The 57671-nt window shown below is 41.8% G+C and carries 50 protein-coding genes and 1 other RNA gene (2 of these 51 running past the window's edge); 35 read left to right on the forward strand and 16 right to left on the reverse strand.

Going from position 1 to position 57671, the window contains the following annotated elements:
• The 4 genes from C9414_RS09120 to odhB all read left to right on the forward strand — a co-directional run.
• Positions 1-422 carry the end of an ATP-binding protein gene (locus C9414_RS09120; RefSeq protein ID WP_047203292.1) on the forward strand. 457 nt of this gene lie to the left of the window's left edge, so the window shows 422 of its 879 coding nt (coding positions 458-879); the start codon falls outside the window, past its left edge; its stop codon occupies positions 420-422.
• 11 nt (positions 423-433) lie between these two features.
• Positions 434-2350: a vWA domain-containing protein gene (locus C9414_RS09125; protein WP_047203293.1), complete on the forward strand. Its 1917-nt coding sequence runs from the start codon at positions 434-436 to the stop codon at positions 2348-2350.
• Positions 2351-2574: 224 nt separating this feature from the next.
• The gene (gene sucA, locus C9414_RS09130; protein ID WP_039179296.1) at positions 2575-5409 is read left to right on the forward strand and encodes a 2-oxoglutarate dehydrogenase E1 component; all 2835 of its coding nucleotides are present in this window, start codon (positions 2575-2577) and stop codon (positions 5407-5409) included.
• 14 nt (positions 5410-5423) lie between these two features.
• Positions 5424-6680 (forward strand): 2-oxoglutarate dehydrogenase complex dihydrolipoyllysine-residue succinyltransferase, encoded by a 1257-nt coding sequence (gene odhB / locus C9414_RS09135; RefSeq protein WP_039179294.1) that lies wholly within the window; start codon positions 5424-5426, stop codon positions 6678-6680.
• Positions 6681-6715: 35 nt separating this feature from the next.
• On the opposite strand, the gene C9414_RS09140 is transcribed toward odhB, so the two are convergent.
• The 4 genes from C9414_RS09140 to C9414_RS09155 form a co-directional block, all read right to left on the reverse strand.
• Entirely contained in the window at positions 6716-7666 is a 951-nt protein-coding gene (locus tag C9414_RS09140) for a bile acid:sodium symporter family protein (protein WP_039179291.1), read from the reverse strand.
• Between the two features lie 149 nt (positions 7667-7815).
• Positions 7816-8637: a superoxide dismutase gene (locus tag C9414_RS09145; protein ID WP_107163464.1), complete on the reverse strand. Its 822-nt coding sequence runs from the start codon at positions 8635-8637 to the stop codon at positions 7816-7818.
• On the reverse strand, positions 8630-10504 hold the full coding sequence (locus C9414_RS09150) for a terpene cyclase/mutase family protein (protein ID WP_107163465.1): 1875 nt from the start codon (positions 10502-10504) through the stop codon (positions 8630-8632). The genes C9414_RS09145 and C9414_RS09150 overlap by 8 nt, the downstream gene beginning before the upstream one ends.
• A 302-nt stretch (positions 10505-10806) precedes the next feature.
• A complete protein-coding gene (locus C9414_RS09155; RefSeq protein ID WP_099663404.1) occupies positions 10807-12291 on the reverse strand; it encodes an aldehyde dehydrogenase family protein in 1485 nt (494 codons plus the stop codon).
• A 212-nt stretch (positions 12292-12503) separates the two neighbouring features.
• Between C9414_RS09155 and C9414_RS09160 the strand changes: the two genes are divergently transcribed.
• From C9414_RS09160 to C9414_RS09200, 8 genes are all read left to right on the forward strand, one after another.
• The gene (locus tag C9414_RS09160) at positions 12504-12716 is read left to right on the forward strand and encodes a DUF6501 family protein (RefSeq protein WP_024422683.1); all 213 of its coding nucleotides are present in this window, start codon (positions 12504-12506) and stop codon (positions 12714-12716) included.
• A gap of 49 nt (positions 12717-12765) precedes the next feature.
• On the forward strand, positions 12766-12903 hold the full coding sequence (locus C9414_RS09165) for a DUF4025 domain-containing protein (RefSeq protein ID WP_075611524.1): 138 nt from the start codon (positions 12766-12768) through the stop codon (positions 12901-12903).
• A gap of 279 nt (positions 12904-13182) precedes the next feature.
• On the forward strand, positions 13183-13521 hold the full coding sequence (locus C9414_RS09170) for a PH domain-containing protein (protein ID WP_024422682.1): 339 nt from the start codon (positions 13183-13185) through the stop codon (positions 13519-13521).
• 175 nt (positions 13522-13696) lie between these two features.
• The gene (locus tag C9414_RS09175; protein ID WP_047203852.1) at positions 13697-14344 is read left to right on the forward strand and encodes an SDR family oxidoreductase; all 648 of its coding nucleotides are present in this window, start codon (positions 13697-13699) and stop codon (positions 14342-14344) included.
• 91 nt (positions 14345-14435) lie between these two features.
• Complete coding sequence (locus tag C9414_RS09180; protein ID WP_047203851.1) at positions 14436-14936, forward strand: TraR/DksA family transcriptional regulator; 501 nt, start codon at positions 14436-14438, stop codon at positions 14934-14936.
• Between the two features lie 132 nt (positions 14937-15068).
• Positions 15069-15254: non-coding RNA, 6S RNA (gene ssrS / locus C9414_RS09185), on the forward strand.
• Positions 15255-15387: 133 nt separating this feature from the next.
• Complete coding sequence (gene recQ / locus C9414_RS09190; RefSeq protein WP_107163466.1) at positions 15388-17190, forward strand: DNA helicase RecQ; 1803 nt, start codon at positions 15388-15390, stop codon at positions 17188-17190.
• Positions 17191-17424: 234 nt separating this feature from the next.
• Positions 17425-18216, forward strand: coding sequence for a LysM peptidoglycan-binding and 3D domain-containing protein (locus C9414_RS09200; protein ID WP_039179273.1), 792 nt, complete (start codon positions 17425-17427; stop codon positions 18214-18216).
• Between the two features lie 153 nt (positions 18217-18369).
• Here the strand turns inward: C9414_RS09200 and C9414_RS09205 are convergent, their stop codons facing one another.
• Positions 18370-18882, reverse strand: a complete 513-nt coding sequence (locus tag C9414_RS09205) for a GNAT family protein (RefSeq protein ID WP_039183160.1) — start codon at positions 18880-18882, stop codon at positions 18370-18372.
• 198 nt (positions 18883-19080) lie between these two features.
• Between C9414_RS09205 and C9414_RS09210 the strand changes: the two genes are divergently transcribed.
• The 4 genes from C9414_RS09210 to prpB all read left to right on the forward strand — a co-directional run bounded on the left by C9414_RS09210 (position 19081) and on the right by prpB (position 23300).
• Complete coding sequence (locus tag C9414_RS09210) at positions 19081-19620, forward strand: DUF420 domain-containing protein (protein WP_024422676.1); 540 nt, start codon at positions 19081-19083, stop codon at positions 19618-19620.
• A 168-nt stretch (positions 19621-19788) separates the two neighbouring features.
• Positions 19789-20931: a citrate synthase gene (mmgD, locus tag C9414_RS09215; protein ID WP_107163468.1), complete on the forward strand. Its 1143-nt coding sequence runs from the start codon at positions 19789-19791 to the stop codon at positions 20929-20931.
• A gap of 2 nt (positions 20932-20933) precedes the next feature.
• Positions 20934-22370 carry a bifunctional 2-methylcitrate dehydratase/aconitate hydratase gene (locus C9414_RS09220; protein ID WP_107163469.1) on the forward strand — a complete coding sequence of 479 codons (1437 nt, stop codon included), beginning with the start codon at positions 20934-20936 and terminating at the stop codon, positions 22368-22370.
• A 12-nt stretch (positions 22371-22382) separates the two neighbouring features.
• Positions 22383-23300, forward strand: coding sequence for a methylisocitrate lyase (gene prpB / locus C9414_RS09225; RefSeq protein ID WP_047203847.1), 918 nt, complete (start codon positions 22383-22385; stop codon positions 23298-23300).
• Positions 23301-23534: 234 nt separating this feature from the next.
• Here prpB and C9414_RS09230 read toward each other — a convergent pair whose 3' ends face one another.
• A complete protein-coding gene (locus tag C9414_RS09230; RefSeq protein WP_047202678.1) occupies positions 23535-24197 on the reverse strand; it encodes a lysozyme family protein in 663 nt (220 codons plus the stop codon).
• Between the two features lie 97 nt (positions 24198-24294).
• Positions 24295-25620 carry an APC family permease gene (locus C9414_RS09235; protein ID WP_047202677.1) on the reverse strand — a complete coding sequence of 442 codons (1326 nt, stop codon included), beginning with the start codon at positions 25618-25620 and terminating at the stop codon, positions 24295-24297.
• A 186-nt stretch (positions 25621-25806) separates the two neighbouring features.
• Here C9414_RS09235 and czrA point away from each other — a divergent pair, with 186 nt between their 5' ends.
• A complete protein-coding gene (czrA, locus tag C9414_RS09240) occupies positions 25807-26136 on the forward strand; it encodes a Zn(II)-responsive metalloregulatory transcriptional repressor CzrA (protein ID WP_024422670.1) in 330 nt (109 codons plus the stop codon).
• 31 nt (positions 26137-26167) lie between these two features.
• Here czrA and C9414_RS09245 read toward each other — a convergent pair whose 3' ends face one another.
• Positions 26168-26692, reverse strand: a complete 525-nt coding sequence (locus C9414_RS09245) for a CcdC protein domain-containing protein (RefSeq protein WP_107163470.1) — start codon at positions 26690-26692, stop codon at positions 26168-26170.
• Positions 26693-26810: 118 nt separating this feature from the next.
• Here C9414_RS09245 and C9414_RS09250 point away from each other — a divergent pair, with 118 nt between their 5' ends.
• The 7 genes from C9414_RS09250 to C9414_RS09280 all read left to right on the forward strand — a co-directional run bounded on the left by C9414_RS09250 (position 26811) and on the right by C9414_RS09280 (position 32828).
• Positions 26811-27743, forward strand: a complete 933-nt coding sequence (locus C9414_RS09250) for a helix-turn-helix transcriptional regulator (RefSeq protein WP_107163471.1) — start codon at positions 26811-26813, stop codon at positions 27741-27743.
• A 54-nt stretch (positions 27744-27797) separates the two neighbouring features.
• Positions 27798-28271, forward strand: coding sequence for a GyrI-like domain-containing protein (locus C9414_RS09255; RefSeq protein WP_107163472.1), 474 nt, complete (start codon positions 27798-27800; stop codon positions 28269-28271).
• Between the two features lie 36 nt (positions 28272-28307).
• A complete protein-coding gene (locus tag C9414_RS09260; RefSeq protein WP_107163473.1) occupies positions 28308-29027 on the forward strand; it encodes an MBL fold metallo-hydrolase in 720 nt (239 codons plus the stop codon).
• 3 nt (positions 29028-29030) lie between these two features.
• Positions 29031-29603 (forward strand): TetR/AcrR family transcriptional regulator, encoded by a 573-nt coding sequence (locus C9414_RS09265; RefSeq protein WP_107163474.1) that lies wholly within the window; start codon positions 29031-29033, stop codon positions 29601-29603.
• 148 nt (positions 29604-29751) lie between these two features.
• Complete coding sequence (locus C9414_RS09270; RefSeq protein ID WP_107163475.1) at positions 29752-30633, forward strand: hypothetical protein; 882 nt, start codon at positions 29752-29754, stop codon at positions 30631-30633.
• On the forward strand, positions 30596-31204 hold the full coding sequence (locus tag C9414_RS09275; protein WP_107163476.1) for a DUF4166 domain-containing protein: 609 nt from the start codon (positions 30596-30598) through the stop codon (positions 31202-31204). Before C9414_RS09270 ends, C9414_RS09275 begins: the two co-directional genes overlap by 38 nt.
• A complete protein-coding gene (locus C9414_RS09280; RefSeq protein WP_107163507.1) occupies positions 31197-32828 on the forward strand; it encodes a YndJ family protein in 1632 nt (543 codons plus the stop codon). The genes C9414_RS09275 and C9414_RS09280 overlap by 8 nt, the downstream gene beginning before the upstream one ends.
• Here the strand turns inward: C9414_RS09280 and C9414_RS09285 are convergent.
• Positions 32818-33297 carry a hypothetical protein gene (locus tag C9414_RS09285; RefSeq protein ID WP_039179231.1) on the reverse strand — a complete coding sequence of 160 codons (480 nt, stop codon included), beginning with the start codon at positions 33295-33297 and terminating at the stop codon, positions 32818-32820. The genes C9414_RS09280 and C9414_RS09285 overlap by 11 nt on opposite strands.
• Positions 33298-33524: 227 nt before the next feature.
• Here C9414_RS09285 and csaA point away from each other — a divergent pair, with 227 nt between their 5' ends.
• The 3 genes from csaA to C9414_RS09300 all read left to right on the forward strand — a co-directional run bounded on the left by csaA (position 33525) and on the right by C9414_RS09300 (position 37394).
• On the forward strand, positions 33525-33857 hold the full coding sequence (gene csaA, locus C9414_RS09290) for a chaperone CsaA (protein WP_039179228.1): 333 nt from the start codon (positions 33525-33527) through the stop codon (positions 33855-33857).
• 513 nt (positions 33858-34370) lie between these two features.
• Positions 34371-35762 carry an MFS transporter gene (locus tag C9414_RS09295; protein WP_107163477.1) on the forward strand — a complete coding sequence of 464 codons (1392 nt, stop codon included), beginning with the start codon at positions 34371-34373 and terminating at the stop codon, positions 35760-35762.
• 24 nt (positions 35763-35786) lie between these two features.
• On the forward strand, positions 35787-37394 hold the full coding sequence (locus C9414_RS09300) for a glycoside hydrolase family 43 protein (RefSeq protein WP_107163478.1): 1608 nt from the start codon (positions 35787-35789) through the stop codon (positions 37392-37394).
• Between the two features lie 43 nt (positions 37395-37437).
• On the opposite strand, the gene xylR is transcribed toward C9414_RS09300, so the two are convergent.
• A complete protein-coding gene (xylR, locus tag C9414_RS09305) occupies positions 37438-38598 on the reverse strand; it encodes a transcriptional repressor XylR (protein ID WP_047202666.1) in 1161 nt (386 codons plus the stop codon).
• Positions 38599-38808: 210 nt separating this feature from the next.
• Here xylR and xylA point away from each other — a divergent pair, with 210 nt between their 5' ends.
• The 3 genes from xylA (at position 38809) to C9414_RS09320 (ending at position 42455) form a co-directional block, all read left to right on the forward strand.
• Positions 38809-40146, forward strand: a complete 1338-nt coding sequence (gene xylA, locus C9414_RS09310; protein WP_107163479.1) for a xylose isomerase — start codon at positions 38809-38811, stop codon at positions 40144-40146.
• A 35-nt stretch (positions 40147-40181) separates the two neighbouring features.
• Positions 40182-41681 (forward strand): xylulokinase, encoded by a 1500-nt coding sequence (gene xylB / locus C9414_RS09315; RefSeq protein WP_064497462.1) that lies wholly within the window; start codon positions 40182-40184, stop codon positions 41679-41681.
• Between the two features lie 87 nt (positions 41682-41768).
• A complete protein-coding gene (locus tag C9414_RS09320; protein WP_107163480.1) occupies positions 41769-42455 on the forward strand; it encodes a glycoside hydrolase family 11 protein in 687 nt (228 codons plus the stop codon).
• 245 nt (positions 42456-42700) lie between these two features.
• Here C9414_RS09320 and C9414_RS09325 read toward each other — a convergent pair whose 3' ends face one another.
• Positions 42701-44743 (reverse strand): molybdopterin oxidoreductase family protein, encoded by a 2043-nt coding sequence (locus C9414_RS09325; RefSeq protein WP_047203379.1) that lies wholly within the window; start codon positions 44741-44743, stop codon positions 42701-42703.
• Positions 44744-44874: 131 nt separating this feature from the next.
• Positions 44875-46071: a cytochrome P450 gene (locus tag C9414_RS09330; RefSeq protein ID WP_107163481.1), complete on the reverse strand. Its 1197-nt coding sequence runs from the start codon at positions 46069-46071 to the stop codon at positions 44875-44877.
• 468 nt (positions 46072-46539) lie between these two features.
• On the opposite strand from C9414_RS09330, the gene proC reads away from it, so the two are divergent.
• From proC to C9414_RS09345, 3 genes are read left to right on the forward strand one after another with little or no spacing between them, the layout of a single operon-like run.
• Complete coding sequence (proC, locus tag C9414_RS09335; protein WP_483295687.1) at positions 46540-47337, forward strand: pyrroline-5-carboxylate reductase; 798 nt, start codon at positions 46540-46542, stop codon at positions 47335-47337.
• Positions 47338-47364: 27 nt separating this feature from the next.
• Positions 47365-48483, forward strand: a complete 1119-nt coding sequence (gene proB, locus C9414_RS09340) for a glutamate 5-kinase (RefSeq protein WP_107163483.1) — start codon at positions 47365-47367, stop codon at positions 48481-48483.
• A gap of 18 nt (positions 48484-48501) precedes the next feature.
• Positions 48502-49770, forward strand: a complete 1269-nt coding sequence (locus C9414_RS09345) for a glutamate-5-semialdehyde dehydrogenase (protein ID WP_107163484.1) — start codon at positions 48502-48504, stop codon at positions 49768-49770.
• A gap of 68 nt (positions 49771-49838) precedes the next feature.
• Here the strand turns inward: C9414_RS09345 and C9414_RS09350 are convergent, their stop codons facing one another.
• Positions 49839-50402, reverse strand: coding sequence for a GNAT family N-acetyltransferase (locus tag C9414_RS09350; RefSeq protein ID WP_107163508.1), 564 nt, complete (start codon positions 50400-50402; stop codon positions 49839-49841).
• 87 nt (positions 50403-50489) lie between these two features.
• Between C9414_RS09350 and C9414_RS09355 the strand changes: the two genes are divergently transcribed.
• On the forward strand, positions 50490-51317 hold the full coding sequence (locus tag C9414_RS09355) for a MerR family transcriptional regulator (protein ID WP_107163485.1): 828 nt from the start codon (positions 50490-50492) through the stop codon (positions 51315-51317).
• Between the two features lie 49 nt (positions 51318-51366).
• Here C9414_RS09355 and C9414_RS09360 read toward each other — a convergent pair whose 3' ends face one another.
• From C9414_RS09360 to gltC, 3 genes are all read right to left on the reverse strand, one after another.
• Entirely contained in the window at positions 51367-53196 is a 1830-nt protein-coding gene (locus C9414_RS09360; protein WP_107163486.1) for an ABC transporter ATP-binding protein, read from the reverse strand.
• Entirely contained in the window at positions 53189-54925 is a 1737-nt protein-coding gene (locus C9414_RS09365) for an ABC transporter ATP-binding protein (RefSeq protein ID WP_107163487.1), read from the reverse strand. Before C9414_RS09365 ends, C9414_RS09360 begins: the two co-directional genes overlap by 8 nt.
• A 94-nt stretch (positions 54926-55019) precedes the next feature.
• Positions 55020-55922: a glutamate biosynthesis transcriptional regulator GltC gene (gene gltC / locus C9414_RS09370; RefSeq protein WP_034280677.1), complete on the reverse strand. Its 903-nt coding sequence runs from the start codon at positions 55920-55922 to the stop codon at positions 55020-55022.
• 152 nt (positions 55923-56074) lie between these two features.
• Between gltC and gltB the strand changes: the two genes are divergently transcribed.
• A protein-coding gene (gene gltB, locus C9414_RS09375; RefSeq protein WP_107163488.1) for a glutamate synthase large subunit crosses the window boundary here: on the forward strand, positions 56075-57671 show its 5' portion. 2975 nt of this gene lie beyond the right edge of the window; the window shows 1597 of its 4572 coding nt (coding positions 1-1597); its start codon is at positions 56075-56077; its stop codon lies beyond the right edge, outside the window.

Genomic DNA, 57671 nt, shown 5'->3' on the forward strand with positions numbered 1-57671 from the left:
TGACAAACCCATTTACAGGTGAGGTTGTTCGAGCAGAAGAAGGCTTTGGCGTCATTGCGGCAATCAATGAAGGGTATGTAGGCACAGTGCCGCTAAATGAAGCGTTAAAAAACCGATTTGTTGTCATTGACGTTCCATATATCGGCGGCGGTATCCTGAAAGATGTGTTGCAATCTCAATCTGTTTTAAAGGATGAGCGGTTAATTGATCAATTCGTTCAGCTCTCATCAGACCTCATTACACAAGCTCATAACGGTCAGGTGAGTGAAGAAGCAGCATCCATCCGCGCGCTCCTAGATACTTGTGATCTTGCGCAATACATCCCGCCGCTTCGTGCCGTTGAACGAGGGATTGTTGAAAAACTGGAAGATGACCGGGAAAAAGCAGCGGTAAGAAATATCGCCCAAACATTATTCGAGTGAGGTTCTGACTATTGAAATTCATCAAATTTAATGACAGCAGAATCGATTCATTTCTATTTATGGAATTAACGGATTTAGCTAAAACGTTAGCAAAAAGTGATGATGTCGAGCTTGAATACGGTGTGCAGTCCTACTATGAACCGTTTGAAAAGAAAATTTTTATCAGTCATTTTTGGGATGATCGTAAACAAGAAGATATGCTAGCAGGGCTGAAAAGTGATGTGTTCCTTCGTGCAGTAGGGACCGTTTATAGTGATCTTACTGTATTTCAGGAGATCGTTCGCTATGCGCATACATTATCCATTCCTGATGTATGTAAACAATTGTTTATGCTGTTTGAAGATATCCGGATTGAAGAGCGGATTAAACATGACCGCCCAGGAACAAAAAAGGTATTTAAACGAAGAAGAGAGCTATACCGGCGTCACTTTAAGACACAATTAACGATCAACAGAGAACGAAGCATATTAACGGATGCACTCTTTTGTGCGATTTATGTGAAGCTGACAGCTGATTCTCCGCTCGAAGAGATTCCGCCTCTTCATGAGCAGATCAATCCGATGATTCCGTTTATTGAGTCAAGTCTTGAACGTGTGTATGATGCGGGTTCAACAGCAGACATTGCAGCTATTGTCAAAGAATTGATGGAAGGCTTTGATGAGCTGCTTGAAAAGGACATGCTGAACACGTACTTTTTCTTCCCTGAATTGGACTATGAACAAGCGGCAAAAGAACCACTGTTCCATGACTTAAAAAGAAAACCTAAATTAAGTGAGGACATCAAAGTCGACCGGGAAAAAGCAGGCGATGAAGACATTCACCAAGAGTACATGGAAGTATGGCATCGAGAAACCGAAGCGCCATCAAAAAGCTTCCTTCAATTTGATTTAGAGCATGGCGGTAAAAGTGATCTTGGTAAGGATGCAGCAAGAGAAGGCGATGACGGAGATCAGGCACTCGGAACTGTCCAAGGCTCTGCAAAGCAAACACACCGAAAAGATTATTCAAAGCTTGAGGCGCTGGAAGAGGCTGAAGGTGAAGAAAGCGGAGCAGATGGTCATGAAAATGGAAAAGAGAACAAATATGCGTTTCCAGTCATGATTTCACCAGATCCGCCTATGCCAGAACAAATCAATGTATACAAGCAGCATGCGAAGGAAATTGAGCCTTACCAAAAACGCTTAAAACAAATGATCCAAAAAACTCTTGAACATAAAAAATCTTGGCCTAAAACGGACCTTCATGCAGGACGTCTCAGCAAAAAGCTGATTCGCTACTTTACAGAGTCTAATCCGCGTCTTTTCTATAAAAAACAAGCACCGTCTTCTCAGATTGATGCTGTTTTCACCTTATTAGTAGACTGTTCAGCGAGCATGTTTGACAAGATGGACGAGACGAAAAAAGGCATTGTTCTATTTCATGAAGCGTTAAAATCCGTACAAGTCCCACATCAAATTGTTGGGTTTTGGGAAGATACAAACGACGCAACAGAAACAAGTCAGCCAAACTATTTCAACACAGTTGTGTCGTTCAAAGATTCTTTATTTGATGCAGGGCCTTCTATTATGTCTCTTGAGCCAGAAGAGGATAATCGGGATGGTTATGCGATTCGCCAAATGACAAAGATGATTTTAAAGCGAAGAGAAGAGCAAAAGTTTCTGATTGTCTTTTCAGACGGAGAACCAGCTGCGTTCAGCTACGAACAAAATGGGATTGTCGATACGCATGAAGCAGTTCTTGAAGCGAGGAAAAAGGGCATTGAAGTGATCAATGTGTTTTTATCCAATTCGCCGATAGAAGAAGCACAGATGAAAACCATTCAAGATATGTATGGCAAGTTCAGCATTTTTGTACCAGATGTCGATACATTGCCAGATGTTTTATATCCATTACTGAAGAAACTGCTGCATAAAAGCATTGGGGCATAAGGTTTTGCCCCTTTCTTCAAATTATTTTTCGGAATGATTTAAATTTTTTGTTTTTCTGTGAATTTTTTATCTTTAATTGAACAAAGAATGTAGAAAGTAATCCAAAACAGTGGTAGAATATTATTGGAAGCGTTTTATTACATAAATTTGGTCATTGTGTTCTGGAAGTTATATCGAGATAGTGTTCAATCACTTGATGATCAAAGTTGGGGGTAGTGTTCAAAATGTTTCAAAATGATGTGAAACAACCGTTGAGTTGGGAAGAATTTCATGGTCCGAACCTCGGCTATGTGCTCGAGCTCTACGATCAGTATGTCCAGGATCCTACTAGTGTTGATGAAGATCTAAGAGGCATATTTGATGAACTTGGTGCACCACCGAGTGAAATGAAGGAGGAAATTGGGAAAAAAGAAAATAGCGTAGTTACTTCTGAACAAATCCAAAAGATAGCATCAGTCGTTAAACTGGCAGAAGACATCAGAACGTATGGCCATTTAAATGCTTCCGTCAATCCTCTTCGCAAAGAAAAGGAATTACAAGAACTGTTTCCTTTAAAGGAGTACGGTTTAACAGAAGAAGATGTCAAGAATATACCGATATCTATTATTAGTCCGGATGCACCAAAACACATTTCAAACGGCATAGAAGCCATTAACCATTTGAGAAATACGTATAAGCGTACCATTTCATTTGAATTTGATCACGTGCATGACTTCGAAGAGCGAAATTGGCTCTCAAAATCAATCGAGTCTGGTGAACTATTTAAGAAAAAACCATCAGATAAACTAGTTTCTGTATTCAAGAGATTAACAGAAGTTGAGCAGTTCGAGCAGTTTCTTCATAAAACATTTGTTGGGCAAAAGCGCTTTTCTATAGAAGGTTTAGACGCACTTGTCCCAGTACTTGATGAAATTATTTCAGAGTCCGTTACACAAGGGACTTCAAATATTAACATTGGAATGGCACACAGAGGCCGTTTAAATGTATTAGCACATGTGTTAGGGAAGCCATATGAGATCATTTTCTCAGAATTCCAGCATGCGCCAAATAAAGAGCTTGTTCCATCAGAAGGCTCTATCGGCATCAGCTATGGATGGACGGGGGATGTTAAGTACCATCTTGGAGCTGACCGTCAAATCAAAGACGAAGATACAAAGAGTGCGAGAGTCACGCTTGCTAATAACCCAAGTCACTTGGAGTTCATTGATCCAATCATTGAAGGAAGCACGCGTGCCGCTCAGGAATCACGTACTCAAAAAGGTTATCCAGTTCAAGACGTTGAAAAAGCGTTAGCCATCTTAATTCATGGGGATGCAGCATTCCCTGGAGAAGGAATTGTGGCAGAAACATTAAATTTAAGTCAACTTGTAGGCTATCAAGTGGGCGGAACCATCCATATTATTGCCAACAATATGATCGGGTTTACAACGGAAAGCAATGAATCTCGTTCGACGAAATATGCAAGTGACCTTGCAAAAGGGTTTGAGATTCCGATTGTTCACGTCAATGCAGATGATCCAGAAGCGTGTTTAGCGGCTGTTCAGCTAGCTGTAGAATACCGCAAACGTTTCAAGAAGGATTTCCTTATTGACTTGATTGGCTACCGCAGATATGGTCATAACGAAATGGATGAGCCTTCTACAACTCAGCCAATGCTGTACGATGCGGTCAGAAAGCACAAAACGGTCAAGAATATCTTTGCGGATAAACTTGTCTCAGAAGGTCTTTTGACAAAAGAGCAGCGTGAAGAAATCGAGCAGGCTGTGACGGCAAAAATAGAAGAAGCTTATAAAAAGGTGCCTTCAAAGAAAGAGCATACGATTCAAGAAATCGAACTGCCAGAGCCTGTATCAAACGGCTTCCCAGCAGTGGATACATCAGTAGAATTTGATGTATTGCGAAAGTTGAATGAAGAATTGATCAGCTGGCCGAATGATTTCCAAGTATTTGGTAAGCTGAAACGGATCCTTGAAAAACGTGCAAAAGTGTTTACAGATGACCGTAAAGTAGAATGGTCACTTGGGGAAGCACTCGCATTTGCATCTATATTAAAAGACGGTACGCCAATTCGAATGACCGGACAGGATTCAGAGCGTGGTACTTTCGCTCAAAGAAACCTTGTTCTTCACGACAGTCAAACGGGTGATGAATTTATTGCTCTTCATGAACTGAGTGATGCAAATGCATCGTTTACTGTTCATAACAGTCCACTGTCAGAAGGCTCAGTCATCGGATTTGAATATGGTTATAATGTTTATTCTCCTGAAACGTTAGTGATTTGGGAAGCTCAATTCGGAGACTTCGCAAATGCGGCTCAAGTGTATTTCGATCAATTTATCTCAGCTGGCCGTGCAAAATGGGGACAAAAATCAGGTTTAGTGATGCTGCTGCCGCATGGATATGAAGGACAAGGTCCTGAGCATTCAAGTGGAAGAACAGAGCGCTTCCTGCAATCAGCTGCTGAGAATAACTGGACAGTTGCGAATCTGACAAGTGCAGCGCAATATTTCCATATTCTTAGAAGACAGGCGAAAATGCTGCTTCGTGAAGAGATTCGTCCGCTTGTCATTATGACACCGAAGAGTCTGCTTCGTAACCCGAACACATTGTCTGAAGTCCAAGAATTAACGGATGGACAGTTCCGTCCAGTTCTTGAACAGCCAGGTCTTGTACATGATCACGAAAAAGTATCGCGTCTCGTGCTATCTAGCGGGAAGGTATCCATTGATATTAGTGATCGTTTTACTCAAATGGAAGAGCCGAAAGATTGGCTTCACGTTGCAAGAGTGGAACAGCTATATCCGTTCCCAGCCAAAGATATTAAAGGAATTTTAACAAAGCTGACAAACTTAGAAGAAATCGTATGGGTGCAAGAAGAACCGCAAAATATGGGAGCTTGGGGATACATTGAGCCATATTTACGTGAAATTGCGCCTGAAAAAGTAAAAGTACGTTACATCGGCCGAAGAAGACGTTCAAGTACGGCTGAGGGTGATCCAACTGTGCATAAAAAAGAACAAGAACGAATTGTATCTGATAGCTTGACTCGCAAAAACTAAGGGGGAAATGAAAAATGGCGGAAATTAAAGTACCTGAATTAGCGGAATCAATCTCGGAAGGAACGATTGCTCAATGGCTAAAGCAGCCGGGCGATTATGTGGAGCAGGGGGAGTACCTGCTGGAACTTGAAACAGATAAAGTCAATGTCGAACTGACTGCTGAAGAATCTGGTGTATTAAAAGAAGTGCTCAAAGATTCTGGTGACACTGTACAAGTTGGAGAGGTCATCGGAACGATTGCAGCAGGTGAAGCTGGCGGAAGCGAGTCCGCAGCTCCAGCACCTGAGCAAGCTTCTGCACCAGCTTCGAAAGAAGAACCGGCAGCTGCTCAAAAAGAAGAAGCAGTGAAAGAAGAGCCGAAAGCTGGTAATGGCAGAACCATCGCTTCTCCTGCAGCTAGAAAACTAGCGAGAGAGAAGGGATTAGACTTATCTGAGATTCCAACCGTAGATCCGCTGGGCAGGGTACGAAAGCAGGATGTCGCTTCTTATCAAAAGAATGAAGCACCTGCAAGTGCACCGAAAGCCGCGCCAAAAGCAAATGCGGCGGTGCAAACTGAACAACCAGGAAAGCCAGTTGAACGTGAAAGAATGTCACGCCGCAGACAAACAATTGCAAAACGTTTAGTTGAAGTTCAACAAACGGCTGCGATGCTGACGACATTTAATGAAGTCGATATGACAGCTGTGATGGATTTAAGAAAGCGTCGTAAAGATGCCTTCCTAGAACAAAATGATGTCAAGCTTGGCTTCATGTCCTTCTTTACAAAAGCAGTTGTAGCAGCACTGAAGAAGTATCCGCTGCTTAATGCAGAAATTCAAGGTGATGAGCTTGTCTTGAAGAAATTCTATGACATCGGCATCGCTGTTGCTGCAAACGAAGGACTTGTTGTACCGGTTGTCCGTGATGCAGACAGATTGTCATTTGCGGGGATTGAAAAAGAAATTGGTCATCTTGCGAAAAAAGCAAGAGATAACAAATTGGCTCTTAGTGAGTTACAAGGTGGATCATTCACGATCACAAACGGCGGAACATTTGGTTCTCTGCTTTCAACACCGATTTTAAACAGCCCGCAAGTTGGAATTTTAGGAATGCATAAAATTCAGCTTCGTCCGGTGGCGATTGATGAAGAACGTTTTGAGAACCGTCCGATGATGTATTTAGCTCTTTCTTACGACCACCGTATTGTCGATGGTAAAGAAGCAGTTGGATTCCTCGTTACGATTAAAAACCTGCTTGAAGATCCAGAGCAGCTATTGCTTGAAGGATAATCTTCTATTATAAAAAGCTAGCACCTGTTAAGGTGCTAGCTTTTTTTCTTTTCACTGTCAGGTTGTCCTCGTTTTGACCAATACGTCGCAAGCCAGGAACCAGATAAGTTATGCCACACACTAAAAATCGCACTTGGTACGGCTGCGAGCGGCGAGAAATGTGCTGTTGCAAGGGCTGCACCAAGCCCGGAGTTTTGCATGCCTACTTCAATTGAAATCGCTCTTTGAGAAGGGATATCCATTTTGCACCATTTAGCGATTAGGTATCCAAATAAAAGACCGAGCCCATTATGTAAAATGACAACGGCCAATATCAGCAATCCAGATTGAAGAATCTGCTCTTTATTTGCACTGACAACCGCTGCAATGATCACCACAATTCCAGCAACAGATACAAGCGGCAATGCTTGAACCGCATAGTTTACTTGTTTTTTGAAAAACACCTTAACAATAACCCCTAAGATAATAGGAATAAGCACAACTTGGACAATTGACAAAAATAATGCCTCCGGTGATACAGGTAACCATGATCTTGCAAAGATAAAAATAAAGAGAGGCGTTAAAAAGGGAGCAAGAAGGGTCGATATAGTTGTGACCGCTACGGATAATGCCATATTGCCTTTTGCCAAAAAGGTCATGACATTGGATGCTGTACCGCCTGGGCAGCAGCCCACAAGAATAACGCCTACTGCAATTTCAGATGGCAGCCGTAATCCGTAAGCTAATAGAAAGGCGATCAGCGGCATGAGTGTGTACTGCGCCAAAACCCCGATTAGCACATAGAGAGGTTTACGAAAAAGTTCCTTAAAATCTTCACCTGATAACGTAAGCCCCATCCCAAACATAATGATTCCTAGTAAAAAAGGGATATACGGTCCAATCTGAGAAAATACGTCAGGAAAAGCAAATCCAAGACATGCAAAGATAATGACCCAGATTGCGAAGGTTCTTCCTGCAAATTGACTAATGGTTAAAAGAATGTTCATTCATTGTTTCATCTCACTTTCCTCACATATCTTTCCTATTTTAAACGAATTTTCTGAAAAAACAACCTGTTCTTTATAAAGGTGTTGATAATTTGATTATGTAAACTAAAAATACCCCATATAAGCATGAGCCTATATGGAGCATCGTCTTAAAAAGGGGTCCACTTCACTTGCTGTGCTTGCTTAAGCCTTGCTTCTGGCTCACGCCAGTCAACTACATTCCACCAACGATCTACATATTTCGGTTTTTCATTCAGATATTGAAGATAGTAGGCGTGTTCCCATACATCAAGGGCTAAAAGAGGAATAACGTCCCATTGTGACAAAAATTGATGGCGTTCTGCTTGTAAAATCTCTAATCGCTGGGATCTGGGCGCCCATACGAGAATGGCCCAGCCGACACCCTCTACTTGTTTGGCCGCTGCTGAAAATTGAGATTTAAATGCGTCATAACTGTCAAATGATTGTTCAATGAGACGAAGCATTTGTCCAGTGGGCTTTCGTTTTCCTGAAGGACTCATGGAAAACCAAAAAATACAATGTAAATAGTGCCCCGCACCATTGAAGGCAAGCTCTCTTTCCCAATGCTTGATCATTTTAAAATCATTGGTTCTTCTTGCATTTTTTAATGCAAGCTCAGCTTGGTTCAAACCATCAACATATGATTGATGATGCTTCTGGTGATGCAAATACATAATCTCTTTTGAAATAAACGGTTCTAGTGCATCATACCGGTAAGGGAGAGGAGGTAGCTTATGATTTCCCGCTGCTACCTCTCGCAGGTCTTCTTGTGGTTTCATGTCCTCAGAAATACGTTCTGCCAGTTCGTACCACTCTTGTTCACTGGAATGTTCATCATCCATTGAAAACCATAAATGGTCTACTTTCTGACGGATGTTGTCATCATGAATCGCGGATTGAATGGTGCTAAGCCACTCTTTGAGCTGCATTCGATACTGTTCCTTATTCATTCTTACGCCTCATTTCATCTAAAAATGTAGAACAAGCCATCATGGGAAAGACAAATGGGTAGCTATGATAGGTGATGTAAAATTGCTTTGGCAGGCCAATGCCTACTGGATAGTGCAAGGCTTCACTCGTGTGCTGATGATGGGTCAAAAATGAGATGGCTTTTAAAATCGCTTTGTCATCTGGCTTCTCATATTGTAAAAGTGCCTCTGCTGCCCAAGCCGTCTGCACCACTGTGCCAAACGGGAGGGGGACATACGTTTTTACCTCTGCACTTTTACACGATTCTCCGAAGCTGCCATCTTCTCGTTGAATCTGCTTTAAAAATCGACACGCTTTTTGAACAGCAGGATGGGTAGAGGGGATGCCGGCCGCTTTTAGTCCTGTTAATGCTGCCCACGTCCCATAAATATAGCAAACACCCCATCTGCCAAACCATGATCCATTTTTCTCTTGATGATCTAGGAGCCACTTGACACATTGATCTTTTTGCCTGTGAACGGGTGGTGACATGTTTTTCTCTTCAAGACCAATGAGATGAAGCACCCGGCCTGTAATATCGGGAGTCGATGGATCGATCGCTGCATCCTCCGCAGATTCAAGCGGCAGATGTCGAAGCAGGAAGTGATCTTGATTTTTTTCAAAAGCAGAGAATCCGCCGTCACGGTTTTGCATGGAAAGAAGCCAATGAAATCCTCGTTTCCATTGAACTGGTGCGTATGTTCGCGGAATGGCTTTTAAGACAATTTGCGTATCATCACAATCAGGGTTATTTGTGTTGATATCTGAAAAACCAAAGCCTCCCGGCGCAGTATGCCGGTTATGAATCGCCCAATCTGCTTTCTTCATTTGCTGCCGGTTCAGCAAGTATGAGAAAGATTTAGTGATGACTGGGTCTTCTTGTTTTTTGCCAGCTTTTTGAGAAGCATAACTGACAAGCGCTGTATCCCAAACTGTGGATGTGGAATTTTCTGCATACATTCTGCCCTGACAGACAGTGACTAGCTTTTTCATGCCTTTGACTGCTTTTAAAATGAGATGATGTCCCGGGGAGTACCCAAGACTCATAAGTGCATAGACCATAAAAATACTGGCACTTAAATAGCTGTACAGCGTGCCATCTTTTTCAAGGCGATCAAACATATATCGTTTTGCTGCTTCATATCCGAAAAAGTCCAGCCGACTGTCGAGTGCTGTATACGATCGCATGTAAGTCAGAAAGTGTTGAGCGGAACGTTCTTCTCTTGCCATAAACCAGTCAAATGGATTCTTAGACATGTTTGCATCAAGGTGTGCCAAGCTTGGAAATTTCTCATGAGAGGTATATCGTTTGTTGAGTGCAATCATCATTGGCACAAAGTGAATTCTTGCATATGCACTAAGATGATAAAAGTGCAGTGGAAAGTATGTAGGGATGAGTAAAAAGGAAAGTGGTGCATAGAAATACGGCCAAGGGTGCATGCCGTTGACGGCGAGCATCCACTTTGTCATAAAGTGAACGTTCTTTAATCCGCCTTTTGAACGTATAAATTGCGCTGCTTTTTCCATATGAGGCTCATCTTGCTGAAACCTGCCTGATACGAGCATTCCGCAATAGCCCTGCACAGTGGCAGTTACATGTCCCGTTTGATCATGATACAAAGAAAAAGACCCATCCTCATTTTGTTTTTCGCGTATCGCTTCTGCTAATTGATGAACCAAAGCCTGATCCGAATCACCGACAGCCTTTAACAGCATAATCAAAAAAGCATTTGTCATCATAGGACCTTCAAAGCAGAAAACAAAGGCGCCATCTTCTCGTTGTCTTCGCTGCATTTGTATGTGCAATTCTTCGATAAATTCGTTTACTTTCAATTGAAAATCTTGCATATGCGGCCATGCTCCTTTCCTTTCATACTATATTCAGGAGCCGGCCTGTCACATGCAAACACAAAAAAAGCCGATGACAGGGTCACCGGCTCAGCGTGTAGACAAACCCTCGCATTCGGTGTCAGGTCTGCGCGCTGGTGCTCACGAATGTCACAATTCGCTCCGCGCCAGTGCTCGTCCTTCCTAGACTGCAAAGGTTTTCTATCACGCTGAAAAGAAGACAAAGTGCTAAAATAAAAAACATTTTAGCACTTTGTCAACGATCTGAGCCGATGACAGGGTCAAAGGCTTTCTTGACGTCATTAGTCTTGGAGATTAATCCATACACTTTTGACTTCTGTATAGTTGTTAAGGGCATATGACCCCATTTCTCTGCCAAGACCTGATTGCTTATATCCTCCAAACGGAGAGGCGGCATCAAAGACATTATAGCAGTTGACCCAAATCGTTCCTGCTTCAAGACGTGCAGCAATATCGTGGGCATGCTTTAAGTTTTCTGTCCAAAGTCCTGCTGCTAATCCATATTCAGACTGGTTGGCCCGTTCGACCACTTCATCAATGGAATCGTAAGGAATTGCAGATAAAACAGGTCCGAAGATTTCTTCTTTTGCAATGGTCATTTCATCTTCTACATCTTTAAAAATCGTAGGGGAGACGAAATAGCCAGCCTCATAAGGGCAATCGCCACCGACAACGGCTGTTGCCCCTTCGGATTTACCTTTTTCAATATAGCCTAATACGCGTTCGTGCTGTTCTTTACTTACAAGAGGTCCAATTTGTGTATCTTGATGAAGACCAGCGCCTTGCTTGAGTGATCCTGCATATTTGGCCATTTGATCGACCACTTCATCATATTGGCTCCGGTGAACAAAGACTCTGGAACCCGCGCAGCATACTTGACCTTGGTTAAACATGACGCCATTTAAAGCACCTGGAATGGCTTTCTTTAAATCAGCATCAGGTAAAATAATATTCGGTGATTTTCCGCCAAGCTCTAATGTGACCCTCTTAATGGTTTTAGCCGCTTTCTCCATAATTAATTTTCCAACGCTTGTTGACCCTGTGAAGGCAAGCTTGTTCACATCAGGATGTTCAGTTAAGGCATTTCCGGCTGTTTCGCCAAATCCAGGAACGATGTTAATGACGCCTTCTGGGAAGCCGGCTTTGTCCACTAATTCTGCTAAATAAAGAGCAGAGAGTGGAGTTTGTTCGGCTGGCTTTAAAACGATGGTGCATCCTGTTGCAAGTGCGGCACCCATTTTCCACATGGCCATGAGCAATGGGAAGTTCCATGGGATGATTTGTCCTACAACGCCAACCGGCTCATGGCGGGTATAATTAAAATATCCTTGACTGACAGGAATGGTTTGTCCATTCATTTTTGTCGTCCAGCCTGCATAATAGCGCATGTGCTCAATAGCGAGGGGGATATCTGCATTTGTTGTTTCATTGATTGGTTTTCCATTATCTAAAGTTTCAAGCTGTGCAAGCTCTTCTTGATTTTCTTCCATTAAATCAGCAAGCTTGAACATGAAGCGGGCGCGTTCAGCGGCAGACATTGAGCGCCAAGGACCATGAAAGGCTTTTTTTGCAGCTTTTACTGCCTCATCAATATCTTTTTCACCTGCTTCATATACATCAATAAGGGTTTCGCCTGTGGCTGGGTTAGGAGTAGCAAAGGTTTTATTATCGTGACTTGTGACAAACTGACCGTTAATGTAGAGTTTTTTCGTCCCTTGGAGAAAAGATTCGAGTTTTGAACTAATTTGAAGTGTTGTAGAGCTCATAAATAAACAAACCTCCTTAAAGATATGGATTGTTTTCTGCGAGTTCTAGGTGAGAAAAGCGGACATGCAACGAAACTGTATACGCACAAAGATGTAAACGTATACAATTATCATATTACACGACATGTTTGAAAGCAATCCATAACACTCATTGCATTTCATGAAAATTTGGCTACAATAAATGTATAGATGAAAAAAGGAGTTTTTAAATCATGATCCATCAAAACTGGCAAACGGCTCAAACGTTAAAACAAGTAAAATGTGTACATACAAATGCGAAAAAATATATGGTCGACCGGGCATTAACGGTTGGAAGCACATATGAAGTGAAAAATGAAACAGAGGAATTCCTATTTGTCGTTGACAATACGGGTAAAGTAGGCGGGTATTACAAAGAGTATTTCGAAGATATTTCGGCTGAATGATTTTGAGGGTCATCACTCATACTAAGAAAAACAGTAAAGGGTGATGATGATGAAAAAGCAGCAAAATGACGAGCAGAAAAATCAAAATGCATGGCATGAACACGAAGATGCTGATATGGCGATTACACTTGAACAGATTTCCGATGTGTATGCCGAGGGAACGATTGATACACCAAAAGATGAATAGTCATTTAAAAACAGTGATTTAGCATAATCACTGTTTTTTTATTGGAATGATTCAGCATTTTTTCTCGAAAAGAACTGAAACTTTTTTCCTGCTTTAACAGTCTAAATAAATAGAGGAAAGAGCATCGGATCAAAAAGAAAAAGTTAAATGAAATTTAATCTATTCGTAATGGAATAACGATCATTTATAGCGTATTCTATAAGTGAGAATAAAACGTACCCACAGAGCCGTGTGGCCGTTTTGTCATAAAGGAATTTGATGCAGGAAGAGGGGGTTTACGTGGGTATTTTTTCTGTCAGTAAACAAAATGATAAGAAATTCGAATCCTTATTGATTGAAGGGGAAAGAATTGAGGCTGTTTACAGACTGCGTCACGACCAAATTTGCTTTACAAATAAACGACTGATCTTTGGCGATAACCGCGTATTTTCTAAGAAGAAAGTCAGGGTCTCCTTGCCGTATCGATCAATTGAAAGTTTTGCCATTCAAGAAGCTGGCGTGTTTGATCAGGACACAGGTATGCTGCTTGTCACAAGCTCAAAAGTATTTGAACTCGACTTTTCCAAAGAGACGGATTTGAGTGATGTGCAAGCCATTTTGACAAAACATCTTTGCTGATCAATCTTGCGATTACATAGATCATATGCACTTTTCTCATTCTTCGTTCTTATTTTCATAGATCGCACATTTCTGAGCCTTTCCCATCTGATGGGAGGGGCTTTTTTCTGCTTAAGTGTTTGAATGATAGCAAAAAAGGTTAAAGATGAAACAGATACAGAAAGGAGAATGAACAATGAAAGTGTTAGTTGCAGGAGCAAATGGACATACAGGTAGACTTGTCGTTCGTTATTTAAAAGAAAAAGGACATGAGCCGCTTGCTCTCATTCGAGATGAAAAACAAGCTGATGCGCTAAAAGAACTTGGTGCAACACCTGTCATCGGTGATCTTGAAAAAGATGTGACGGATGCTGTGAAACAAGCAGACGCTGTCATCTTTGCAGCTGGTTCAGGCTCAAAAACAGGTGCGGATAAGACCATTGCGGTCGATCAAGAAGGGGCAAAACGCCTCGTTGATACAGCGAAAAAAGAAAACATCCAGCATTTTGTTATGCTCAGTTCCTATAATGCTGATGACCCGAACCAGGGAAAAGGGCAAGGAAGTATGGAAACTTATTATGAAGCGAAAAGAAAAGCTGATGAACACTTAAAACAGTCTGGTCTTTCCTATACGATTGTTCGCCCGGGCGCCCTGCTGCATGAGGAGAAGACAGGAAAGATTGAAGCTGCCGAGCATATTCCAGATGATCAGAACATCGAGATTTCAAGAGAGGACGTAGCCATTGTTCTTGTGGAGAGCTTAACAGAATCGAATGTGAAAAATAAGTCCTTTGACTTGATTAAAGGCGATAAACCAGTCGAAGAAGCACTTCGCCATCTGTAAGAGAAGAAAGCTGCTGCCAAATAGGTGGCGGCTTTTTTGATGTTTTCTTTTCCCTTCCAGCGGGAAGGTAATGAGAAAGGAGTGATTGACCGTGGGCTTAACGAAAGAACAACAAGCTGATTTATACGAAAGATTGATTCAATTAAAAGAAGATGTGAAGGGATCAAAAAAGAAAGAAGAATCGATGCTTGTTGAATCGAGTGAGATATCAAATGGTGTTGGGAATCATATCGCTGATCATGGGAGCATCTATTTAGACCGCATGACAGAACAAACGCTGGATCAAGTCGATGATCAACTTGAAGGTGAAATCGATGCAGCACTGAAACGAATGGAAGACGGAACATATGGGATTTGTGAGAAAACAGGAAAAGAGATCCCATATGAGCGTTTAAAAGCAGTTCCATATACACGCTTTTCAATTGGTGCAAAGAAAAATGAGGAAACGACTCAAGATCCAAACGAGTTTGACCGTTCATTCTCCGATCAAATGCGTGATTTAACGAATAGAGAAACAATGGATCAAATGCATTCAGATACGTATGAAAGACTCGAGGAAGAGCAGGATGTTGATGTGGAGGAAGAAAAGTAGCAATATATGAGAAGGTTAAATTTTTTCAGAATAATGTTTCCATATGTACTCGTGGACAAAAATCTTGTATACATGAGTATTTCAAAGAAAAAAGATCTCTTGAAATTTAATTAACTTTCGTGTAGTATAGTTTAAAGGCTGCGATGCGCGTAATGTTAATTAAGTTTTAACCTTTAAGCTGTAATAGGGAGTTTTATATTGAAGCCGGAATGTCATGCCTCCTTAGAGAGGAAGACAGGAACGTTTCTGCAAACACCCACTTTGAGGAGTGGTGGTTTAAAACTTTCTTACTTAGATTACGGCATCCGCAGCTTTTCCTAGGATGATTCAAGCCATTTTCCATTTCGGAAAATGGCTTTTTATTTTGTGAAAAAACGAAATTGCACAGACCGCCGGATGAAGAAGGAATGTATGTTAAAATAGACAAAACAAAAGACGGAGAGGGAATTGGATGTTAGAACAAGCAGAAGCACTCCTGAAACAATACTTTGGCTTTGACACCTTTAGGCAGGGACAGAAACAAGCCATTGAATCGATTGTAAACAAACAGAAGGATACCGTTTGTATTATGCCGACAGGCGGAGGGAAATCGGTTTGCTACCAGATTCCTGCCCTGATGATGGAAGGAACAACGATCGTTGTATCCCCGCTAATTTCTTTAATGAAAGATCAAGTTGATGCGCTAAATGAGATGGGCATACGATCGTCCTTTTTAAACAGCACACTTTCTGCAGCTCAAATGAATGAAAGGCTGAAAAAATGTGAAGATGGGGAATATCAGCTGCTTTATATCACACCTGAACGTTTACAAAATGAACGTTTTTTTCAGCTGCTTGATCGGTTAACAATCCCTTTAATCGCAATTGATGAAGCGCACTGTATATCTGAGTGGGGGCATGATTTTAGGCCAAGCTATCGCTTTATTCAAGATTGCTTAGATAAATTGACAAAAAGGCCAGTGATTGTCGCATTAACGGCTACAGCCACGAAAAAGGTCCACCGAGATATATGTGAACAGCTTGGCATGAACGAAGAAGAAACCATTTTTACTGGGTTTGCTAGAGAGAATTTATCTTTTCAGGTGGTCAAAGGAGAAAATAGTGACCGCTTTATCACACATTATATGAAGAAAAACAAGCTTGAGTCCGGCATTATCTATACAGCTACAAGAAAAGAAGCTGAAAACATTTACAACCGGCTAAAGAAACAAAAGATCAAAGCTGGCATTTATCATGGCGGGTTAGATGACGATGTGAGAGAAGAGCAGCAAAACCTGTTTTTAAATGATGACATCCAGGTCATGGTCGCTACATCTGCATTTGGCATGGGAATTAATAAGTCAAATGTCCGTTTTGTCATTCATCATCAAATTCCAAGGGATATTGAAAGCTACTATCAAGAAGCTGGGCGCGCAGGCAGAGACGGTCTTGAAAGTGAATGTATTTTACTGTTTTCGCCGCAGGGCGTACGAATGCAGCGCTTCCTCATTGAACAGTCAACAGAAGATGAAGTGCGCTATCAGCATGAACTGCTTAAACTAAGACAAATGGTGGATTACTGTCATACTGAGCAATGTTTGCAGCAATTTGTGATGGACTACTTTGATCAATCAGCAAGTACTCCTTGCCAAAAATGCAGCAACTGCCTTGATGAAAGAGAGCGTGAAGAGGTCACTCGAGAAGCGCAAATGGTTTTATCGTGTACGGTTAGAATGAACGAGCGATTTGGAAAAATGATGATTGCTCAAGTACTGGCAGGCTCTAAAAATAAAAAAGTGCTTGATCTTGGTTTCGACCGTCTTCCTACATACGCTTTAATGAAGCAGCAATCAGCCCAGCAAATCAGTGATTTCATCGAATTCCTAATTACAGAAGAGTATTTGCACATGTCTGAAGGGGCTTATCCAACATTAAAAGTGACACATAAAGGGAAGAAAGTGTTAGTCGGACAAGAGGCGGTGTATAAAAAGCAGGCAGTTAAAAGAGAGGCGATTCAAGAAAACGATGCATTATTTGAGCAGCTGAGAGCGGTGAGAATGAAGCTGGCAAGAGAGCAGGGTGTTCCGCCATTTGTTGTATTTTCTGATCAAACCTTGAAGGAAATGTCAGCTGTTCAGCCTAAAACAGAAGAAGAACTACTCCATATTAAGGGAATAGGCGCTCAAAAAAGAGAGAAATACGGGGATGTTTTTCTAGAAGAAATCCGTTTATTTATAGAAAAAGAGAAAAATAAAGAGTTTGAAGAAGAAAAATAAATTTTTTTCGCTGCGTTTGGACACGTTTTCAACAGGAGGTTTCTGATCCTTTCAAAACCTTGATATGGCGGGTAATTGAACTGTTTTGTGGTCTGATTTACCAATGGAGAGAGATGTTTCATGTAAAGGAACTGTAATCTAAAACATATCGTTTTGTTATTGAATTGACATTTACATATGTTACGATAGCACTCGTTAGCCGCCATAAAAAGCTAACAAGGGAGGATTTACTTTATGAAGAAGACTATTATGTCCTTGGTTGCTGTTGCAGCAATCTCAACAACAGCATTTGGAGCACAGCAAGCTTCTGCAAAGGAAATCACTGTGAAGAAAGGTGATACACTTTGGGGAATCTCTCAAAAAAATGATGTGTCTCTAAAGGACCTAAAGGGTTGGAACAATTTATCTACAGACATGATTTATGTAGGTGATAAATTGACAATCTCTTCAAAAGAGAAAACTCAGGAGCAGTATAAAGTCCAGAAGGGGGACAGCCTCTGGAAAATCGCTCAAAAATTCAATGTGTCAATTAGCGATATTAAGTCTTGGAATAACTTAAACTCAGATATAATTGTGACTGGTTCAACACTAAGTGTTGCTGGTCAAAGCTCAGCTCCGGTAAGCTCAGAGCCTGTACAAAAACAGGAGCCTGTCCAAAAAGAGCAAACAACACAAAAAGCTGCTCCTAAAAAGGAAACAGCTAAAGCAGAATCATCTTCTGCTAGTCAAAGTGTACAAAAAGAATTGACTGTAACGGCTACGGCTTATACAGCAAATGATGGTGGCATCTCAGGTATCACTGCAACAGGGGTAAACTTAAACAAAAACCCAAATGCGAAAGTCATTGCAGTAGATCCTAATGTCATTCCATTAGGAAGTAAGGTTTATGTTGAAGGCTACGGTGAAGCTACCGCAGCAGATACTGGCGGCGCAATTAAAGGTAACAAAATTGATGTACATGTACCAAGCAAATCCCAAGCAAAAAATTGGGGCGTAAAATCAGTCAAAGTGAAAGTACTTAACTAGTAATCTATTGTTTTTTGGAAGAAAGCATCAGGTGGCGGCCTGATGCTTTTATTGTACCCTTTTTTTGGTCAAAAAAACACATATTTTTCAGAAAAATTTGCATTTTCGACAAAAACCAGCGTATATTCTATCATACACGCTGGTTTTTTGGCGTTAGCTGTCCACCCAATAAATTTCCCCGCTTTGTTCTTCCCAATTAATTTGGACATCAAATTGGTGCTTTTCATAAAAGTGGATCAAGCGGTCCACGTGATTCCAATCTCTTTTGACGAGGTCACCTGTGATGACTGGGATGTTCTGCTCTCTTGCGATTTCTTTTAAATGCTTCATGCAAATTGAGCCGTATCCATTATCAGGAGGGCCTTTAATATCAGCAATATGAATCTTTCCTTCTTCAGGATATTCCGCGATTAAGGAAAAATCAGATTGTCCGCGAAAAGCTTTTTCACAATCGCTGAGCATGATTTTGCATGTATCCGCACTTTCAATGGCAGAGACAATCATCCATTCATCTTCTTTCGCCTGATCAATGCCAATGATCTTTGCTTTTTTCGAAATATCTTTCATATTTTCTTGCATTCGATACATTTGGAACTGCAATTGCTGTAATTCTTGCTCTAACGTCTTCACATCTTTGGTTGTTTCCTGTAAGATTGACAAGTCCATTACTCCTTTCATATAAGAAATCATAAAAACCACATAAATTCCCATTCTAAAGGAAGTGGATGGATCTTTCAAGCCGTTAGAACGCCAGTAATCGGCAAGTTTGTCTAAAATTCGACGAAGACAGCGAATTCATTGACTTTATAGAGAAAGTTAAATAACATACTCTTAGTCGGAACTAATAAAGAGAGGTTTTCAAACATGAACGAACAGAATCAAAAACCGAAAAATTTCACCGGCATTGTTGTCATTTTAACAATTGCCATAAACGGATTAATCGCTTTATTATTTTTAATGCCAAAAACAGATAAATTTAGTCATCTGGACATTACATTTCTTCCTTTATTGAATGCCGTGATGAACAGCTTTACGTTTATCTTCTTACTTTCAGCACTCATTATGATTAAACAAAAGAACATTAAAGCACATAGACGATTTATCTTTGCTGCATTTTCAACAACACTTGTCTTTTTAATTTCCTATGTGACATATCATTCAATGGCAGCTGATACACACTTCGGAGGAGAAGGGATCATCCGTCCAATTTACTTCTTTATTTTGATTACACATATTGTGCTTTCAGCAATTATTGTACCGCTTGCATTGATTACACTATTTAGAGGCGCACAGATGCAGGTTGAGCGTCACCGTAAAATTGCCCGCTGGACGATGCCGCTTTGGCTCTATGTTAGTCTCACTGGCGTCATTGTCTATATCATGATTTCTCCATACTACAGCTAACGTATGTCCAACTGGACATACGTTCTTTTATTTACAAGATGAAGTGCTTTGGATAGAATGGAAATTGGATATCCGACTTGCACGGTATCTTCCCATCTATAGATTCACATCATTTCTGGCCGTTTGCTCGTTTGGAGATCAACAATTGGACGAAACGGGGGTTATATGATGACTGAACAATTGCAGTATAAACCGGGGCTTGAAGACATTGTGGCAAGCGAAACGTCCATATCATACTTAGATGTGGAGCAAGAGGAAATTGTGATTCGCGGGTACGACCTCATTGAGCTAGCACAAAACAAGACATATTTAGAAACAGCCTATCTGCTTATTTATGGAAGATTACCAGATACGATGGAATATCACCAATTTCAGCAAGATATATCCTCACAAACGAACTTACATCCAACCATTCAAACCATTTTAACGAAGCTGCCAAAAACCACTCACCCTATGGATGCGATGAGAACATGCTTATCTGCTCTTGCAGGGTACGATGATGCATTACATGATCGATCAGAAGCGTGCCAAGTGAAGCGTGCAGTTCGATTACTAGGCCAGCTGCCGGCCATTGTTGCTGGAAGCTATCATATTCTCACAAAAGACGCCGCTATTTCTCCAGATCAGACCAAATCCTACACTGAAAACTTTTTATCCATGCTAACTGGACGCACCCCGACCCAAGACGAAATCACCGCTTTTGACCAAACACTTACATTATATAGTGAACATGAGCTGCCGAATTCAACGTTTGCAGCTAGAGTCATTGCATCCACGCATTCTGACATGTATGGTGCTTTTACTGGAGCGATCTCTTCATTAAAAGGTGACCTCCACGGAGGAGCAAATGAAGCTGTCATGCACATGCTTCTTGAAGGAAAAACAACGGAAGGATTTCTTGCGCTCATTGAACGAAAATTAGCCGCAAAAGAAAAAATGATGGGTTTTGGCCACAGAGTATACATGAGAAAAATGGATCCGCGCGCCGCTCTTTTAAAACGTTCATTGAAAGCGCTTACTGAATCGAAAGGAGATACAACGCTATATGACATGTGTGTAGCAGGAGAGGCATACATGAAAGAGCAGAAAAACCTCTATCCGAATCTTGATTATTACGCCGCTCCTATTTATTACGTGCTTGGAATTCCTATTTCACTTTATACACCCATTTTCTTTGCTGCAAGGGCTAGTGGATTAGCAGCCCACGTTATTGAACAGCATTTGCATAATCGCATTTTTAGACCGAGAGTCCGGTATTTAGGGCCAAGAGGATTAAAGGTTTCAAATGATGATGGAAAAACGGGGGAATGAATATGAACAAAACAGCAGTCGCTAATCAAACAGATCAGCTATTAGAAGAAATTGCTGCCTATGCAGTAGACGGAGAAATTACGAGCAAAGAGGCCATTGAAACCGCGCGTTATGTGCTCATAGACACGCTCGGTTGCGGAATGCTTGCGCTCAATTTTCCAGAATGTACGAAGCACCTTGGTCCCATCGTACCTGGAACAGTCGTACCTAACGGAGCAAGAGTTCCCGGCACTTCGTTTGTGCTAGATCCTGTTCAAGCGGCTTTTGATATTGGCTGTATGATTCGCTGGTTAGATTATAATGACACATGGCTTGCACAGGAGTGGGGCCATCCGTCAGATAACTTAGGCGGAATATTAGCTGTAAGTGATTATATCAGCAGAACTCGCCTTGCAAACGGAGAAGAGCCGCTAACGATGAATGACGTACTGCATGCAATCGTCAAGGCACATGAAATTCAAGGTGTGCTCGCTTTAGAAAATTGTCTGAATCGAAATGGATTGGACCATGTGTTATTTGTCAAAGTGGCAACAAGTGCAGTTGTATGTGCAATGCTTGGCGGAACAAAGGAAGAAGTCCAGCATGTGTTATCACAAGCGTTTGTTGATAATTCCCCGCTTAGAACATATCGCCACGCCCCAAACACAGGATCTAGGAAATCATGGGCAGCAGGGGATGCAACAAGCCGCGGAGTGAGACTGGCAATGATGACACGAAAAGGGGAAATGGGCTATCAAACGCCGCTTAGTGCAGAGAAGTGGGGGTTTGAAGATGTTCTTATGAAAGGAAAACCACTTACGCTCGCCCAGCCTCTTGGATCATACGTCATAGAAAATGTTCTTTTCAAAATTGCTTATCCTGCTGAGTTCCATGCGCAGACTGCTGCAGAAGCGGCTGTGATGCTGCATGACGCTGTAAAAGATCGTTTAGATGAAATTGACCGAGTAGAGATTACGACACATGAGTCAGCGATTCGGATTATTGATAAGAAAGGGCCGCTTTATAATCCGGCAGACCGTGATCATTGCTTGCAGTATATTACAGCCATTGGACTGATTTATGGTGAGCTAACAGCTGACCATTATGAAGAAGAAACGGCGCAAAACCCAGCCATTGATCGTCTGCGTGATCAAATGGTTGTGAAAGAGGATAAACGTTACACAGAGGATTATTTAGATCCGAAAAAGAGATCAATTGCAAACTGTGTACAAATCTTCTTTAAAGACGGGACGATGACAGACCGAATTGAAATTGAATACCCGCTTGGTCATCGCAGAAGAAGACAGGAAGGCATTCCGCTGCTTGAAAAGAAGTGGGTCTATCATTTGAAGACAAGATTTCCACAAAAACAAGTAGATCAAATTGTATCACTTTGCCAAAATCCAAATCAGTTAAAAACAACAACAGTACCAGCATTTATGGACCTATTCGTTATATAAGGGGGAGCTAGCGTGTGGATCGTGAATGAAGAAACAAGTCAGGCTGATTTAGCCGCAGCCTTTAAAGAACAAATGAACAAATCAGCTTTATTTCAAATTCCAGGCGTTCACGATGGAATGTCTGCGCTCTATGCAAAAAAAATGGGCTTTCAAGGGCTTTATTTATCAGGTGCTGCTTTTTGTGCCAGCAAAGGACTGCCAGACCTCGGCATGATCCATTCAACAGAAATGGCTGAAAAAGCGAAGGAGATTATTCGAGCTTCCCAGCTTCCGCTTTTGGTCGATATGGACACAGGTTATGGCGGTGTTTTAAATGCAGCAAGGGCGGCAAAAGAAATGGTTGAGAGCAAGGTGGCAGCTGTTCAAATTGAAGATCAGCAAATGCCGAAAAAATGCGGGCATTTAAACGGGAAATCACTTGTACCAGTAGAAGAAATGGTCGCAAAAATCAAAGCCATCAAACAAGCGGCACCAACGCTTTTGGTGATTGCGAGAACTGATGCAAAGTCCGTAAATGGAATGGAGGATGTCATCCGCCGGGCCAATCTTTACGTAGAAGCAGGAGCTGACGCTATTTTTCCTGAGGCACTCATCACAGCAGAGGACTTCACGCATGCGTCAAACAATATTAAAGGGCCGCTCCTTGCAAACATGACGGAGTTTGGCAAGACGCCTTATTATCATGCAGACGAATTTTCAATGTTTGGCTTTCAAATGGTCATTTACCCTGTGTCATCACTCAGAGTCGCTGCAAAAGCGTATGAGCGTTTATTTACAGAAATCATGGAAAAGGGAACGCAGCAGGGGATACTTGGGGACATGCAAACGAGAAAAGAGCTGTATGAAACGATTCATTATGATGAGTATGAGGAAATGGATCAGCATTTAGCAAAAACGATCCTGCCGGAAATTGGGAAAGAACAGCGATAAAATGGAAAGCACTTCCTTGACGGAAGTGCTTCAGCATGTAGACAAACCCTCGCATTCGGTGTCAGGTCTGCGTGCCGGTGCTCACGAATGTCAAATTCGCTCCGCTCCGGTACTCGTCCTTCCTAGAATGCAAAGGTTTTCTATCACGCTGAAAAGAAGACAAAGGGCTAAAATCAAGATCATTTTAGCCCTTTGTCAACAATCTAAAACACTTCCTTAACGGAAGTGCTTTTTTTACGATGATGGTGTGGATGATGAAGCCAATTTCATCTTTTCTTCAACTGTTTTCGTTTTTTCTTTTACTTTTTCAGCGTAAGTGAAATCACCGTAGCAATACGGATAGCGGAAGTTATCTTTGTTGCCGCCGCACGTATAGACCTTGGGGTTTCGTTTCACTTGCTTTTTGGAGTATTGCTTTGCCAATTTCTCGGAATGTTTTCCCCCGTTTTTTGCAACAAAATCAATATAGCCGATTCCCATGTTATAGCTTTGAATAATGGTTTCCAAATCAACGCCTTTTTTCTTCCCATGCTTGTACATAGTCGAAAAATGATGGACTCCTTGTCTAATGCTTTTCTGAGGGTCATTGATTTCATTTCGTTTCAAACCAAGAGATTCAGAGGACTGCATTGGATCTCCGCCTCTGCCTTTTGATTCTTGATACATCATACCGAGGATTAACGCGGTATACTGATCTAAATCTTGATCTCTTAACTCTGTTTCTACAAGCGGTTTGTAATCATCCAATCTCGACAAAACAATTGATTCCGTATCAATCGGCAGCTTTTTTAACTCCTTTTGATTAAAGGAGATGGCAATGGCTGCTAATACGAAAACAAAGAGAAAAATCGTGAAACAGCCTGAAATGGCAAAACATCCTGTTTTTTTCTTTTTCAAGGTCAGTTCACCCCTGTTTTGCCCCGCTTTTAAAAGGGAAGTACAGCCTTTTTATTATGCCATATCCTACGCAGGATACCAAGTGAAAACCTTATAATCAATCATATCCAAACGTAAATTCAGGTCGTGTTTTCAGCCTGAAGCAGAAATAAATAAAACCGATCATCAGCCAAATCATGCCAATGATTAATGCATTTGTACTGATGCTCGTTAACAGCCAAATACAAAACGCCGTCCCGCATAGAGGGATCACTGCATATCTCAATGTATTCAGAACACTTCTTTGTTTTTGTCTGACGAAAAAGTACGCAAAAACAGACAAATTCACAAAGGTAAAACCAATTAACGCGCCGAAGCTGATAAAGGAATAAATGACTTCAAGTTCGCCAACGACTGCGGTTAAGGAGAAAGCCCCGATTAATAAAATATTAAAAACAGGGGTTTTTAATCTCGGATGAATATACCCGAAGAATCGCTTCGGTAACGATTGATCTCTTCCCATTGCATATAAAAGCCTTGCTGCACTCGCATGTGACGATAAGGAGGAAGAAATGACAGCGACCATTGTGCCAGCTAAAAAGAACGAGTGGAGAAATGCGCCGCCCACGAATTCTGCAATTTCAAGTGAGGCTGCATCAGGATGTTTAAACTGCTGAAAATTTGGAAACACCTGCTGCAAAAAATAAGACGTCAACGTAAACAATACGCCTCCAATTGCAACTGTTAAGAAAATGGCAAGAGGAATCGTCTTTTTGGGTTTAATGGTTTCCTCAGACATCGTCGAAATGGCATCAAATCCCAGAAAGGAGAAACATAAAATCGTCGCTCCTGAAAAAATAAGCGCTGGATCTAAGCTCGCTGAATAAAAAGGCCGGGCTGACAATAACTCTCCACTGCCAGCGTTTTGCGTGAGCCCATATATAACAAACCCAACAAAGGTGACGGCGACAATGACCTGAAACGTCACAAATAGCGCCGTTATGTTGGCCGTAAGCCGAATACCGATTACATTGACAGTCGTTATGGCGATAGCAAGTATGATGATCCAAATGTAATGAGGTACATCAGGAAAGGCTGCGGTTAAATAAGCACTTCCGATCGCAAAATTCACCATAGGCAGAAATAAATAATCCAGTAAAAGTGTCCAGCCCACAAGGAAGCCGACATGAGGATGAATACTTTTTTGCGCATATGTATAAGCAGATCCTGCTTTTGGAAAAGCCTTCACCATATTCCCATAGCTAAGCGCTGTCAATAGTAATGCCAGCAACGTAAATATATAAGCTGCAGCTACGTGTCCTTTCGTCAGCTGAGCAACAATGCCGTATGAATCAAATACGACAAGTGGATCCATATAAGCAAGCCCGATCACAACAAGTGGAAAGACAGTCAGGCTGCGTTTTAGTCTTGGCTCTTCAGTCAATTTGCCTATCAGCTCCTCTAAAAAAATGAATAAATAATGCTCATTTTAAAAAGAATGCTACCAAGTGTCAATGCTATTTGAATAAATCTTTTTTCTAAAGTGTGCCCGCTTTGCACGCCGCACGTTTTAGTATATGATGATACATAGAATAAGTCGTGATTTGACTAACAAGAAAGGTGAAGCGAAATGAAGGAAGAACTGAATACAAATCAAGAACAGGAACGGATGGAGCTGGATGAAGAAAGTTTATTTCTTGTCTCCCAAACGTTTAAAGCCTTATCTGATCCGACTCGTATTCGCATTCTGCACCTGCTGTCTCAAGGTGAATACTCGGTCAATGATATCGCAGAAACGCTGAATCTCATGCAATCAACTGTTTCTCATCAGCTGCGTTTTTTAAAAAACCTTCGTCTCGTGAAATCTAGACGAGCAGGGACATCGATTTTTTACAGCCCTGAAGATCAGCATGTGATGGAAGTACTTGAACAAATGATTCACCATGCGCAGCATGACTAATAAAAACCTTCCTACTCATATAGGAAGGTTTTTACGCATGATGCATATGTGTTGATCGTTTACCTGCTTTCATCATTTGATAAGAAAAAACGACATAGTAAGCAGCTAACAGAAAAAAGCTGAGCATGGTCATAGCATCATCACTCACAATATGCTGATACAGTTCAACGATACCAATCTTTGTGAGCGAATGGTTTGTCAGCTCACCCAACTTAAAACTAAGTCTAGATAAAAATAAGCATAAAATGAAGCTTTCAATCCATTTACTCGTTTTCACATAAAGACGGCCATTTTCTTCTTTCATCCGGATCGTCTCATAGGCATGAACGGCCAGACTGCTTCCAAAGAGCATACCAATAGCGGCATAGATGAAAATGCTGTGATTTTGCCAGCCTTCTAATAAGAGAATAAGGGCAGTGAGTCCAAATACATACATTCTCATCAAAAGACTGATTGGGCGCACAAGCTGATAGCGTCTCATACGATTCATTCGAAAGATGATGCAGATCAGCATAATGCCTCCAATTATGAATAACTGCCACACGTGATGTGTCATGATGCAACCTCCTCCTGCATGTGCAGGGATGTAAACGAATGCTGGCTGTTCCTTATCTTTACCATTCTTTCTTTTTTTATCAAATCAAAACCTACATTTATGAAAAAGAGGAAAAGGCATGAAAATCGATCGTATTTTGTCTATTGTGATGCTGCTTATTAGCAAGAAGCAAGTCCAAGCGAAAGACCTTGCTGAACTTCATGAAGTGAGCGTGAGGACGATTTATCGCGATATTGAGACCATTAATCAAGCCGGGATTCCTGTTGTGACAACACAAGGAGCAGGCGGAGGCATTTCGCTTGTTGACGACTATCGTTTAGAGAAAAAATTATTTACCGATGATGACATTGAACTTATTTTAACAGCCCTTGAAAGCATGACGAGTGCATATTCCTTTAAAGAAAGTGAATATGTACTGAAAAAAATCAAATCTCTTATTCCGCGACAAACTCATGAAAGTGAGAAACAGCATCATGTCTTTATAGATTTAAGCTCATGGGGAAAAGACAGCCAGGCAGAGAAGAAGCTTCAGCTGCTCCATACAGCTGCCTCCGCACATCAATTCATCCAGTTCACTTATCGCAATGCAAAAGGTGAAACACTTCCACGGAATGTGGAGCCTTATACGCTTGTCTTAAAAGGAAGGCATTGGTATTTGTATGCGTTCTGTTGTGTGAAAAAAGCTTTTCGTCTGTTCAAGCTGACAAGAATGACAGACCTCATCACCATTTCAGCATATTTCAGGCCGAAAAGAATCAAAAATGAAGAGAAGCCTTGGAATGACTCTTGGCATGAAGAACCTTCAGTCACAACACTCACGCTCAGGTTAACGGAAGCATCAGTTGGCAAAGTGAAGGAATGGGTGGATGAGAACGAATTGATCGTCAGTTCAGATGGAACCTATTTGGCATCATTGACCGTGCCGCAAGATGATTGGCTGCACAGTTTCCTATTCCATTTAGGACCGGACGTCGACATTCTTTCACCTCAGCACATCAAGGAAGCGTTTGATCTCCAATTAAAACAATTTATGAAGCGATTAGAAACTTGACACACTGTTGTCAGGTTTCTTTTTATATGATGGGAGAAAAGGAGATGAGAATGTATGTACGATATCGTGACATTAGAAAAACAATGGATCAAAGGGTTGTCTGTTCGAACTACAAACGAAATAGAGCAAACAAAAGAGCGGAAGATTGCGCCGCTTTGGCAGGAATTTTTTGCACAGCAGCTTCATGGGGGACAAGCCCCAGTCATAGGGCTTTATTCAGATTATGAAAAAGATGAACATGGCTCGTATTTATTCACGGCTGGGCAGTTCGCGAGGCAGCATCGAGATCATGTCATAGAGATTCCTGCGTCCACCTACGCAAGATTTCGAACGAGAAAGGGACCAATTGAAGAGGTTGTGCTTGAAGCGTGGCACAAGATTTGGACATGGGATCAGCGACAATATCGCACTTATACAGGTGATTTTGAATGGTATGATGAAAGATCTATTGATCCAAAAGAAGCGCAAATTGATATTTATATTGCGGTGGATGAAAAAATGTTTGCTAAAACTAATACCATTAGTTAATATAAAACTAACGACATTAGTTTTAGGAGGGCAATCATGAGATTAACAACTTTTGACCGTCTGCACCAGCTTACATTGATGCCGCAATTATTTCCGGTAAATTGCTATGTATTTGAGGAAGAGGAAGGACTCATTTTAATTGATGCTGCTTTAAAAATGGCGGCGAACTCGATCATCGAATTTGCCCGTAAAAAGAACAAACCAATTCATAAGATTATTCTCACTCATAGCCATATGGATCATATCGGTGCATTAGATGAGGTGAAAAAGGCTTTTCCCGAGGCAGTCGTCTATTTATCAAAACGTGATGCCCGCCTTTTTGAAGGTGACTTTTCCTTGCTCCCTGGTGAACCCCAGCAAAAAATCAAAGGCAGTTTTATGAAAAATATTCATACAAAACCAGATGTGCTTGTCGAAGAAGGAGATGAGATTGGACCGCTGAAAGTGATAGCAACACCAGGGCATACACCTGGCAGCATTTCTTTATACGATGAAAGATCAGGAGTTGTCATTGCAGGTGATGCACTTGTGACAAAAGGGGGCCTATCGGTAACGGGTGAGTTTCGGTGGAGTTTTCCATTTCCGGCATTTGCCACATGGGATGCAGAAACCGCACTAAAAAGCGCTGAAAAATTACTAGCGCTGCGCTTATCCTGTCTTGCTGCCGGACATGGTGACCTTATGATTGAACCTCATGAAAAGCTTCAAGCTGCCGTCCGTAAAAGGCAGCACCAGCTAAAAAAAGGAGGGCAGTAAACCGTGTCTCCAAGAATGGGAATTACACAAGAAAAAATTATGGATACAGCGGCAGCATTTGTTAATGAAGAGGGCTTTTCAGCTTTGACCATTGCTACATTGTCTAAAAGGCTGAACATCAGACCGCCTTCTCTTTACAATCACGTATCCGGCCTTCATGAGATTCAGGCAGCACTCGCAGTAAGGGGGCTGTCCATGCTTTGTGAGGAAGGGATGCAAGTCACAGAGGGGCTTGAAAAAGAAGCAGCTGTTTTAGCCTTTGCCAGACAATATGTGCAATTTGTCCGAGAACACCCCGGTCTTTATGAAGCTGCCTTTTCACATATGAACGAAAAAGAAGTACGTCTTGCAGCAGAACGCCTTGTTCAGTTTGTCCAATCCATTATGTCACGCTTTGGTGTAAAGGAAGAGGAAATGACGCATGTCGTCAGAGGACTGAGAAGCTTACTGCACGGCTTCGGTGATATTTCTAATAAAAAGGGATTTCAACGAAAAGAACAGCTTGAAGAAAGTGTGAGCTATGCAGTTCGGCTCTATATCACAGGAGTATTGCAAAAAGAAGATCTGTCTATTTGACAGGTCTTTTTTTATAGCAAATCGATATCATAAAGGAGCGTACGTCTAGCTGATTTTTTTTAAAGAGAATACGAATAAAGATTTGACAGTTTTGTGAAACATGGTATGCTTATTATGTGAAATAATTCACATAGAGGAGTAGTGGCAGATGAAAAGAAAGCCTGTTTATGTGGAAACAACCATTCATGCACCTTTAGAGAAAGTATGGGAATATACGCAAAATCCAAAGCTTCATGAACAGTGGGATTTGCGCTTTTCAACCATTTCATTAAATGAACCTCAAGATGAACAGCCCCAAACCTTTTTGTATGAAAAGCATCTTGGTTTTGGTGTAAGTGTCACAGGGACAGGAGCATATCGAACTAGAATGATGGATGAACGGAATGAACGGGCATCCTCGCTGAAATTTAAATCGTCACACCCGTTGTCTTTTATCAAAGAAGGCGGCGGCTATTGGAAATATGTGAAAACGAACGATCATATTGTGTTTCAAACTCAATTTGATTACAAAACGAAAGAAGGAAAAGTGTGGGCGTGGGCAGATCGATTTCTTTTTCGCCCGATGATGGGGTTTATGACGGCCTTTAGTTTTGGCGCACTAAAGACGTGGCTTGAAAAGGGAACGCACCCTCGGTTGTTACTGGAGAGAACCCTTGCCCATTATGGAATTTGTTTGCTGTTTGCCATCGTCTGGCTATGCCAAGCGGTCATCCCATTTTCACATTCTGCTTTTGATCATAGCACAGGGCTTCGGTTATTTTATGCCCTGATAGGCGTATCGTGGCTGATTCCTAAGGTATCAAAGAAATATCTGTTCATTCTTCAAAGCGTGTTTCTGCTGATGATGCTTTGTATCGGGATTGTATCCCCACAATCGACACTTCATGAGCCGATTGTGATGAGTGCATTTTTGATCCTATCCATTGGAGGAATGATTAATTTAAAAGATTGTATAGATGTATTTTCGATCAAACGGAAAAGGGGAGGTAGACATGGTCGTTCATCGTCATCAAGTAAAGGATTACGATAAGCTTCATCCAAAATTAAAAGAGAGATACAACCGTGCGTTTACCGCCGAAGGCACTATGGAGGAAATAGGCGGCGGAACGAGGCTCATTCGATTTTTCTTCAAAATTGGTCCACACTTTCGCTGTTTTTTCCCCGAGAGAGGAAAAAACATTCCCTTCCGAATTGTGAATAAACCCTTTATCACAAATAAGGGAGAGGAAGGCATGCACTGGTTCCGTACGTTTTATTTCCCCAAGAAGGAAAGGCACTTTGATGCAGATATGATCATTGATGAGAAGAGTCATAAAGTACTAGACTATTTTGGAAAGCCTAGACTTCTTATGTCAGAGCTTCATTTTACAGTAACAAAGCATGGGTTCCTTCACATTCAATCCGGCCAGCAGAAGTTGTTGATGTTAGGACGTGAGTGGCCGCTGCCTTCATGGCTTTATGGTGTGTCAGATGTCACAGAAGGCTACGAGGAGCACTCGGGTGAGTATACCATTCATGTGCATGTGAAAAATCGACTGTTTGGCACTCTTTTTACATATAAAGGCCGATTTACTGAAAGGGTGGAGTCTCATGATGAATAAATGGCACTTGATATCAAGCCTTCTCTTCATGTGTTGTTTTAACGCCACCCGTTTGATGACAGGTCCGATAGCAGAGTTTTTTGTACTGATAGCGATTCTGTTTTTCCTTCCTGCAGTGTTAGCCTTTTTTGCGAAGGAAGAGAGTGAGAGAAAGCCGGGAGTACTGCTCGGTATTTTAATGAAAGCCTTTCCATTAGCTACTCTTTGTGCAACAGCTGCATTTATCTATCATTCTGCTTTGTTTGCATCGGGATGGTTTTTGTATACGATCATCTTGGCGTTATATGGCTTTACTCGTTTGCTGAAAAGGGGAACCTTTCCGCTTCATGAATTGATGATCGATGGTGCATGGATGTATCTCGCTTTAGGCGGGCTTTGGTTTTGGCTGTACACAGCAGATATACAGGTAATGACCTTTTCACCAATCATTGTGCTTTTGACTGCTATTCATTTTCATTACTCTGCTTTTTTTATCCCGCTTTTCTATGGATTATTAGGGAGACAGAGAGAAAAAGAGACAGCTTTATACAAAGCGGCAGGCTGGGGGATTTTGCTGTCGCCTGTGATGATTGCTGTTGGGATTAGCTTCTCCCGTCTATTTGATACGTTCAGCGTTATGCTATATGTCATTGCACTCTATTTGTACGGCATTCTTTGTATGAAAACAAGGTTTCGATCGACTGTGGCAAAAAGGCTGGTTGTGTTTTCTAGCTGCATCTTAATGGCGACGATCGTGCTATCTCTGCTTTATTCCGCCGGCATGCTCATGCGCGTGACCTATATCAGTATTGATCAGATGATTTGGTTTCATGGTAGTATTAATGCTTTTTTTGTGATTTTACCAGGTCTGATTGGATGGCTGATCGAAGGGCCAAAGGAACAATTGAAACAGAAGGACTTTCCGATATCAAGCGTGCATGGCCGTTTTCATATGATCTCTTTTCAAAAGGAAAGAATGCATGATCGCGAGAAGCTCGGTTTAGTCGATTCACTTGATGATTTAAATGGAACGACGTTTTCAGCTGAAAGGGTATCACCTGTGATTCGAAGGTTTTATGAAAATCCGACGGTATTTACTTTAAAAGCAGCAGTCTGTTTTCATTGGTGGGTGAGGCCGTTTGTTTTTTTACTTCAGCCCATGTTTAAAAAAATAGGGCAGCTCTATTTAGGAACATCTCGTATCCCTTATGAAATGAAGGGACGTCTGACAACATTTCAACATCCTAAAGAAGAGCGAAAGAATGTCAGGGCGTGGATTCGTCACAACGAAAAAGGGGAGCAGGTCTTTTTTGCACTTTATGCTCATCATCACGATTCAGCTGCGGGCTATATGAATATTGCGCTGCCGCTTCCATATTCTCAGATGACCGCCATTTTAAAACCTTTTAATGAAAAGGAAGACTTGCTCTTAAAAAGTGCATGTCCAAAAGGCAGTACCGGTGACGAAGGATTGTATTTGCATACGCCTTTTATCACCATGAAACTGCCAATGGAAGAAAGCTTTCATATGAAGCCGGAGACAGATAAAAGTCTCACAGCAGTTCATCAAATGAAGCTATTCGGTATTCCCTTTTTAACGATTCATTATCAAATTGACAGCCGGAAGCCATCTGTTAGTCAATAATGTCACATGGTTCACCGTGCCGAATGATGTTCACAATCGCTTGCCCATCACTCGGATGATGATCTGCATACTGGACTGGCAGCAGTGCAAAAAATACATAGTAGACAGAGAAGTAAGCAAATTGATAGAAAAATTGATGTTCTGGCAGGATATCATTGGCGATCATTGTATTCAGGATGAGAACACTGAGCAGGTTGCATAATGATCCACCTAGGTAGACAAGAATGTGCGAGAATCGGTTATTTTTCCTCATTTCTTCATAATGGCAAAATGCATCTAGAAAATAGATACGTCTAATTTCAACAACGCCTATTTTCAATACTTTTTTGCCTCTGCCAAGAGCAAAAGAAACTTTTGCGCCAAACATCCACGCGACCATAATATGGCCAACCTGATGCAAGATGGCAACGATAGGAAGAATGACGAAAAACGACCAGCAAAATGTCCACATATCCGATAATGTAAACAAGTGTTAACCCCTCCCCAATATATTTGGGAGGAAGCAGTAGGATTATTTGCCATTTTACTGAATTCATTTTCAGGATGCAAACATTTAATACAAGACAATAAAATCATTATGTAAACTAAAGGTTGCTTTTTGACTCACTTTTTTTACGAAATGAATGTGCTACAATGAAAAAACAATGGATGACTTTAGTAAATGAACTTACCCTTGAATGAAGAGGAGAGAATCAGATGGCAGATATTGAACAGTTTTTAGCGTTAGATATTCGTGTTGGGACGATTATCGAAGCAGAATTCTTTGCAGAGGCAAGAGTACCTGCATTAAAACTCAAGATTGATTTTGGTGAAGAGATTGGTCTAAAACAATCCAGTGCTCAGCTGACAAAACGGTATACAGCTGAGAATATCATTGGCAGGCAAATCGTAGCAGTCGTCAATTTTCCGCCAAGACGAATTGCAGGGTTCAAGTCAGAAGTGCTTGTATTAGGGGGCATGCCGTCAAAAGAAGACGTAGTATTACTAGCAACAGATGAGCCTGTAGAAAATGGGACAAAAATAGGATAAGAAAAAAGACATCTTCCTGAGAAGATGTCTTTTGCGTATTGAGGCGGAATAACCACACGCCACATTCGTGTGTGTCTCAAGGAGACATGTTACCCGACTTACACAATTCAGCTCATCGCTTGATAAATATAGCATGGGATGAACTGAATTGCAACCATTAAATGATTCACTTCAGTTTTTCACGTCATTTCAGCAGAAAACTGACAAGAAATCAATTATTTGGATTATTTTTTCAAAAAATATTGAAAAGTCAGATCAGATTTTATAAAATGAACTCATCTTAGTTTGTTTAGTCGATAAACTAAGATGAGTTCTAAGTGATGATCCGACTATTAAAGGGGATGATTCTGTCATTCAAATCATTTGCTGCGTATGTGGGCTAAGCTGAAAAGATTAGATGTTCAGCTTCATTTTTACAACAAATTGAAAGCGCTTTATATTCTTTGCATTGACTGCTGCTGCCCTCCATCATCTGTTCATTAGAAGAGGCTAAGAGAAGAAGGGAGAAAGCTCATGGTAAGTGAGAATTTAAAAAAGATTCGTATGTCTGAAAAAGTGGGATATGCTTCAGGAGATTTCGCATGTAACTTAATTTATGCAACTGTCTCTACGTATCTATTATTTTTTTATACAGATGTGTATGGTTTATCAGCGGCGGCAGCAGGGACGATGTTTTTAGTTGTTCGGGCCATTGATGCGCTTGCAGATCCGTTTATTGGTGCAATGGTGGATCGAACGAACAGCCGTTTTGGCAGGTTCAGACCTTACTTGTTATTCGGTGCGTTTCCTTTTGTGGTACTCGCCATCCTTTGCTTTACGACACCTGATTTTTCTGAAATGGGTAAACTCGTTTATGCCTACATCACGTATGTTGGTTTATCGCTTACATACACATTCATCAATGTTCCTTATGGTGCTTTAACATCCGCAATGACAAGAAATAACCAAGAGGTTGTCAGTATTACGTCTGTTCGTATGCTTTTTGCTAATCTCGGAGGTCTAGTTGTTGCTTTTTTTGTTCCTTTTCTTGCGACTTTTTTGAGTGATAAAACAGGAAATACAGCCCTCGGCTGGCAGATGACGATGGCTTTTCTCGGCGTTCTTGGCGGTGCATTACTTATTTTCTGTTTTAAAAGCACGAATGAACGTGTCACGCTTCAAAAGCCGGAGGAAAAAATTAAGTTCAGTGATATCTTTGTCCAGTTACGTGTGAATCGTCCGCTTGTTGTATTAAGCATTTTCTTTATTATTATTTTTGGCGTGAACTCGATCAGCAACTCTGTAGGGATCTATTATGTGACGTATAACCTCGGCAGAGAAGATTTAGTGAAATGGTACGGACTCATTGGCAGTCTGCCAGCTTTAATGGTGCTGCCGTTTATTCCAAAACTGCACAAGCTGTTAGGAAAGAAAAAGCTGCTGAATTATTCATTATTGCTGAATATTGTAGGACTTCTTGCATTACTTGTGATACCGCCGAGTCAAATCACTTTAATACTTATTTTCAGGCTCGTTGCAGCTGCAGGAAGTATTACAGCCGGTGCTTACATGTGGGCGCTCATACCTGAAACCGTTGAATATGGCGAATATAAAACAGGGAAAAGGATGGGCGGACTCATCTACGCCATCATCGGATTCTTCTTTAAATTTGGAATGGCATTAGGCGGGATTGTGCCAGGGCTTGTACTCGATCGCTTTGGCTATATTGCGAATCAAATGCAAACACCAGAAGCATTACTTGGCATTTTAATCACGACAACGGTGATTCCTGTATGCTTACTGATTTTAGCGATGGTGGATATTAATTTTTATAACCTAGATGAAGAAAAACATAAAAAAGTTGTACGGGAGCTTGAGAACAGAGACAAGGTATATATCGATCATATGGACGATTTTAAAATGTAGGTCTCTGAAAGAGGAGGAAGTTCAATGAAGATTACCAATCCAGTGCTCAAAGGGTTTAACCCCGACCCAAGTATTTGCCGTGTAGGAGAAGATTATTATATGGCCGTCTCTACATTTGAGTGGTTTCCAGGGGTGCAAATTTATCATTCAAAGGATCTCGTCCATTGGCGCCTTGCTGCGCGTCCTTTGCAAAAAACGTCGCAGCTGGATATGAAGGGAAATCCTGATTCTGGCGGAGTATGGGCACCGTGTTTAAGCTATGCGGATGGTCAGTTTTGGCTTATTTATTCAGATATCAAAGTAGTGGATGGTCCATTTAAAGACGGTCATAATTATTTGGTCACGGCAAGCGAAGTGGACGGCGATTGGAGTGAACCGATCCGGCTCAACAGCTCTGGGTTTGATCCATCTTTATTCCATGATCAAAGCGGGAAGAAATACGTCTTAAATATGCTGTGGGATCATAGGGAAAAGCACCATTCCTTTGCAGGTATTGCCTTGCAGGAATATAGTGTGGCTGAAAAGAAGCTCATCGGTCAAAGGAAGGTCATTTTTAAAGGAACACCGATTAAACTGACAGAAGCGCCGCATCTGTATCATATCGGTGACTACTACTATTTATTAACGGCAGAAGGAGGTACCAGGTATGAGCATGCGGCAACGATCGCCCGGTCCCCGCATATTGAAGGGCCTTATGAGGTTCATCCTGATAACCCGATTTTAAGTGCCTTCCATGCGCCTGAACATCCGCTTCAAAAATGCGGGCATGCTTCAATCGTTCAAACGCATACAAATGAATGGTATCTCGCTCATCTCACTGGCCGCCCAATTCAATCAAGCAAGGAATCTATTTTTCAACAGAGAGGGTGGTGCCCTTTAGGAAGAGAAACAGCCATTCAAAAGCTAGAATGGAAGGATGGCTGGCCTTATGTTGTAGGCGGAAAAGAGGGGACGCTTGAGGTTGAAGCGCCAAAGATCGAAGAAAAGGTTTTTGCACCAACCTATCATACAGTCGATGAATTTAAAGGGTCAACACTAAATAGACACTTCCAAACATTAAGAATTCCGTTTACCGATCAGATTGGTTCATTAACGGAGAAACCTCAGCATTTAAGGTTATTCGGTCACGAATCTTTAACGTCTAAGTTTACACAAGCTTTTGTTGCAAGGCGCTGGCAAAGCTTTTATTTTGAAGCAGAGACAGCTGTTTCGTTCTTCCCAGAAAACTTTCAGCAAGCCGCTGGTCTTGTGAATTATTATAATACGGAAAACTGGACAGCACTCCAGGTGACATATGATGAGGAACTTGGGCGCACGCTTGAGCTATCTGTCTGTGAAAACCTTGCCTTTTCTCAGCCATTGACACATAAAATCATCATTCCAGACGAGGTCACTTATGTCTATTTAAAAGTGACCGTTCAGAAAGAGACATATAAATATTCTTATTCTTTTGATCAAAAAGATTGGAAGGTAATTGATGTGCCGCTTGAATCCATCCATTTATCCGATGATTTCATTAGAGGTGGGGGATTTTTTACAGGGGCGTTTGTCGGTATGCAGTGTCAAGATACGAGCGGCGAGCGTCTGCCTGCTGATTTTCAGTATTTTCGCTATGAGGAAAAAAATGAATAAAAAAAGACAACGCGCTGCGGGCTGTCTTTTTTGGAAACAGAGGTCATGTTGTGAGGGTGGCATCTTGCAAGAAAGCTTCTATGACAAGAGATGTCATCCCCAATACTGGTGCATTGTGTCCTAATGATGAGGGGAGCAGCTCTATCTGTGAGCTGAATTGCGTATCCATTCGTGAGGATACTTCCTCCCCAATCACATGTAGAACTGTTTGATGTGATTCGATCACTTTGTTTCTTAAAATGATGGCTTGCGGGTTAAAGGTATGAAGGACGTTTGTGAGACCGACGCCAAGGTAAAATCCAAAGTTGCGCAGCGCATTGAGCGTTCTCATATCATTTAACTTGGCCAGCTGTTCCAGGTCTTGATGGGAGATGGGCTGACCATCTGTTTGAAGAGACTGAAACAAGGCTTTCTCAGATGCATACAATTCCCAGCACCCACGGTTCCCGCAGCTGCATGTTGGTCCATTAAAATCAATCGTCATATGTCCCATTTCACCAGAAAAGCCGTACGCTCCTCTGTATAAATGATGATTGATAATGATTCCGATCCCTATGCCAGTGCCGATGCTTGCATAGATCAAATGGTCATAGTGTTTAGCGGCACCAAAGATTTTTTCACCATATGCACCGGCATTTGCTTCATTTTCAATGAAGATCGGCACTTGGAATGTGTCTTGGAGCGGCTTTTTCAGATCAACATTTTTCCATTTGGAATGAGGCGTAAACACGATTTGTTCATCTGCATCCACTAACCCATGTATGCATAGACCAATGCCAATGAGCCCATATGGGGAAGAGGGCATTTGTGTGATGAGCTGCTGTATTAATTCAATTAATTTACGTATCGTTACATCAGGAGAGCTCGGTGGGAGCTTGATCTGCTCTTCGTAAAGAATGGCCCCTTCAAGGTCTGTTAATATGCCATTGACATAATCAACACCAACATCAATCCCGATGGAGCAGCCAGCACGTTTATTAAACATCAGTAAAACCGGTCTTCTCCCGCCACTAGACTCACCTTGGCCGATTTCATAGACAAGATGTTCCTTCATTAACGTACTTACTTGAGAAGAAACAGTCGATTTATTTAATCCAGTGCGTTCAGATAATTTTGCTCTCGAAATGGGCGCATGCTGGAGAATTTCTTTTAATAATAGTTTTTGATTTATTTTTTTTACAAAGTTCTGATCAGCGATATCCACGTTATCCACTCCATTTGTTTCGTCTTTAGATTAAGTTGAGAAGAGCTGCTTTTTTTCGCATGTATTCGATAAAAAAGATGATTTTAACTTTATTATAACGAAAATATTTCTAAAAAACTAAAAAATATGGAAAATTCAAAGAGATTTTCTCATACATTGATCATTAGTTTGTTGAATCAACTTACAAAGTGTACTCAGGAGGAATGAAGAATGGCTAAATCAAATATGAAAACGTTATACAGCTTAGAAGGAATCAGCAAAATTCAATATGATGGAAAACAATCAAAAAATCCACTCGCCTTTCAATACTATAATCCAAGCGAAGTGATTGGCGGAAAAACAATGAAAGACCACCTGCGTTTTTCAGTCGCTTATTGGCATACATTAACCGCTGATGGAACTGACATGTTTGGAACTGGTACGATGCAGAGAGCATGGGACTCCTATAGCGGAATGGATTTAGCAAAAGCTAGATTGGAAGTCGCTTTTCAGCTTTTTGACCTATTAGATGTACCGTATTTTTCATTCCATGACCGCGATATTGCGCCAGAGGGAGAGACGCTTCAAGAGACCAATCAACAATTAGACATCATTTTAGAAAGAATGAAAGAATACATGAAGCAAAGCGGAGTAAAACTGCTGTGGAACACGGCCAATATGTTCAAGCATCCTAGATTTGTACACGGTGCTGCGACATCTTGTCATGCAGATGTCTTTGCCTATGCGGCCGCGCAGGTTAAAAAAGGCATTGAAACCGCCAAAGAACTTGGTGCAGAAAATTATGTTTTCTGGGGTGGACGAGAAGGGTACGATACGCTGCTTAATACAGATATGAAAAGAGAGCTTGATCACATGGCGGCCTTCTTGCATATGGCTGTTGATTATGCAAAAGAAATTGGGTACACAGGTCAATTTTTAATTGAGCCAAAACCAAAGGAACCAACAACTCATCAATACGACACAGATGCAGCGACATCCATCGCCTTTTTAAAGCAATACGGATTAGATTCTCATTTTAAATTAAATATCGAAGCCAATCATGCGACACTGGCTGGCCATACGTTTGAGCACGAATTGCGTGTCGCAAGAATTCATGGGCTGCTCGGTTCTGTTGATGCGAACCAAGGAAATTCGCTTCTTGGGTGGGATACAGATGAATTTCCAACCGATCTGTATGCCACAATTCTTGCCATGTATGAAATTTTGCAAAATGGCGGGCTAGGGGCTGGCGGTCTCAACTTTGATGCAAAAGTGAGAAGAGCTTCCTTTGAACTTGAAGATATTTTATATGCCCATATTGCCGGAATGGATGCATTCGCAAAGGGACTGCGGGTCGCTCATAGACTCATAGAAGATCGTGTGTTTGAGGATGTGATAAAGCACCGGTATCGCAGCTTTTCTGAAGGGATTGGACGTGACATTTCAGAAGGGAAGGCAAACTTTCATACATTAGAAGAATATGCGCTGAAACATCCTTTGATCAGAAACGAATCGGGAAGAGAGGAACAGCTGAAGGCCCGTTTAAATCAATACTTGTTAGAAGATTAATTGAAGGGGCGGACCTGTTTTGAAGGAGTGAAAACATGAAATATGTGATGGGAATTGACCTTGGAACGAGCGGGGTCAAAGCGATATTAGTCGATGAGAGCGGAAAGGTGTGCTGCGAAGCCTCTAAGCCGTACCGCCTCATTCAAGAGAAACCGGGATATTGTGAGCAGCATCCTGAGGATTGGGTAGAGCAGACAATAGCTGTGATGAAAGAACTGATGGCAAAGCAGCCTGTTCATTCAAGGCAAGTCGAAGGCATCAGCTTTTCCGGACAGATGCATGGGTTGGTTCTATTAAATGAATCTCGTGAAGTGCTCCGTCCTGCAATTTTATGGAATGATACACGAACGACAGCACAATGTGAACACATGACAAAAAAGCTGGGGGACCGGCTGCAAAAGATCACAAAAAACCAGGCGTTAGAAGGATTCACACTGCCTAAATTACTATGGGTAAAGGAACATGAACCACATATTGATCAACAAATCGACATGTTTTTACTCCCAAAAGATTATGTCAGATTTCGTTTAACAGGCGCTGTCCATATTGATTATTCTGATGCTGCTGGCACTTTGCTGTTAAATATCGGTGAACAGACGTGGAGTGAGGAGATTTGTCAGGCATTTGATATTTCTCCTCATATTTGCCCGCCACTTGTCACATCAGAGGCGGAGGTTGGTACACTTTTGCCGCACATTGCACGTGATGTTGGGATGAAAGAAGGCGTGAAGGTTTTTGCCGGCGGGGCAGACAATGCTTGCGGAGCCATTGGTGCTGGCATCTTATCCTCTGACCGCACGTTATGCAGCATCGGCACATCGGGTGTCATTCTCTCCTACGAAGAAGATCATGAAAGGGAACTTCAGGGGAATTTGCATTTGTTTCACCATGCAAAAAAAGACGCTTTTTACACAATGGGCGTCACCCTTTCAGCGGGATATAGTCTTAACTGGGCAAAACACTTACTGGCACCTGAGGAATCGTTCCAATCACTTTTAGAAGGTGCGGCTCATGTAGCGCCAGGAGCGAAAGGATTGCTCTTTACTCCCTATTTAGTTGGGGAAAGAACACCTCATGCGGATTCGACCATTCGCGGCAGCTTGATTGGATTAGACAGCAGGCATGAAAGGGCACATGTTGTCAGGGCTGTGTTAGAGGGAATTACCTTTTCGCTAAATGAATCTATCGCATTATTCCGGCAGGCAGGAAAAAACATAGATTCTATTGTGTCCATTGGCGGCGGTGCAAGAAGCCGGACATGGCTTCAAATGCAAGCAGACATTTTTCAGGCTGACGTCATCCAGTTAGACAATGAACAAGGGCCTGCATTAGGTGCAGCCATGCTTGCTGCAGTTGGCTGCGGGTGGTATCCGTCACTTGAAGCATGTGCTAATCAATTGATCCATCAAGCTGCTGTTTATGAGCCAGAGCAGCAGCATGCGGAAGTATATGCTGATCTATTTCATTTGTATCAAAGGATTTATACACAAACAAGAGACATCCATGCTGGGTTAAAGCCGTATCGTTCCATCTAACAGAGAAGGCTGCATGAAAGGAGGTGATGGGTTTTTCACCTTAGGGATGACAGAACAATACGAGTGAAAAAAGGAGAGGGATGGAAAATGGTTTTGAAAAGATTGAGGCTTTTGTTTGTGGTGTGTATTGGATTTGTGCTGACACTGACGGCTGTACCAGCTGATGCGAAAACGATTTATAATAATGAAATGGGTACACATAGCGGATACGATTATGAATTATGGAAGGATTATGGAAACACCTCAATGACACTCAATAACGGCGGGGCATTTACTGCAGGCTGGAACAGTATCGGAAATGCTTTATTTCGGAAAGGAAAGAAGTTTGATACCACTAAAACTCATCATCAGCTTGGCAACATCTCCATCAATTACAACGCAAACTTTAACCCAGGCGGGAATTCCTATTTATGTGTCTATGGCTGGACACAATCTCCATTAGCAGAATACTACATTGTTGATTCATGGGGCACATATCGTCCAACAGGAGCGTATAAAGGATCATTTTATGCCGATGGAGGCACATATGACATTTATGAAACGACCCGCGTCAATCAGCCTTCCATTATCGGGATTGCGACCTTCAAGCAATATTGGAGTGTACGTCAAACCAAACGTACAAGCGGAACGGTCTCCGTCAGTGCGCATTTTAATAAATGGGAAAGCTTAGGCATGCCAATGGGTAAAATGTATGAAACGGCATTTACCGTAGAAGGCTACCAAAGCAGCGGAAGTGCGAATGTGATGACCAACCAGCTGTTTATTGGACGATAAAAGCAGATCAAAAAGCCAGCAGTTTTTTGCTGGCTTTCAGCGTGTAGACAAACCCTCGCATTCGTTGTCAGCTCTGCGCGCTGGTGCTCACGAATGTCAAATTCGCTCCGCTCCAGTGCTCGAGCTTCCTAGACTTCAAAGGTTTTCTATCACGCTGAAAAGAAGACAAAGGGCTAAAATCAAGATTATTTTAGCCCTTTGTCAACAATCTGAAAGCCAGCAGTTTTTGCTGGCTTTTACTTTTTCTATGATAATTTTTCAACTTCGACTCTGCCAGAAAAGAACGTTGCGCCGCCGCCCATATCTGCCAATCGATCAGGTGTTAATCCATTGACGAGATGTTTTTTGCCTTTTTGATCTGCCCATAACCCTTGACTGACCACAACACCAGATAAAACATTTTGACCGACTGACACGACAAGCTCACACTCTCCTCGATCGTTCAGTACACGGACCATGTCACCATCTTCAATTTTTCTTTCCTTTGCATCCTGTTCATTCATGTGAAGCTTCGGAAATTTCTCAAGCTTTTGATGCTTTTCATGAAGTGAGAAGGTGGAATTTAAAAAATTATGGTTCGGTCCCGGTATAAAGGTAAGCGGATAATCGCTTTCCTGATAAAGGGGCACATAGGTTGGAAGTGCTGGATACCCGTCTTTTTTCATTTGTTCAGAATAAAGCTCAATTTTCCCGCTTGGGGTTTGAAGCTTTAATTCCTCGAAAGATCCACGTTTTGCTTTGATCCATTTCTTTTCTTTTAATGCTTCGTATGAAATGTCCTCATAATGCGGATTTTCTTGATGATGAAGAGCTTGTTCCATGAGCTCAGCATCTGTCTCTCGGAAGGCTTCATCTTCAAAGCCCATCGCATGAGCTAGCAGGCGGAATACTTCAGTATTGGATTTGCTTTCTCCGTAGCGTTCTATCACTGGCTCCTGAATTTGAATATAATGATGCCAATATGATGTATAGAAATCCTCATTTTCAAAGGCAGATGTCGCCGGCAGGACAATGTCTGCATATGCCGCTGTTTCTGTTAGAAATAAATCATGCACCACTGTAAATAAGTCCTCTCTCTGCAAACCTTCTCTGACTTTATTCGCTTCAGGTGTTACAACTGCTGGGTTGCACGAGTAGATAAAGAGAGAATCAACGGAAGGCTCTGCGCTTGTCAGCACACTTCCCAGCTGGTTCATATTAAATGATCTAGGTGTGCGTTCTTTTAATAAATCCGGCCGCTGAAGAGCTGTTTCATTATAGCTGAGAAAAGAAGAGTTTGATTTCATCGCTCCGCCGCCCTTGTGCAGCCATTGACCAGTCAGGGCAGGGAGGCAGGAAATCGTTCTAATACTCATCCCGCCATTATCATGGTGCTGTAAACCATTCCCAATGCGAATAAGTGAGGGCGATGTCTCAGCATACATTCTTGCAAGTGTCATGATGTCGCCTTTAGGGACACCTGTGATTCGCTCAACTGTGTCTGGATCATACTGCTTCACATGCTCGCGTAGCTCTTTATGGCCGACCGTGTAAGTCTCTAAAAAGGCTTCATCTGTACGTTCCTCTTTAAAAAGGACATGCATGATGCCAAGGGCAAGCGCACTGTCAGTACCAGGTCGAAGCGGAATGAACCAATCTGCCATCCGGCCGGTTTGGTTCTTGTGAACATCAATTACGACAATCTTAGCTCCTTGCTTTCGCGCTTTTTGTGCCAAGGTGATTTGGTGCATATTGGTCGATACGGCATTGATGCCCCAAAAGATAAATAATTTCGTATGAATGGTGTCTTCAGGATCTGTCCCAATGCTGGCACCCATTGTATATTTATAGCCAGTCGTTCCCGCTGACTGACAGATCGTCCGGTCTAACTGACTTGAACCAAGACGATAAAAAAAGCGGCGGTCCATTCCTTCTGCGTTGAGATTGCCCATGTTCCCATAGAAGCTGTAAGGCAGAATGCTTTCTGGCCCTTTTTCTTCGATCAGCTTTGTCCATTTTTGACGGATGGTTTCAATGGCTTCTTCCCACGTAATCGGTGCAAACTGTGCTTCGCCTTTTTTACCAACACGTTTTAAAGGAGTGGTCAGTCTTTTTTCATCGTATAAACGGGCTGTGACATTACGCACTTTGTTGCATATGTTGCCTTGTGTGACAGGGTGGTCCGGATCTCCCTGCACTTTCACGATCTTTCCATTTTCTTTATGTATTAAAAGACCGCACTGATCCGGGCAATCTAACGAACAAACTGATTTGAAAATTCCGTCTTTCATCGCTGTATAATCGGTCATGAGTTTTCGGCTTCCTTTCTGCATTCCGTTATCGCTTTGTATGGACTTTATTTTAGCATGTTCGGAGGTGGAAGGTAAGAAAGAGATGATGAATTGTAGAAAATGAAAAAAAGCCCCTGAAAAAGGGACTTTTAAAAACGGGTGACTTGTACAGGAAATTCTTTTACCCCAAAAACAAACGTGCTTTGAATAGGTTTTAGCTGATCTGTAGCGCAGGTGATGTCTTGAAACGTATGGAGTAAAACATCAAGCGCAATGTTGCTTTCAAGCCGGGCAAGCGGTGCACCGAGACAGAAATGAATGCCAAATCCAAAGCTCATATGAGGATTGGATTTCCGGTCAAGCCGGAACGTATCTGGATCTTCAAACTTCTGTTCATCCCGATTTGCTGAAGCAACCCAGCCGATGAGGTAGTCTCCCTTTTCAATGCGTGCGCCAGCAATTTCAACATCCTCTGCGGCGATTCGGCCAATGGCTTGAACAGGCGGATAATACCGCAACGTTTCCTCAGTCAATTGAGGAATAAGAGAGGGGTCCTGTCGAACGGATTCAGCGATATGCGGCTGCTCTGTCAGCAGTCGTACGGCATTTGTTATTAAATTGGTCGTTGTCTCATTGCCTGCAACAAGTAATAGAATACAAAAGCCAAGCAGTTCATTCTCCGTTAAACGCTCTCCATCGATTTCCGCTTGAATGAGAAGCGAGATCAAGTCACCCGCAGGCGTTTCTTTTCGTTTTTTGATCAAATGAGCAAAATAAACGGACAGCTCCTCTTCAGCTCGTTTTTGCATATCTACAACAGCCTGAATGGCCTCTTTTGATTCATCCTTAGCACCTGCCACAAGGGCATCAGAATGTTTTTTAATCAGCTCTCTGTCCTGCACCTCTGCACCGAGAAGCTCAGCGATGATCATCACTGGCAGGGGAGCTGCTAAATCTTGCACGATATCAAACGTACGTTGATCCTTGACTTGATTTAATAGATCATGTGTCAGGTCTTTGATCTTATCTTCTAATTGTTTGATCGCTTTTGGAGTGAATGCTTTATTCACGAGCGCTCTCATCTTTGTATGTTTTGGAGGATCCATCGTTAAAATACTTGTTTTAGACGTGCTTCTTCCCCGCTGTGAAGAGAACACTTTAGGCTGCTTTAGAACAGACTGGATATCCGCATATCGAAAGAGATCCCAGCACTTTCTTGTCTCATCATATCTAATATCACTTTCTGCACGCAGCTCATTGTAAATAGAGAATGGGAAAAGAAGGTCATCGGTAGAACGGATTTCTTTCATTGGAATCACATTGATATAGTTTTCTTTCACTTTCATTATGAACGCTCCTTTTTCACATGATTTCTCTTTCACGGTATCACCAGTAAAATATCATTTCAACGGACATGTTTTCTAAAATATGTCAATAGTCTAATCGAAAGATTCAAGCACATTCACCATTTAGGAAAATAGAAAGTGATTAAAATGAGAGCGCTTTCTAAAAAAGAATTGAAGTCACCGAAACCAAAAATAAAATGGGGAATTCAGTCGAACGAAAGGGTCCTATGATTCAAATGATCATAGTTCTTTTGATCTAAATCGCTGAATTTGAAAAACACGGCTAACATACTTACAGCAAGCTGTCCGCCATGCATTCGGGACTTTTGAAAAGCGCTGGCTCTTTCTTGACACGATTTCTCATCATGTTACGATTACTAACGTGCGAAAAACGCGAACAAAAAGCGAACAAGGGAGAGGATCAATATCATTGATCAAAAGAAAGTTGCTTTCATTGGAGCAGGCTCTATGGCGGAAGGAATGATTGCAGGGATTGTGCGATCAGGACAGATACCGCTAGGCCAAATCTACGCAACAAACAGACAAAATCAACTTCGATTGAATGAACTAACGAAACAATACGGAATTCAAACAGCCGCAATGGATTCATTTCCTTTTAAAGAAATGGATATGTTGATCCTGGCCATGAAACCAAAGGATGCTGAAGCAGCACTTGAATCATTAAAATCTCGTATTCAGCCACATCAGCTCATCATGTCTGTCCTTGCAGGTGTTAAGCTATCGTATATTGAAGACATGCTGCACGAAGGTCAGCCTGTTATAAGGGTCATGCCAAATACCTCAAGTACGATCGGCGCATCAGCGACTGCTTTATCTGCTGGACGTTATGTGAAAAACGATCATATGAGCATAAGTGAGGCTTTTTTATCTGAAGTGGGCGAAGTCTATACCATTCAGGAAGAGCAAATGGATATCTTCACTGGAATTGCTGGAAGCGGGCCCGCCTACTTTTATTTCTTAATGGAAAGAATCGAAGAAGCAGGAGAAGAGGCAGGTTTATCAAAGGTATTGTCTCGCCAAATTGGCGCGCAGACACTCCTCGGTGCGGCAAAAATGCTCCAAGAAACAGAGGAAAACCCTTCAGTCCTAAGAGAGAAAATTACGTCACCAAATGGAACAACTGCTGCTGGACTGAATGCATTAGATGATTTTGGCGGAGGAGAAGCGATCAAGCAGGCTGTCAAACATGCTGCCAATCGATCAAAAGAGATAAGCAATCAGCAAAAACAAAAAGTATCTATATAAATAGAATTCAGATGCAGGAGTGATAAGGTGTACGCAGATAAAGAGAGAAAACGAATTGTTGTGAAAATCGGAAGCAGCTCTCTTACTAGCTTTCAAGGTGAGATTAGTTTAAAAAAACTAGAAAACCTCGTCAATCAAATTGTGAAACTGAAAGATGAAGGACACGAAGTCATTTTGGTTTCATCTGGTGCGGTTGCAGCTGGTTACCGAAAACTAGGATTTATCGATAGACCGAAAACACTGCCGGAAAAGCAGGCATCTGCCTCAATTGGGCAAGGGCTTTTAATGGAATCATATTCTACTTTATTTTTATCACACGGCTATATTGCCTCACAGCTCTTAATCACAAGAAGTGATTTTTCTGATGAAACGCGCTATCAAAATGTGCGCAACACAATGAATGTGTTATTAGATCGAGGCATCATCCCAATTATTAACGAAAATGATACAGTGACGATCAATCGGTTGAAGTTTGGAGACAACGATACATTGTCTGCAAAAGTAGCTGGCTTAATTGATGCGGATTTCCTTGCCATTTTATCTGATATTGATGGCTTGTATGAAGATAATCCTCATACAAATCCAAATGCAAAGAGAATTCTTGAAGTCACTGACATTACAGAAGACATCGAAGCAGCTGCTGGAGACGCAGGCAGCAGTGTAGGTACAGGCGGAATGAAATCAAAGCTCGATGCTTTTAAAATATCAATGGCCGCAGGTATCAATGGCTTTTTAGGAAAAGCAGATACGCCTCACATTTTAGACAAAGCGATCAACGGGACAGAGGACGGCACTTATTTTACCGCTGACGAAAATGTAGCGCCGCTGAACTATAAGAAACAGTGGATTGCCTTTCATTCTGGACCAAAAGGTGAGATCTTGGTTCAAGAGAAAACACAGGAATTTCTCATACACCGAGAGGGAAGTCTTGATTCTGATGGGATTGTCAGTGTGAAAGGTGCATTTAAAAAAGGCGATGTCGTCCGTATTTTAGATCAAGATGGAAGAGAAATAGGGCTTGGCATTGTGAATTATGCGTCAGATGAACTCGCACGTAAGAGTGACTTGTTACAAGATGAAATCGTGCATGTCGTCGATCTTGAAGCATTTGTTTGTCATTTAGATTTATCGATTCCAGTTTGTTAACCAAAAGGGAGGAATTCCATGACACTGACAGCTGAAGTTGTCACATCGGTCAAAGAAAAAGCGAAAAAAGCAAAGTACGTTTCAAAAAAACTAAGTTTACTTCAAACAGAGGAAAAGAATGACGCGCTGCTTAAAATGGCAGAAGCGTTAGAGCAAAAAAGCAGTTTCATTTTACAGGAGAATCAAAAGGATTTAGATGTGGGCAAAGAAAAGGGCTTCTCAGAGGCACTCATGGATCGATTAATGTTAAATGAAGAAAGAATTCATGAGTTTGCTGAAAGTTTGAGGCTTGTGACGAGATTAACAGATCCTGTTGGAGAAATATTGGATGAATGGACTCTTGATAACGGCTTACATGTGAAAAGCCGAAGAGTACCGCTCGGCGTGATCGGGATGATCTATGAAGCGAGACCGAACGTCACTGTCGATGCAGCAGGCCTTGCCTTAAAGGCAGGCAACTCAGTGATTTTAAAAGGCGGTTCCTCCGCTATTTCTTCCAACAAAGTCATTGTCAGTGTGATTCATGAAGCATTGGATCAAACAAAAATTCCTCGTGATGCGGTGCAATTGATTGAACAAACAGACCGTTCATCGGTTCAGGCGATGTTTCAACTTAAAGAATGGATCGATGTGTTAATTCCGCGGGGCGGAGCTTCCTTAATCAAAACAGTGGTGGAAGAATCCACTATCCCAGTGCTTGAAACAGGGACAGGAAACTGCCATATCTTTATTGATCAAACCGCGAATGTGAAAAAAGCTATTGAGATTGTGATCAATGCGAAAACGAATCGTCCGGCTGTATGTAATGCACTTGAGACGCTGATTATTCATCGCGATTGGCTGAAAGAAAATGCAGTCTCATTAAATGAAGCTTTGCAGGAGCACCGTGTCACTGTACATGGCGATCAGGTAGCAGAGTCTTACTTTTCAGATGCGGTTCCTGCTGGAGAAGTGGATTGGACAGATGAGTATTTAAGTCTTGATCTTGCAGTGAAGGTAGTCGATTCAATCGAGGAAGCGATCAGCCATATTGATCAGTACGGCACAAAACATTCAGAAGCCATCGTGACAGAAAATGAAAAACATGCACTCACGTTTCTAAACGAAGTCGATGCGGCGGCTGTTTATCATAACGCATCGACTCGCTTTACAGACGGCGGCGCACTTGGCTATGGAGCTGAAATCGGCATCTCTACTCAAAAACTCCACGCAAGAGGGCCAATGGGACTTCCTGCACTCACGACAACTAAGCTGCTTCTATGTGGCGACGGTCAGATTAGAAGCTAGAAAAGATTTAAGAAACACTACCTTTTTATGAGGTAGTGTTTTTAACTTTATAATGCATGTTATCATCCTTATGAACCGTTTTTCTTCATCACCTTTTCAAATTTAAAAAATTCAAATTCCTCAGGTGCTAAAGGTTCATTGCCTTGATCTGCTTCACGAGGTGCGTTTGGGTCTGGATGGTGTAAGTGATAAAATTCAACTATTTGAAAGCCGCACTTGTTGACATAAAAATGAATGTTGCGTTTTTCAAAATAAGGGGTCACAACCTCCCATACAATTGTTTCTGGATATTGCGCCTCGATGGCTTTCCATGCTGCCTGACCAATGCCGCGGCCGTGAGAGGATGAGGAGATGTATAGCAAATCAACCGAGTTGTGATGTGTCTCTTGGTTGATTTTGATGACAACGCCGCCTGCCTTTTCACCATTTAGCATAATATGATAAACAATGTGTTCATTCGAATGAAAAGATTCATCAATCACTTCATCTGGTGGAATCGGTCCATCCTGCGCATCGCCGAATGCATCGATCACGCCAGCTGTAAAAGCTTTCTGAAGCTCTTTTTTCATAGAAGGGAAGTCCTTTTTATTTGCATGTGCTAATGTCACTTCATGTTGAGTTATTTTGTTCATTTTCTTATCCTTTCCCTGCGTAATGGTGTTTCTGCATGTTATGATAAAGGATAGAGTAACTCCATAGTCAAGAAAGGAGCCTTCATCATGATCAATGATGTGCAAAAAACGTTTTTCACTGGAGAATTTGCCAAGCTATTTGATGTAAAAAAAGATACGCTTCTGTATTATGATAAAATCGATTTATTTAAGCCGGCTGGTGTTCATGAAAATGGCTACCGTTACTATACACTTGAGCAATTTGACCATTTTATTGCGATTCAATCCTTGCGGGCTGTTCAATTTCCAATCAAAGAGTTAAAACAATATTTCACAGAACCTTCTCGCGAGAGACTGCAAAGCCTAGCGGCCGACCAAGTAGAAAAGGTCAAACAAGAGATTGAAAAACTGCAAGATATCCAAGCCTTTCTTATGCGGGTGATCGAGACAACGCATGAATTATCAACTGTGAAAATAGGGGAGGTCCTGTTTCAAGAGTTGCCAGAAGAACCAGTTATACTAAGTGCATCAAACCCGATCGACTTCAATACACCTGTAGAAGAAATATCGCGTATTGTAGGGGAATTTTTAAAGGAAGTTGGCATAAAAGGGGCTGCGGCAAATGGTTCTGTCTTAAAAAAGGAACAGTTTCGTAAGCGCCGCTATCATCAGTCAGATCAACTGTTCTGTCGAATGGATGGACCGGGGGCAGTGAAAAAACCTGGCGGGATCTATGCGGTGATGTATGATCAAGGAACATATGATGAGATTGAGTCTGCTTATTCGCATTTATTAGATGAAATCGAGAAAGAGGGCATGTTGCTGGATGGAGATGTATTTGAGGAGTATTTACTTCATTCGCTCATGTCTAAAGATGAAGCAGAGCATATAACGAAGCTCAGTGTAAAAGTGAAGAAGCGAGCAGATAACAATTGAAAAGAGGGTAGACAGCATGTGACATGCGTGTTTACCCTCTTTTTTGATGTTAACCAACTTGATTGTCGGCAAATTGACTCATATATAAATCTGCATAGAAGCCTTTTTGTTTTAAAAGTTCGCTGTGCGATCCTTTTTCTATGATGCTTCCATCCTTCATAACTAAAATGAGGTCTGCATCCTTAATGGTTGAAAGTCTGTGTGCAATCACGAAGCTCGTTCTACCTTTCATCAATTCATTCATTGCTTTTTGAATATGCATCTCTGTCCGAGTATCCACACTGCTTGTTGCTTCATCTAATATCAAAATCTTTGGATCAGATAAAATGGCACGGGCGATGGTTAACAGCTGGCGCTGACCTTGTGACAGGTTGCCGGCATCTTCTGTTAACAGTGTGTCATATCCATCTGGAAGTGTACGGATGAAATCATCCGCATAGGCATGTTTGGCGGCTTTGATGACATCCTCTTTGGAAACGTCCTGTCTGCCATAGGCAATGTTGTCGTAAATCGTTCCTTCAAAGAGCCACGTATCCTGAAGAACCATCGCAAATAATTCTCGTACTTGCTGACGGCTGAGATCAGTTGTTTTGACACCGCCAATGCGTATGGAGCCTTGATCTAATTCGTAAAAACGCATTAAAAGATTGATGATGGTTGTTTTTCCTGCGCCTGTTGGTCCGACAATGGCAACCGTTTGTCCTTCTTGCACATCTAAATTCAAATCTTTAATAATCGGATGATCTTTTTCATATCCGAATTGAACTTGTTCAAAGCTCACATCACCTGAGAGTGATGCAAGATCAATTGCCGCATCTTCTTCGGTACTTTCTTCTTCCTCATCAAGGATTTCAAAGACCCTTTCAGCAGAAGCGATCGCTGATTGAACTAAGTTTGCGACGCTTGATGCTTGCACAAGAGGCTGAGACATTTGCTGTGTGTATTGGATAAACGCCTGCACATCCCCGACACGAATATTCCCGTTAATGACAAGAATCCCGCCGGCTACACTGACTGCCACATAGCCAAGGTTCCCGATAAAGGTCATCATTGGCATCATTAAACCAGAAATGAACTGCGCTTTCCTTGAAGATTCATACAGCTTTTCATTTAATTGATCAAATGTATCGATCGCTTTCTTTTCGTAGCCATACGCACGGACTGTCTGATGACCTGTGAACATCTCATTAATATGGCCATTGATCGTCCCAAGCTCTTTTTGCTGCGCTTTAAAATGCTTTTGAGAAAATGACGTAATGCCGCGAATCGCAAACAGGCTGAGTGGCAGCGTCAAACAAACAAGCAATGTAAGCAGCGGACTGATGAAGAGCATCATCACGACAATCCCAATGACTGTAATCACAGATGTAATCACTTGGGTGAGCGCCTGCTGAAGCGATGTATTAATATTATCAATATCATTCATCACACGGCTTAATGTGTCCCCGTGGGTTGTTTTATCAAAATAACGAAGGGGGAGGCGTGTGAGCTTGTCATTTGCTTCTTGGCGTAATTCAGCAATGGTCTGTTGAGAGACACCGGCCATGACATATTGCTGAACGAATGAAAAGAGAGAAGCAACTACGTACAGGACGACAAGCAGCAAAAGAATTCGTGAAATGACATCAAATTGAACGGCTGTTCCATTCGTGAAGCTGTCAAATAGGGAAGAGGTGGCATCCCCAAGCAGCTTTGGACTAATGACATTAAAGACAGTTGAACCAATAGCTGCAATAAAGACGATGATCAGCTGAAATTTTCTTGGTTTTAAATAGCCTGTCAATCGAAGCAGTGTTTTCTTAAATTCCTTCGGTTTTGCGGTTGGCCCTTTAGGGTGGGCGCCTTTATGGCCCATGCCGGAAGACATTTTCTTACTCATCCTCGCTCACCTCCTGACCTTCCTGTGATGCGACAATCTCTTGGTACACAAGATTATCCTTTATTAATTGTTCATGTGTTCCGATACCTGCGATTTTTCCTTCATCAAGTACAATGATTTTATCACTATGTTTCACTGTGCTGATTCGTTGAGCGACAATGATGAGGGCTGCATGTGCTTTTTCTGCTTCTAATGATGCCCGCAGCTTTGCATCTGTTTTGTAATCAAGTGCTGAAAAGCTATCGTCAAACAGATAGAATGATGGTTTTCGCACTAGCGCCCTTGCAATGGAAAGCCGCTGCTTTTGGCCGCCCGATAGATTTGAACCACCCTGATCAATTTCTGCATCAATTCCGCCATCTTTTTGCAAAACAAATTCTTCGGCCTGTGCAGTTCGCAGCGCCTGCCAAACGTCTTCGTCACTTGCATCCTGCTTGCCGAAACGCACATTGTCGGCAATGGTTCCGCTGAATAAAACAGCTTTTTGAGAGACATAGCCCATCTGGTTTCTCAGTTTCTCCTGTGGCAGCTCTCTAATATCTACATCATCTAGTGTAATCCGGCCTTCTGTCACTTCATAAAAGCGCGTCATCAGCTGGAGAAGGGTAGTTTTCCCAGAACCCGTACTTCCGATAATGGCTGTTGTTTCGCCAGTTTTGGCTTCAAACGTGATGTTTTGAACGGCCGGTTTCTCTGCATTTGAGTAATAAAATGATACATCCTCAAAGCGAATGGATTGCGCGGGCTCGTGAAGCTCAGTCATAGACACTTCTTTGTCTTTAATCTTTGGTTCCATGTTTAACACTTCATTCATACGTTTAGCTGATGCTTGTGCTCTTGGGACCATAATAAAGCTCATCGACAGCATAATCAGTGCCATTAAAATCATCATCGCATATTGAATGAAGGCAATGAGATTCCCAACTTCCATTTCTCCGGCATCAATTCGGTTTGCCCCGAGCCAAACAATACCGATATTCGTGAAGTTCATGATGATCAACATAAATGGAAACAAGTAAGCCATTAATCGGTTGACTCTAAGGCCAGTATCCTTATAGGACGTGTTAGCTTCTTGGAATCGCTCCTTTTCATCATCCACACGGTTAAATGCACGAATGACCCGGATGCCTGAAAGAGATTCTCGCATAATTATATTCAGCCGGTCTGTTTTTTTCTGAAGCTGGCCAAATAGCGGAATGGCTTTTCTTGACACCAAATAAATAAATCCGCCAAGAAGGGGGAGGGCTGCTAAAAAGATAAGAGACAGGACAGCATCCCTGGAAACAGCCAAAATGATTCCGCCCACAAGCATAAGCGGGGCCCGCGTCATCATTTGTAAAATCATGATCGTCACATCTTGGACTTGTTTTACATCATTTGTTGATCTTGTAATAAAGGAAGACGTGCCGATCTTTTGAAATTCTTCTAATGAAAATTGTTCGACATGTACAAACAGCTGTCTTCTCATATCACGGCCGAAGCCAAGTGCTGTCTTTGATGACAAGTAAGACTTCCAAATGGTGAGCAAAATGGCGAGTAAAGAACAAGCCACCATCCAGCCGCCAACCTTCCATATGTAAGCAATATCTCCCTGGACGATACCGACATCAACGATATCAGCTGTTAACGTCGGTAAATACAGCTGGAGCATACTGCTTAAAAAGGTGAGAATGACAATGGACACAACGGACAGCCGATACGGCTTTAAAAATGATAAAATTGATTTCATACAAATACCTTTCTTCCATATAGTCTTTTGTTCTGTAACCCATCATATACAAAGAGGGATTATTTCTACAAATGAAATGTCTTGTTTTAGTGAATTATTTATATTGTTCAATTTTAGAAAAGAAATCCTTCACAAACACATAAAAATCATGGGCAGAAGGAGACATTTCTCGCGTTTTAGATGCAATAATGCCAACCGTTCTTCTCACTTGAGGAAAATCGATCGGAATTTTCACTGTAAATCGCGGTGTTGTTTCATAAAAGGCACTTTCGGGTAATAAGGTAACGCCCATACCTGCCGATACGAGACCTTTTATGGCATCCAAATCTTCTCCTTCAGATGAAATGGTAGGCTCATAGCCTGCCTGCTTGCAAGCATCAACCGCAATTTGTCTCAGCACATACCCTTCAGGAAATAACACGAAATGATCCTTTCTTAAATCACTTAAATGAATGCTCCTTTGTCCGCTAAAGGGGTGGCTAACCGGTAAAAGGGCATAAATGCTTTCAGAAAACAAAATATTTCCTTCTATTTGAGAATCGTTTGTCGGTACAGGTCCTAAAAAGGCAAGATCGATATCACGATTTTTAACGGCTTCAATGAGAAACTTATAGGATCCTTGACGAAGTAAAAAATCGACCTCTGGATATTCCTGCTTAAAAGCGGAGATGACAGAAGGGAGCACTTGGCTTGCTAGACTTGTAGGAAAGCCAATATTCACCGTCCCTTTGTGCGGATCTAAGTATTCATCAATTTGCTCTTTTGCGTAATCAATGGCTTTGAGTGCAGTTCTGACATGATCTAAAAATTGTCTGCCGATCTTCGTTAATTTGATATTTCGTCCTTCTCGTTCGAATAAGGCCACTCCAAGTTCTTCTTCTAAATTCGCAATCTGCCGGCTGATGGCAGATTGGGCAACATGTAAGTTTTCAGCCGCTTCTGACACGTGTTCACGGTCTGCGACTTCTACAAAATAACGTAACTGACGAAGCTCCATTTTTGCACTTCACACCCATCTATCTCAAAAAGAGATTGTTTTGATCTAAATTATATATTGTTTATATCAATTTGAAAACTTAAAATAAGTTACAGAGTTTGTGAGATTTTATTACTGTGAAAAACGGATCTTTTAAACGGGGGAGAGAAACGATGACTTATAATCAACTACCACAACCACAAGGTCTCTACCGTCCTGAATTTGAACATGATGCATGTGGAATCGGACTGTACGCCCATTTAAAAGGGGAGGCGACACATAGCATCGTCAAAAAGGGATTACAAATGCTGTGCCAGCTTGATCACCGCGGCGGGCAAGGCAGTGATCCGTATACAGGTGATGGTGCCGGTTTAATGGTACAGCTGCCAGACGCTTTCTTTAGAAAGAACTGCAAAGAATTTGCACTTCCAGAAAAGGGCCGTTACGGGGTAGGAATGGTCTTCTTTTCAAAAGATGATGACGAAAAAACGCGTCAAGCCATCGAACAGAAAATCAACGGGTTCATTAAACAAGAAGGTCAAACATTAATCGGCTGGAGAACGGTTCCTGTCGATGCTGGGAAAATTGGTACTGTCGCAGCGAAGAGCTGTCCGGTTGTGAGGCAGGTCTTTATCGGAGCAAACGACAACATCACAGATCGTTTGTCATTTGAAAGAAAATTATATGTCATCCGTAAACAGGCTGAGAACTGGGGAACAAAAGAGGAAAAACAATTTTACTTTGTCAGCCTGTCGAGTCAAACCATCGTATATAAGGGGCTTTTAACATCAGATCAAGTCGATGCTTTTTATCTTGATCTACAGGATGAAACATTTGTTTCTGCATTTTCACTTGTTCATTCAAGATTTAGTACAAATACATTTCCTACATGGGAAAGAGCCCATCCAAACCGTTACTTAATTCACAACGGAGAAATCAACACATTAAGAGGAAACATCAATTGGATGAGAGCAAGAGAACAACAATTCGTATCTGAAGCCTTCGGAGACGATTTAGACAAGATTTTGCCAGTGCTGAATGCAGACGGAAGTGATTCATCCATTTTAGACAATGCCTTTGAATTTTTTGTGCTTGCAGGCCGTACACCTGCTCATACAGCAATGATGCTGATTCCTGAGCCTTGGACGGAAAACACGCACATGTCGAAAGAGAAACGGGCATTTTATGAATACCATAGTTCTCTCATGGAGCCATGGGATGGACCAACAGCGATTTCCTTTACGGACGGTAAACAAATCGGGGCCATCTTAGACCGAAACGGATTAAGACCGGCTAGATACTATGTCACGAATGATGATCATATCATTTTCTCTTCTGAGGTCGGCGTAATTGACACAAATGAAGAAGATGTGAAGTATAAAGATCGTCTTGAGCCTGGCAAAATGCTGCTCATTGATTTAGAAGAAGGAAGAATTATTTCTGACGAAGAAGTGAAATCGACCATTGCAAATGAACTTCCTTATCAAAAATGGCTCGATGAAGAAATGGTCCACGTCAATCGCTCGGAAGAAAATTCAGAAAATTCTAGTATAATGGATGATTTGTTGACGCGTCAGCGTGCGTTCCATTATACGTACGAAGACATTCAAAAGTATTTAATTCCTTTACTAGAGGAAGGCAAGGACCCAATTGGTTCAATGGGAAGTGACACACCGCTTGCTGTGTTATCAGATCGTGCGCAGTCTCTGTTTTCTTATTTTAAGCAGTTGTTCGCACAAGTCACGAACCCGCCGATTGATGCCATTCGTG

This window comes from Bacillus sp. Nf3, assembly GCF_003028545.1.
GTDB lineage: Bacteria > Bacillota > Bacilli > Bacillales > Bacillaceae > Bacillus > Bacillus safensis.

Coding starts and splice junctions, on each gene's coding strand:
- xylB (WP_064497462.1), top strand. CDS start 40,182: ATGAAATATGTGATGGGAATTGACCTTGGAACGAGCGGGGTCAAAGCG.
- csaA (WP_039179228.1), top strand. CDS start 33,525: ATGGCAGATATTGAACAGTTTTTAGCGTTAGATATTCGTGTTGGGACG.
- C9414_RS09295 (WP_107163477.1), top strand. CDS start 34,371: ATGGTAAGTGAGAATTTAAAAAAGATTCGTATGTCTGAAAAAGTGGGA.
- C9414_RS09275 (WP_107163476.1), top strand. CDS start 30,596: ATGGTCGTTCATCGTCATCAAGTAAAGGATTACGATAAGCTTCATCCA.
- C9414_RS09320 (WP_107163480.1), top strand. CDS start 41,769: ATGGTTTTGAAAAGATTGAGGCTTTTGTTTGTGGTGTGTATTGGATTT.
- odhB (WP_039179294.1), top strand. CDS start 5,424: ATGGCGGAAATTAAAGTACCTGAATTAGCGGAATCAATCTCGGAAGGA.
- C9414_RS09260 (WP_107163473.1), top strand. CDS start 28,308: ATGAGATTAACAACTTTTGACCGTCTGCACCAGCTTACATTGATGCCG.
- C9414_RS09360 (WP_107163486.1), bottom strand. CDS start 53,196: ATGAGTAAGAAAATGTCTTCCGGCATGGGCCATAAAGGCGCCCACCCT.
- recQ (WP_107163466.1), top strand. CDS start 15,388: ATGTTAGAACAAGCAGAAGCACTCCTGAAACAATACTTTGGCTTTGAC.
- C9414_RS09280 (WP_107163507.1), top strand. CDS start 31,197: ATGAATAAATGGCACTTGATATCAAGCCTTCTCTTCATGTGTTGTTTT.
- C9414_RS09270 (WP_107163475.1), top strand. CDS start 29,752: ATGAAAAGAAAGCCTGTTTATGTGGAAACAACCATTCATGCACCTTTA.
- C9414_RS09165 (WP_075611524.1), top strand. CDS start 12,766: ATGAAAAAGCAGCAAAATGACGAGCAGAAAAATCAAAATGCATGGCAT.
- C9414_RS09140 (WP_039179291.1), bottom strand. CDS start 7,666: ATGAACATTCTTTTAACCATTAGTCAATTTGCAGGAAGAACCTTCGCA.
- sucA (WP_039179296.1), top strand. CDS start 2,575: ATGTTTCAAAATGATGTGAAACAACCGTTGAGTTGGGAAGAATTTCAT.
- gltC (WP_034280677.1), bottom strand. CDS start 55,922: ATGGAGCTTCGTCAGTTACGTTATTTTGTAGAAGTCGCAGACCGTGAA.
- C9414_RS09355 (WP_107163485.1), top strand. CDS start 50,490: ATGATCAATGATGTGCAAAAAACGTTTTTCACTGGAGAATTTGCCAAG.
- C9414_RS09325 (WP_047203379.1), bottom strand. CDS start 44,743: ATGACCGATTATACAGCGATGAAAGACGGAATTTTCAAATCAGTTTGT.
- C9414_RS09350 (WP_107163508.1), bottom strand. CDS start 50,402: ATGAACAAAATAACTCAACATGAAGTGACATTAGCACATGCAAATAAA.
- C9414_RS09330 (WP_107163481.1), bottom strand. CDS start 46,071: ATGAAAGTGAAAGAAAACTATATCAATGTGATTCCAATGAAAGAAATC.
- C9414_RS09250 (WP_107163471.1), top strand. CDS start 26,811: ATGAAAATCGATCGTATTTTGTCTATTGTGATGCTGCTTATTAGCAAG.
- C9414_RS09345 (WP_107163484.1), top strand. CDS start 48,502: ATGACACTGACAGCTGAAGTTGTCACATCGGTCAAAGAAAAAGCGAAA.
- C9414_RS09245 (WP_107163470.1), bottom strand. CDS start 26,692: ATGACACATCACGTGTGGCAGTTATTCATAATTGGAGGCATTATGCTG.
- C9414_RS09175 (WP_047203852.1), top strand. CDS start 13,697: ATGAAAGTGTTAGTTGCAGGAGCAAATGGACATACAGGTAGACTTGTC.
- C9414_RS09300 (WP_107163478.1), top strand. CDS start 35,787: ATGAAGATTACCAATCCAGTGCTCAAAGGGTTTAACCCCGACCCAAGT.
- C9414_RS09145 (WP_107163464.1), bottom strand. CDS start 8,637: ATGAATAAGGAACAGTATCGAATGCAGCTCAAAGAGTGGCTTAGCACC.
- C9414_RS09255 (WP_107163472.1), top strand. CDS start 27,798: ATGTACGATATCGTGACATTAGAAAAACAATGGATCAAAGGGTTGTCT.
- czrA (WP_024422670.1), top strand. CDS start 25,807: ATGAAGGAAGAACTGAATACAAATCAAGAACAGGAACGGATGGAGCTG.
- C9414_RS09160 (WP_024422683.1), top strand. CDS start 12,504: ATGATCCATCAAAACTGGCAAACGGCTCAAACGTTAAAACAAGTAAAA.
- C9414_RS09200 (WP_039179273.1), top strand. CDS start 17,425: ATGAAGAAGACTATTATGTCCTTGGTTGCTGTTGCAGCAATCTCAACA.
- proC (WP_483295687.1), top strand. CDS start 46,540: ATGGCGGAAGGAATGATTGCAGGGATTGTGCGATCAGGACAGATACCG.
- C9414_RS09155 (WP_099663404.1), bottom strand. CDS start 12,291: ATGAGCTCTACAACACTTCAAATTAGTTCAAAACTCGAATCTTTTCTC.
- C9414_RS09220 (WP_107163469.1), top strand. CDS start 20,934: ATGAACAAAACAGCAGTCGCTAATCAAACAGATCAGCTATTAGAAGAA.
- mmgD (WP_107163468.1), top strand. CDS start 19,789: ATGACTGAACAATTGCAGTATAAACCGGGGCTTGAAGACATTGTGGCA.
- C9414_RS09150 (WP_107163465.1), bottom strand. CDS start 10,504: ATGCAAGATTTTCAATTGAAAGTAAACGAATTTATCGAAGAATTGCAC.
- C9414_RS09205 (WP_039183160.1), bottom strand. CDS start 18,882: ATGGACTTGTCAATCTTACAGGAAACAACCAAAGATGTGAAGACGTTA.
- xylA (WP_107163479.1), top strand. CDS start 38,809: ATGGCTAAATCAAATATGAAAACGTTATACAGCTTAGAAGGAATCAGC.
- C9414_RS09210 (WP_024422676.1), top strand. CDS start 19,081: ATGAACGAACAGAATCAAAAACCGAAAAATTTCACCGGCATTGTTGTC.
- C9414_RS09365 (WP_107163487.1), bottom strand. CDS start 54,925: ATGAAATCAATTTTATCATTTTTAAAGCCGTATCGGCTGTCCGTTGTG.